Consider the following 43,626-nt stretch of genomic DNA (forward strand, 5'->3'; position numbering starts at 1 on the left):
TACCACTACAATAAATGCTCCTTCTGCATCTCTCGATTTCACCGTCATATATCTTTTTCTGTCTTTCCGTCAAAGAATTAATATAATCCTGTACGATTTGATAGCCATCCTCATCATACTCATCCAGTTTTCTCAAAAGCTGGAGTTTTGCATGATGCTCGATATCAAGTGCCATATGAACGATTTGATATCGAAGCCTCATGTCTATAATTGCCATATCTACCAGATACGCAAATTCAAGATTTATATATTTTCCTTTATTCTTCCCATCTGGATGTTTGTTATAGTTTTTTCTGTACGCTGTGAGCTTAAAATAATTATTATTTTGTTCTAAATATTTCTTAGCATCACTCTCATCCATAATGTTAAACAGAATACCTTTATCCTTCAAGTGTTCAATTTGCTCATCCAAAGATAACTTAGGTTTCTTTATCGTCATTCTTTAGTCTTCATCCCCCATTTTTCATATACTCATTTCTTGCTCTCAGCCAGTTCCCCAAGCTTCCCCAGCAATTCCTTCGCCTTCTCCATCATCGGCTCGCAATCCTTATGCTTCTTTCCTTTATCCTGATAGAACAGCACCGGCTTCTCTCCCTGGGCAAAGCGTAACGCAGTCTTATACTCGGCAATAAGCGCCGGAATCCCGGTGACATCGAGCTTTGCCTTCGGGTAGAGTTCGATGCGGATCTCCTGGGTGTTGATATCCACCTCGGTCACGTAGGCGCGGTGGGCCATAGCTTTTAATTCCGCTACACGCAGCAGGTTATCCACAGATTTCGGAATATCGCCAAAGCGGTCGATCAGCTCATCCTGCATATCCATATACTCGTCGTCCGTCTCGATGGCGGAAATTCTCTTGTATACATCAAGCTTCAGATACTCATTCTTGATATATCCGTCCGGAATAAATGCGTCGATATCGCAGTCCACCACGGTCTCAAAGGTCTCTTCCTCTTCCTGTCCGCCCTTTAAGGCAATGACCGCCTCGTTGAGCATCTTGCAGTAAAGGTCATATCCGACTGCCTCCATGTGTCCATGCTGTTCCGCTCCGAGAATATTTCCCGCGCCGCGGATCTCAAGGTCACGCATCGCGATCTTGATTCCCGAGCCCAGCTCCGTGAATTCCCGGATCGCCTGAAGACGTTTTTCCGCGTCCTCCTTTAACATCTTATCGCGCTTATACATGAGGAAGGCGTAGGATGTCCGGTTCGACCGTCCGATCCGCCCCCGGATCTGGTAGAGCTGGGAAAGCCCCAGACGATCCGCGTCCTGAATGATCATCGTGTTGGCATTCGGAATGTCCAGTCCCGTCTCAATGATCGTTGTAGACACGAGAACATCAATATCGCCGTTGATGAAATCCAGCATGATCTTCTCAAGCTGGTGCTCATTCATCTGTCCATGGGCAAAAGCCACATTCGCGTCGGGCACGAGAGATGCCACATGGTTTGCCACCTCATCGATGTTGTTGACACGGTTGTATACATAGTACACCTGCCCGCCGCGCCCTAACTCTCTGTGGATCGCCTCGCGGATCATCTCGTCGTTGTACTCCATGACATAGGTCTGGATCGGAACACGGTCCACCGGCGGCTCCTCGAGAACGCTCATGTCACGGATCCCGATAAGGCTCATATGCAGAGTCCGCGGGATCGGCGTCGCTGTCAGGGTCAGAACGTCCACGTTCTGCTTCATCTGCTTGATCTTTTCCTTATGAGTCACTCCGAACCGCTGCTCCTCATCGACGATCAGAAGTCCAAGGTTCTTAAACTGTACATCCTTTGACAGGACTCTGTGTGTGCCGATAATAATATCCACATACCCCTTTTTCAGTCCTTCTACTGTCTTCTTCATCTCCCCCGGTGTCCGGAAGCGCGACATCATGTCCACCCGCACCGGAAAATCCTTCATTCTCTGAACAAAGGTATTGTAAATCTGCTGCGCGAGGATCGTTGTCGGGACCAGATAGACCACCTGTTTTTCTTCCTGTACGGCTTTAAAAGCTGCCCGGAGCGCGATCTCCGTCTTTCCGTAGCCCACATCTCCGCAGATCAGGCGGTCCATGATCTTCTTGCTCTCCATGTCCCGCTTCGTATCATCAATGGCGGTAAGCTGGTCGTCCGTCTCATCGTAGGGGAACATCTCCTCAAATTCCTTCTGCCACACCGTATCCGGTCCGTACTGAAATCCCTCCGCGTCCTGACGCGCCGCATAGAGCTCCACAAGCTCCTTTGCGATCTCCCGGACTGCCGTGCGGACCTTTGTCTTCGTCTTCGTCCACTCAGTCCCGCCAAGCTTATTTAACTTCGGGACCTTTGCGTCAGCCCCGGCATACTTCTGGATTCCCTCCAGACGGGTCGCCGGAAGATAGAGGTTTCCGCCGTCACCGTACTCGACCTTGATATAGTCCTTGATGACATGATCCTGCTCGATCTTCTCAATTCCCTTATAGATACCGAGACCATGGCTCTCATGCACCACGTAGTCGCCGACGGAAAGTTCGGAGAAGCTGCTGATCTTCTTTCCCTCGTAATTGTACTTTTTCCGCTTCTTCTTCCGTTTTTCCACGCCAAACATATCGCCCTCGGTGATGACGACGAACTTGATCAACGGATACTCAAAGCCCTTGTGAAGCTTTCCGTAGGTGACCAGGATCTCCCCCGGAGCCACCGGGCGCCCCGCATCCTCCGGGCAGAAGGCACGGAGATCATACTCTCTTAAGTCCCCAGCAAGGCGACTCGCCCTGGTTCTTGACGCGGAAAGGAGAACAACGCGGTAACCGTCCTTTTTCCATTTTGTGAGATCCTTGATCAGGATCTCGAAGCTGTTCTGATAGGAGTTTAAGTTCTTTCCGGTCAGGCTGTATTTCGCCTTTACAGTCATCCCCGGAAGACGCTGGTCGAGACCTGTCATGAAGATCGAGTGAGGCGTATGGCACTCCGCCAGCACTGTCTTTGAAGCGAATAAGAGGTCCGCCTGCCCCGGCAGAATATAGCCCTGCTCCAGACGGTGGGACATGCTCTCGCGGAACTCGGTCTCAACGGTCTCGGCTTTTTCCTTCATGCGCTGGGGCTCGTCTAAGATCAACGCGAGACCAGCTGCCTGTTTTCCTGTTTCTGTCGCAGAAGACACCAAAGTGACCTTAGCGCCCACTTCTTTCATATAGTCAAGAAATGAAACTGTATCCTTACAAAAGTATCTGATATACGCATCCAGCGTCTGAACATCAAAGCCCTCCTTTAAGGATTCTACAAGCTCCCCGACAGCCCGCCGGATCCGCTGGGCCTCCTCCGGCTTTTTCTGGTCCCGGAACGCTTTTTCCTGCTTTTTCTCGTCGGCTTCCAGGCACAAAATTCCCTCTTCGATATGTTCCTTCGTGAGGATCAGCTCCGCCGCCGGATAGATCGTAACTTCGTCCATCTGCTGGATCGACCGCTGGCTCTCGGCATCAAAGGAACGGATGGAATCCACCTCGTCGCCCCAGAGCTCGATCCGGACCGGAACCTCCTCCGTCAGTGGGAACACATCTAAAATTCCGCCACGGACAGAAAACTGTCCCATGCCATCCACCTGTCCCATGCGCTCATAGCCCATGCCGGTGAGAAGATGCTTGATCTCCTCCATATCAAGCGTCTGCCCCACCATGATATTCAGGCAGCTTTCTTTGATCATGGAAAGCGGCAGAAGATGGTCCATCAGACCATCCACCGTTGTCACAACAACTCCGCCTTCATCTTCCAACAAATGCTTAAAAACCTGCATTCTCTGTCTTGTCAGAAGATTTCCGTGGATATCCGAGCTGTAAAACAGAAGATCCCTTGCCGGATACAGCCAGGTATTCGGCTCAAAATAGCTGAAATCATCGAAGATCTCCTTCGCGCGGGTATCGTCATAGGTCACGACGAGCCGCCACGGATTGTCCTTTGAGAGTTCATGCATCACATGGACTTTCTGGGAATCCGTCACGCCGCTGATCTGGACTGGGCCTTTCCCCTGGTCCAGATCCTGCTTCATATCAGTATACTCCGCCAGATCTACGAGCGGATTTGCAAAAACTTCAGCCATGGTTCCTCCTGTTTTTTTACTTCTCTTCCTTCTTGCGGTTATGATCATTCATCGCCTGCGCGATCCCCACGTTCACGATCTCGCACACCGCTTCCGCCGCTTCCTTCACTGCGTCATCCATCGTTGCCTGTTCTTCCTTTGAGAAATGCCCCAGCACATAGTCCGCGAGGTCCATTCGGGACGGCTTCTCGCCGACTCCGACCTTCACCCGCGGAAATTCTTGTGTCCCAAGATGAGCGATGATACTCTTGATTCCGTTATGTCCGCCCGCGCTTCCCTTCGCGCGGATCCGTAACTGTCCCGGTGCCAAGCTGATATCGTCGTACACAATCAGGATATCCTCCGGATCTACCTTATAATAATCTGCCGCTGCGCGGATGCTCTCCCCGCTGGAATTCATATAGGTCTGCGGCTTCATGAGAATGACCTTCTCCCCGCCGATGACGCCCTTCCCACAGAGCGCCTTATGCTTTTTCTCCGAGATATCCGCCCCAATCTTCTCCGCCAGAGCGTCCATCACCATAAAGCCCGCATTATGTCTTGTATTTTCATATTCCTTTCCCGGGTTTCCGAGACCTGCTATAATTAACATTTTTATCTCCTTTTCGAATTTCCGCTGGCCGCCATGTCTTCCCTGCCGCGGTCAATGCAGAATCTTATTTTTCAAAACCGTAACGCATTTAAGGGGCCTTTTTCCAAAGTCCCCTGATTTCTACATTTTATCAGTTTTGAACGTCCAGTGCAAGGGGCAGTTATGACAAGAATCTGCCGCCAGCAGCTCCATCATGACACCCATTCAGTCCATGATCACAGCCGTTAGCGGCAGATTCTTTTATATCCTATACTCGTTTTTCATACTCCGGCAGATACCCCCTGATGTACCGTCCGAATCGTGCGGAATTTGTGCTTTTGCGCTCCTCCCTTGTGCATTCCGCTTCATGGAATACATCTATCCATAGATTACCATATTTTTAGAATTCATGCAATCCTTTTCAGGAAGCACATACACTTGCGTTTACAGTAACTATCCTTCACAGACATTCAACTTGAATTTTCGACATAAAATCAATTGTTTTTTCATTCCTGCATCTGCGTGCTTTTCCTGTATCCGTCATTTAACCGGCACTTTAATTATTTTTCCAATGCTCCGTATGCAGCAGCATATGCGCCTTATGGGACATCGGCTTTCCAAAGAAATCGCTGTAGATCTCCCTGATATCCGGGTTCTCATGAGAGTAGCGGATATCAGCTTTTGCGTCCAGCGCATAGAGCTTTCTGCCTCTCGCAAACGCCAGCTCCTCACCATCGTGGATCGGCTGTCCGCCTCCGCCGACACAGCCGCCCGGGCAGGCCATGACTTCCACGAAATCGTAGTGGACCTCGCCGCGCTCGATCTGCTGTAAAAGTCTTCTCGTGTTTCCGAGTCCGCTGACCGCTGCTGTGCGGAGTTTGATGTCACCGATGGCAAATTCCGCTTCCTGAACTCCGGCATCCTCCTGAAAACCTCCGCTGCGGACCGCTTTAAAAGCGTCTGCTGGAGGATTCTCGCCTTTTAAGGCAAAATACGCGGTGCGGAGAGCCGCCTCCATAACGCCGCCGGTCGCTCCGAAGATCACGCCCGCGCCGGTTCCCGCGTGCATCGGGCTGTCGCCAGGGATCTCCACTAAGGTATCCGGGCGGATATGGGCGGAGCGGATCATCTTCACAAGTTCCCGCGTCGTGAGCACCGCATCCACATCATGTCCGGCATACTCGCCGTAGAAGAGATCCATCTCCCGCTCGCCTTTCTTTGCCACACACGGCATAATGGACAGCGTAAAGATCTGATCCGTAGAAACACCAAGCTTTTCTGCGAAATATGTCTTCATGACAGCGCCGAACATCTGCTGCGGAGATTTTGCGGTGGAGAGATAGTTCACCATATACGGGAACTGTGTCTTTGCGAAGCGCACCCAGCCGGGGCAGCAGGACGTGAACATCGGCCTCTCCTTCAGCTCGCCGCTCGTAAACCGTTTTATAAACTCCGTGCTCTCCTCCATGATCGTGAGATCTGCAGAGAATACCGTATCAAAGACGTAGTTCACGCCCATGCGTTTTAAAGCATCAAAGATCTTGCCCACCGGCGCGTCCTCGTCCGCCAGGCCGAGTTCCTCGCCCCAGGCCGCGCGGACCGCCGGTGCAACCTGAGCTACCACGATCTTATCCTTATTCTCGATTGCATCCCAGACCTTCTCCGTATCATCTCTCTCTGAGAGCGCGCCAACCGGACAGTGGGTGATACACTGACCGCAGAGAGCACAGTCAGCTTCCCGGATCGTCTTATGTCCCGCCACATTCACGGTCGTTCTGGAGCCGGTTCCCTCCACATCCCAGATTCCCAGTCCCTGGATCTTGTCGCAGACCTGCACGCAGCGCATGCACTTGATGCACTTCGCGGAATTGCGGATCAGCGGGAAATCCTTATCCCACGGCTGATATTCCGGTTCCTGCCTGAACGGAATGTCCAGAATGTTCAGGTCGCAGGCAACCTGCTGTAACTGGCAGTTCCCGTTTCTCGGACAGACAACGCACCGGTTATCATGCTGGGATAATAATAACTGTACCGTATTTCTTCTATGATTTCTGACCTTCGGGCTGTTGGTGTAGATCACCATGCCGTCCTTCACAACATTGTTGCAGGATGTGATCAGCTTCTCTTTTCCTTCCAGCTCCACGACGCAGACTCTGCAGGCCGCGATCTCGTTGATCCCCTTTAAGTAACAGAGCTTCGGGATCGGGATCCCGTTTCTCTCAGCAGCTTCCATGATCGTGATATTTTCCTCTGCCGAAACATGTTTTCCGTCGATGATCATATTTACCATAATGTACTCCTGCCTCCTTTAAAGATTCCGTATCCGAAATGGTCGCAGCGCAGGCACCGTCCGGCTTCCTGCTTCGCCTCCTTCTCGGTCATGCAGTTCTCCACTGCGTTGAAATCGCAGACACGCTCGCAGGCATCACGTTCCGTTAAGTTCACGCGTCCGCACGGGGTCTTGTCTTTCAGGCTCGCCTCCGGGATCTCCACACCGCTGGTGATCTCGTGGTGGTAGCCGAGGTATTCATCGATGTTCGCCGCAACGACCTTCGCCGCCGCGATGGCTTTAATGACGGAAGCCGGACCGCTGGAGCAGTCGCCGCCCGCGAATACGCCAGGCATGTTCTCAAAAGCGCCGCTCTTTAAGGTGACGATCTTGCCGCGGGATACCGGAATCCCGGCCTTCTCGAAATGTCCGGACTCGATATCCTGTCCGATGGCCTTGATGAGGATGTCGCATGGGATGTAGACATCCGGCTCGCCTGTCGGCTTCACGCTGGCACGTCCATCCTTGATCGCACTGATCATCTGCGGGGTCGCGTAGATGCCGTGAATCTTGTGATCCTCGCCGACATCCAGGGACGCCGGGGCCTTTAAGGTCACGATCTCGATACCTTCGGCGACAGCGCCCTCGATCTCTCCCGGCAACGCTGTCATATCGTTTCTTCGTCTTCTATATAAAATGCTGACTTTCTTCGCACCCAGTCTCTTCGCCGTTCGGACCGCATCCATGGACACGTTTCCGCCGCCGATGACAACGACTTCTTTTCCGGTCAGATCGATGATCTCGTCTTTTCCAACACTTCTTAAGAACTGTACCGCGGAGAGCACGCCGTCCGCGTCCTCGCCCGGAAGTCCAAGTTTTTTATCCGTGCTGGCACCGATGGTGATGAGCACCGCGTCATACTGTTCCCGAAGTTCCTGAATCGTAATGTCCACGCCGATTTTTAAGCCCTGTTTTACTTCCACTCCTGTCTTTAAGATCGCGTTGATATCCTCATCCAGCCGATCCTTTGGGAGACGGTAGTTCGGGATTCCGTAGCGGAGCATGCCGCCAAGCTTCGGAAGCATCTCATATACGGTAGTCTGATGTCCCATGAGCTGTAAGTAGTAAGCTGCGCTTAAACCACCGGGACCGCCGCCGAGGACAGCGACCTTCTTTCCCGTTGACGGAGCACATTCCGGCGGATCCACAAAGCCTGCGTAGTCCGCCGCAAACCGCTTGAGTCCTCTGATGTTGACCGCATCATCCACCATATTCCGGCGGCATCTCGCCTCGCAGGGATGCTCACAGATAAAGCCGCAGGTGGTTGGGAACGGGTTGTCCTTGCGGATCAGGCGGATCGCATCAGCATATCTTCCTTCTTCCACAAGCGCCACATAGCCCGGAATGTCCACATGGGCAGGACAGATCGCGACACAGGGAACCGGCTGGTTGTAGGTACAGGTACAGCGTCCGTTCCTGATATGCTCCACATAGTCATCGCGGTAGCCGATGAGTCCCTTGTAGACCATGTTCGCCGCCTCATAGCCGATGGCGCAATCGGCGGAGTCCATGATCGACAGCGCCGTTTTTTCCATAAGCTCCAGCGTGTCCATTGTCGCTTTTCCATTTAATACATCCCGGATCAGCTGGTTCAATTGTCCGAGACCGATCCGGCACGGCACACACTTTCCGCAGGTCTGCGCATGGCACAGCTCCAGAAATGCTCTGGCCATATCAACCGGACAGAGCCCCGGCGGGCTTGACTCGATTCTTCGTTCCAGATCTTTATAAAGTCCCTCCATCACGATCCGCGCGCGGGTCGGGGACATGATCTCCAATCTGCTCATATGATCCTCTCCTCTTGCAATCTATTTTTTACCGGTGATGTCTGCCCCTCGCAGACATGTTTATTTACTCCTAAACGTCTTATTGAATTCGTTTCTTAATATATTGCTGATTCTACCACGGGCGTGTTAAATAAATCAAGTATTTTATCATTTTACTTAATAATCTTTTGTTTAACGTTTTTTTTTAGACAATTAAACCAATAATATTTTTTGTTTTCCCCTATGTCCTTATCTTTTTATGCAGATCATGCATATACAGATACGCGTGGGAAACCGACTTTTATGGACTTTCCACACATTCTGGTATATATACCGCTGTCCTGTGTCTTTCCAGAAAATGATCTGCTGATTTTCGCGACTCCATCTTCGTGATTTTCTTCACACTTGCCTTGCGCACCAATGGGAACTATGATACGATAAAGGATGGTGTGCAAGGAGTGCTCCCTGTCTGGGTGCCCGTATTCGCTCACCCGAAAGGAGACTTGTGATATGAAATCCGGAGAACATTTTGACGTGATCATCATCGGCGCAGGCCCGTCCGGAATTTTCTGCGCGTATGAGCTGATCAAAGAAAAGCCAGAATTAAACATTCTGATGATTGAAAAAGGAAGACCGATCGAGAAACGTGTCTGTCCGAAGAGAAAAACAAAGGTGTGCGTGGGCTGCAAACCATGTTCTATCACCACCGGTTTCGCCGGAGCAGGAGCTTTCTCCGACGGAAAGCTCTCCCTTTCCCCGGACGTCGGCGGAAATCTGCCGGAGATCTTAGGATATGACAAGGCAACTGAACTCATCCGGGAATCCGACGATATCTATCTGCAGTTCGGCGCTGACAAGAACGTCTACGGTGTTGACAAACAGCAGGAGATCCGCAAGATCCGCAAGAAAGCCATCAACGCAAACTTAAAACTCATCGAATGCCCGATCCGCCACCTCGGAACCGAGGAAGGTTATAAGATCTACACAAGACTGCAGGAACACCTTCTCGCGAACGGAATCCACATGGAATTCAACACCATGGTCAAGGATATCATCATCGAGGACGGTACCGCAAAGGGTGTTATCACCGATAAAGATGAGACATACTACGCAGATGAGATCGTCTCCGCCATCGGACGTGAAGGCTCCGACTGGTTCTCCCACATCTGCGATGACCACGGAATCGATACCGAAGTAGGAACCGTCGACATCGGCGTCCGTGTTGAGGTCCGCGACGAGGTCATGGAGTTCCTCAACAAGAACCTCTACGAGGCAAAGCTTGTATACTACACACCGACCTTCGACGATAAGGTCCGTACATTCTGTACGAACCCGTCCGGTGAGGTTGCTACCGAATACTATGAGAACGGCCTGGCTGTCGTAAATGGTCACGCTTATAAATCAAAAGAATATAAGACAAACAACACAAACTTTGCGATCCTGGTTTCCAAGAACTTCACAAAGCCCTTCAAGACCCCGATCGAGTACGGCAAACATATCGCCCAGCTGTCCAACATGCTATGCGACGGAAAGATCCTGGTCCAGACCTTCGGTGATTTCCAGAGAGGCCGCCGCACCACGGAGGAACGTCTCTGCAGAAACAACATCATCCCGACCTTAAAGGATGCCGTTCCGGGCGACCTTTCCTTAGTTCTCCCGCACCGCATCATGGTGGACATCAAGGAGATGTTAAAGGCCCTCGACAAGGTAACTCCGGGTATCGCCAGCGATGAGACACTGCTTTACGGAGTGGAGGTTAAATTCTACTCCAACAAGGTCGTTGTCGATAAGGACTTCGAGACAAACATCCACGGCCTCCGCGCCATCGGTGACGGTGCGTCCGTGACCCGCGGACTTCAGCAGGCATCCGCGAATGGCTTATCCGTTGCCAGAAGTATTCTCGCGAAGATCGATCAGAAATAGGGCAGTAAAAAGCTTCCTTTGAATCTGTATGCTGAAAACCACACATGTAAAATAGAAAAAAGAGCATCTTTGCGCTCCAATGTTTTAAGGAATTTTCCAAAACATTGAAGCCGCAGGTGCTCTTTTCATATTTTATAAACAACTACTGATGACCAGTAAGCGTTTTTCCTTCTCCAATCCATTCAAAATCGGCTTCGCCGATGGGATTTTTACCTTCCAGCCTAAGTTTTCACTTTTACTTTCTCGGATGCGCTCCCTGGTACGCCTCTCTGACCGCGTTGTCCATGGCATATGCCGTGTACATCTGGGTGGATGCCAGGTCGGAATGACCCATCATGGTCTGGACGGCACGCATGTCAGCGCCATTGCTTAAGAGGTGCGCCGCGAAAGAATGGCGCAGAGTGTGGGGTGTGATGTCTTCCTCGATTCCTGCCCGCTCCCCGTAGTATTTGATAATCTTCCAGAATCCCTGACGACTCATGGCTCTGCCGCTGTAATTTGTAAACAGCAGTTCCGATCGTGTTCCTTTTAAAAATGTCTCACGGGCAGACTCCAGATATTTCGCAAGAGCGTCCTTCGCCGCATGGCCAAAGGGAATCATCCGCTCCTTGTGCTCATCGCGGCAGGTGATAAAGCCGATGGACATATTTACATCGGAGAGCTTTAGATTCACGAGTTCCGTCACGCGGATCCCTGTCGCGTATAAGAGTTCCAGCATTGCCTTATCGCGGATCTCCTTCGGATTCGCGCCGGACGGCTGCTCCAGGAGTTTCGTCACCTCGTCAACTGTGAGGATCACAGGCACCTTTTTCTCGATCTTCGGCGCATGCATCGAATCTGCCGGATCACGGCGGATCTTCCCTTCCTTAAACAGCCAGCCAAAGAACGATCTCGTGGATGCCAGTGCCCTCGAAACTGTCGACACTGCTTTTCCTTCTCTCTCCAGGAAAAGGATATAGGAATTTAAAGCCGTCTTTGTCACTTTCCCGCAGTCTGTGATTCCGTTTTCCTCCAGATAATCTGCCATTTTTAACAGATCTCTCTGATAAGAAAGCGTTGTATTTTTTGACGCGTGTTTTTCTTCCTCCATATAGTTTATGAAGGTTTGAATTTCCTCTCTCATACCTTTTCCCCGTTCATTTCCAGACACAGTTATCCGCGCTTTTCACGATCCTATACGAAATCATAACTATTCAGCAGCTTCACCCGCTTATGTTTTCTCCTGGTCAGCGCAGTAAGTGCGCAAATCCACAGAACAGTTACACAAAATTTTCCTGTTCGAAATTTTCAGCACCTGTGTCTATACACGTTTATACTCTATCTGTTTTTTAGTTTCACGATGTCTGCCTTTGGGAAACAGGGGACATAGGCCTAAGTTTTCCACCATCCCCCCGATACGCTGTTTTTCCCGGCAAAACCAGTATTTTTCTACATTATAGTCCCATTTTAGGGCAAAATCAAACGGATTTTTCCCACTTGGATCCCATTTTAGACTATTTTACATAACTAATCGCTAGATATGGAACTGTATATATCCACAATGGCAATATCTTGTCAAAATGCGCAAAATTTTTTTATAAAAAAAAGGGCTGAAAGCCGCGTATTTCCTGGGAAAATTCCACTTTTCCGCCCCATTATCCTGACTACCGTACCACGCCATCAACGCCTTTCGTCAGATATTGTCTCTTCCGTTGACGTCCTAATTCAAATCTACGATTTTCAGATATGCCTTTCTAAAACAGTTGGAAGATCAGCGCTGAGAAATTTGGATTTATGAATATCTCAGATATAATTCCAAGCACCATAAAAAATACCATCATCCATAACCTGATTTTCTCTTTTCCATCCGCCTGCTCCACGACCATGATCCATAAAAGGTAAGCCGCCAGTATATAAAAGAATCCCTGCGGAAATACAAGTCCGAAAAAGCGCAGGATCCCATAAATTCCCGCATGCATCGTCAACACACAGACAGCGATTGCGGATGTAAATGCCAGATAGACTGCTCCCGCGTAAAACAGGATTCTGGCAAAAACTGCCTGGCAGATCAGAATTCCCAATAAAATCCACACAAACCGTTTTTTCAATACTCCCACAAACAGACTATACCGGTCCGCCGACACGATCTCCGATGATGTGAGGATCCCGGAGAACCAGCTTTCAAGTGTGCTTTTCATCTCTGCGCTCATCTTATTGAAGAAAACTGTCCCCAGAACGGTCCCCAAGAATAAAAAAAAGGACAGCCAGAACATCTGACTGTCCCAAAATCTCCGATGCCTGTGAATTCCGGCCATAGCGATACCGTCCATGTTCCTTTTTCACAATGTATGCGCATATGGGCCTACTTTATCCACAGGATTTGTAACTATTCAGTACCTTCATAGTTACGTGCAAAAATCCATTCCAGATCAGCTTCGCTGATGGGATTTTTGCCTTCCAGCCTATGTTTTCTTACGGTCAGCGCAGCAAGTGCGCAGACCTACTGAACAGTTACCAGGCTTTTTTCTAATTGCAGCAATCTTTCCACAGGCAGACAGCCAGCCCTATCCTCACTGACACTTTCCGGTTACTGGCTTCTGCCGTTTTTTCTATCGAATTCCCTCTTTCTGAGCGTACGCAAGGATTGCCGCAATCGTCTTCGCGTCTGTCATCTTGCCGGTGTAGATCATATCAAGAAGATCCTTTACTTCCCACTCTTCCACATCAATACTCTCATCCGCATCGAGATGCTGCTTTGACGGGATCAGGTCTTTTGCGATATAGACACCGATCTGCTCATCGCAGAAAGCCACTGTCGTGTTGACTGTCATCAGGAATTCCAGGGTTTCGCTGCGGAATCCTGTCTCCTCCTCAAGTTCTCTCGCCGCGCACTCGATCTTCGGCTCATCCGGCGCATCAAGTTTTCCTGCCGGAATTTCCAGCGTGAACCGGTCTAAGGCGTTCCGGTACTGACGCACCATGAGGATCTTTCCGTCCTTTGTCACCGGAAGAACGGCTGCCGCGCCATCGTGGTGGATATAGTCATACACTTCCTCGATTCCGTTCGCGACAACGGTATCCCGGTAGATCTTTAAGATCGTTCCGGTGTATGCAAGATCACGTTTTAAACGAGTTGTTTTTTCCATACTAAAGTCTTTTCCTTTCATGAATGTATCTGTTAACTGCCTTAACAGACATTCTAAACAATTCCTCTCAGATTTTCTATTCTGCGGAATTACCCTGCAGTATTTTCCTCTGCTCAGAACTTATTTTTTTACATTTTTCACACTGCTACGGAAATTTCCGTGTCTTTCACGTAATTATCAGCCTTTTAACTTTTTATTCTTCTCAAAGTTTGCATCACACGCCTTAATGATCGCACCGCGGAATCCGTTCTCCTCAAGGGCAGCAAGTCCCTCGATAGTGGTTCCTCCCGGTGAGCATACCATATCCTTTAATTCGCCCGGATGTTTTCCTGTCTCAAGGACCATCTTCGCGCTTCCTAAAACGGCCTGGGCAACCATCTTGTAAGCGGCCTGGCGCGGGAGTCCGTTCTTTACGCAGCCGTCAGCCAGCGCCTCGATAAACATGTATACATAGGCCGGGGAGCAGCCGCTGGCGCTTCCAACAACATCCATCAGCTTCTCATCCACTTTCTCCATCTTTCCGAAGGAAGTAAAGAATCCGTCGATGACATCCTTTTCCTCATCGGTAAACAGCGCCTCATCGTAGCTCACCCCGGACATTCCCTCGCCGACCATAGCCGGTGTATTCGGCATGGAGCGGACGATTCTCGCACTGTCTCCGAGACCTGCCTGGAGATCCGCGATCGCATATCCAGCCGCGATGGAGATCACAACCTGATCTTTCCTGATCTTTCCGTTTAATTCCTTAAAAACTGTCGGAAGTACCTGCGGCTTTACTGCCAGCACCAGGTATTTTACCTGCTCTGCGCAGTCAGTTGCTGTTGAGACATGGGCAACACCTGTCTCCTCCGTAATTTTCTGCATCTTCGCCTCATGGGCGCTTGTGAAAAGCAGCTCTTCCGGCTTATATGTCTTTAAAAGTCCCCGCATGATAGCGGTTCCCATGTTTCCCATTCCGATAAAACCAATCTTTGCCATATCAATATTACCTCCTGTTTTATATTCTCTGTTATCTCTCATCTGCAGCAGACCAATCTTTGCTCATATTGCAAAAGCTTCGGCAGCACAGAGACTTCTAAATTTCCTGTTAAAAAAACCGCTGCCATACAGATTCTCTCTGCACAGCAACGGCTTTCATTTTTATTTCGCGTAATCGGTAACTCTGGACTCGCGGATCACGTTGACTTTGATCTGTCCCGGATACTCCAGGCTCTCTTCGATCTTCTTGGATATATCTCTTGCGAGAAGAACCATATCGTCATCGCTGATCTGCTCCGGTACTACCATAATGCGCACTTCGCGTCCCGCCTGGATCGCAAAGGACTTGTCTACTCCCTTGAAGGAGTTTGTGATATCCTCAAGCTGCTTTAAGCGGTTCGTGTATGTCTCCAACGTTTCTCTTCTTGCGCCCGGTCTTGCAGCGGAGATCGTATCTGCTGCCTGAACGATGCAGGAAATAAGGTTCGTCGGCTCAACATCGCCATGGTGGGATTCCACAGCATTGATAACGATCGGGGACTCTTTGTATTTCTTACAGAGTTCCGATCCGAGCTGTACATGGGAACCTTCCATCTCATGGTCAACGGATTTTCCAATGTCATGTAATAAGCCGGCACGCTTTGCCATTCTGACGTCAACACCAATCTCGGCTGCCAGTAAACCGGATAACTGTGCGACCTCGATGGAATGCTTCAATGCATTCTGACCATAGCTGGTTCTGAATTTCATCTTGCCGAGGAGCTTGACGAGCTCCGGATGGATATTGTGAATGCCGACCTCAAGGATTGCGGCTTCACCTTCCTCGCGCATCATGTTTTCAACTTCCTTCTGCGCTTTCTCCACCATCTCTTCGATTCTCGCCGGATGGATACGTCCATCCACGATCAGTCTTTCAAGAGCAATTCTTGCAACTTCACGTCTTACCGGATCAAAACCGGATAATACGACAGCTTCCGGTGTATCATCGATAATGAGTTCCACACCTGTCATTGTCTCGAGAGTACGGATATTACGTCCCTCACGTCCAATGATGCGGCCCTTCATCTCATCGCTCGGGAGCTGAACGACAGAAACTGTAGTCTCAGCCACATGGTCAGCTGCACATCTCTGGATGGCGGTAACCACATATTCTTTGGCTTTCTTGTCAGCTTCTTCCTTTGCTTTGGCTTCTAATTCCTTGATGAGCTTTGCGGTGTCGTGTTTTACATCTTCCTCTACGGATTTCAGAAGATATTCCTTCGCCTGCTCGCTGGTAAGTCCGGAGATCTTCTCCAGTTCTTCCTGCTCCTTAGCAAATAATTCCTCGACCTCGGAAGAACGCTTTCTTAAAGTCTCTTCCTTCGCGGCAAGACTGGATTCTTTTCTCTCCATTGCCTCAGATTTTTTGTCGAGGTTTTCCTCTTTGCTCAGTACGCGGCGCTCATAACGCTGGATCTCGGCTCTCCGTTCTCTGGTTTCCTTTTCAAGCTCGTTTTTCGCTTTTAAATTCTCTTCCTTCGCTTCCAGGAGAGCTTCTTTCTTCTTCGTCTCGGCGACCTTCAATGCTTCATCTATTATTTCTCTGGATTTTTCCTCTGCGCTACCGATCTTGCTTTCATAACTGTTCTTGCGGTAAGCGACAGCCACGACCCAGGTAATAGGAGCCACAATAATTGCTGTTATAATAACGCTGATTATTGGTGACACAGGAGCACCTCCTTTATTTAGTTTTCATTGTACTAATTACAACACTTCAATTTTAAACTGTTTTATGCATTATGTCAAGTATAATGCCCTCATTCCGGGTACTTCTGTGCATCCCCACGAAGCCTGTCATATCCTGTCCTTTGGGGCCGGAAACAGCTCTATTCCCACTGCTTCATCGCACTGTTGATCGCGTCGTAGGAAAAACCTTTTCGCGCCAGAAATGCGTAGATCTTCTGGCGTTTCGCGGGATCCGGTTCTTCCGGGTCGTAATTTTTCTTTCTCAAAAGTCCGAGGATCTGGGCAGACTCGTCCACCTCCATATCCTCAAAGACCATCTCCACCAGATCGTCGCTGACGCCTTTCTGGCGGAGGTCAAATTTCATCTGGCGGATGCTCTTTTTGTGGTCGTTTTTCTCCACATACCGCCTCGCGTAGTCCTCATCGTCCAGATACCGGTAGTGTTTCAGAAAAAGAAGCGCATCTTCAACAGAGGCTGGCGAAAACCCCTGTTCCGCCAGCTTCTTGCGCATTTCATTTTCTGTTTTTCCGGAAAACTGAAGATAGTAGAGACCTTTGTTCCGCGCCTCCCGGAACTCCTCCGGAACCGCGTCTCCATCCGCACCGGCATACATTTTCTGCTCCCGGTGCTCTTCCTGCTGCCATTCTTTCATCTATGCTTTCCTGTCAGAACTGCCTTCCTGTCTCAAGCTTCTTTCTAAAGTGCCGTACCCGCCAGACAGTTCTCTTTTTCATCATTATTTTTATTACTCGTCAGCTTCCTCAGCCTCATTAACCGCCGGTGCCGCAGCTGCCTCACCCGGGGCAACATGCTGCGCTTCCAGTCCGTGAAGCTCCCTCACCTGGTTCTCGATCTCCTCGCAGATCAGCGGATTCTGCGCAAGGTAGGTCTTCGCGTTCTCGCGTCCCTGACCGATCTTCGCTCCCTTATACGCGTACCAGGAACCGCTCTTCTCGACGATATTTGCGTCAGCAGCCAGATCAAGAACATCGCCCTCGCGGGAGATTCCCTTTCCGAACATAATATCAAACTCAGCCTCTTTAAATGGCGGAGCGATCTTATTCTTTACAACTTTTACGCGGACGTGGTTTCCGATCACCTCGCCGCTCTGCTTTAAGGACTCGGTTCTTCTTACGTCAAGACGAACGGAAGAATAGAACTTAAGGGCGCGTCCACCAGTGGTCGTCTCCGGGTTTCCGAACATAACGCCGACCTTCTCACGGAGCTGGTTGATAAAGATCACGATACAGTTTGTTTTGCTGATGATGGCGGTCAGTTTTCTTAAGGCCTGGGACATCAGGCGGGCCTGTAAGCCGACGTGGGAGTCACCCATATCGCCGTCGATCTCCGCCTTCGGAACAAGTGCCGCTACAGAGTCCACGATCACGATATCAACGGCACCGGAACGCACCATCGTCTCTGTGATCTCTAAGGCCTGCTCGCCGTTATCCGGCTGGGAGATATAGAGATTGTCGATATCAACTCCGATATTCTTCGCGTATACCGGATCGAGAGCGTGTTCAGCGTCGATAAATCCGGCGATCCCGCCGCGCTTCTGGACTTCCGCTACCATATGGAGAGCGACCGTTGTTTTACCACTGGACTCCGGTCCGTAGATCTCAACGACACGTCCTTTCGGAAGGCCGCCGAGTCCGAGAGCAATATCAAGGCTTAAGGAACCCGTCGGAACCGTCTCGATATTCATATTCGCACCGGAATCACCGAGCTTCATAACGGAGCCTTTTCCGTAAGCTTTTTCAATCTGTGTGAGAGCCGCGTCAAGGGCTTTTAATTTATCATCTTTATTCATATTCTTCCTCCAAGATCCGGCCCCGCAGCGTTCCCCGCGTCCCCGGACATCCAATAATCACTGATTTTTCAATCCGCATATTTCTTCACATACTTCACGTCCACGAAAGCGGAGTGCCGTATGCGAACAAATGTTCTGTACCTGTTAATCATAATATAATCCATGTAAAAAGTCAACTGTTTCTTATCATTCCGACCGCTTTTGATCAATTCGCAGTTACTGTTCACGCCTTGCGCAAACAGCAACTGATTTTGCTGATGCTTCGCATTCCAAATCGGAAAAATCCACTACCGCCACTGTATTGTACGGATTTTTCAGTTCAGAAAATCCCTACCCGCGCACAGTAACACCATCATACTTCATCCCCTCTCCGGCAGATCCCCACGTTTCAATACCAGACTTTCTGCTCTCCGCTGTCATAAAATACCCTTCTGCCTGTCCTTTACTTCTTTCCATCTTATCTTCTCACTGAGGCCTGCAGCGATCCGCCGCCAGGACGATGCTTTCCCGCATCATGAACTATCTGCTATCCGGGACAGACCTCCCAGAACGATTTCAGATACCCGTACTATATCGAAATTCCTTCGCCCTGTCAATCGGCATTCTCCACAAATTCAGACCCTCATTTTTTACCTGGTCAGCCATGAAAAATTTGTCTGATCTCCAATATCCGCCTCACAGCTTCCTTCCCCATGCTCCGCGTAAACAACAAAAGGCGGCAGCCCATGCCCACAATACATGTTCTGCCGCCATTCTATCCTATTTATTATATATGTATTCCCATCCAGCTCACGCCAGGACTTCCTATCTCTCCTTCGAAGCCCGCGCTACCAGTCCGCTGAGCGCCAGAAGCGCCAGAACATTCGGAATGACCATAAGCCCGTTGAAGAAGTCCGCTAAGGACCATACAAGCTCCAGCTTCAGGCAGGAACCGATCACGATGCAGACAACAACGCTCAGGGAGTAGAGCTTTGATGCCTTCTCGCCGAATAAATACTTCACATTCACAAGTCCGAAGAAATGCCAGCTTAAGATCGTGGAGAACGCGAAGAAGAACAGGCAGACTGCAACGAAGATGATCCCCGCGCTGCCGAATCCCTTCATGAATGCCGCCTGAGTGAGCGCGGTGCCGTCCTTTCCTGTGCTCATAACGCCTGTTGTGAGGACAGAGAATACCGTCAGGTTCAGGACGATAAATGTGTCGATGAACACGCTGACCATTGCACAGAGCCCCTGATGATGTGGAGATTCCGCCTTCGCTCTCGCGTGGGCATGCGGGGTGGATCCCATACCTGCCTCGTTTGAGAAGAGGCCGCGGGCAACACCATAGCGGATCGCCTCACGCACCGTGATTCCAGCGCCTGCGCCGAGAACTGCTTCCGGCGCAAACGCGCCCTCGATAATGGAAAGGAACGCTGCCGGAAGAGCCGTGATGTTCATGCAGATCAGGACCAGACTGCCGACGATATAGACGCCGGCCATGATCGGAACGATTTTCTCAACTACCGTTGCCAGACTCTTTGTTCCTCCAAGGAAGATCACCGCTGCGATCACTGCGACGACAATGCCGACGATCACCGGTGAAAGTTCCACATGGAATACCTGAAATGCTTCCACAAACGCTGCTCCGATAGAATTGGACTGAACCATATTTCCCATAAAGCCCAGCGCAAGAATAATAAATACCGCGAACAGAGTGGAAAGCGCCTTTCCGAATGTTCCCTTGAACGCCGCCTTGATGTAGTAGACAGGACCTCCTGTCACCTCACCGTTTACCTCTGTCTTATATGTCTGTGCCAGAACTGCCTCTCCGTAGATCGTCGCCATTCCGAGGAATGCACTGATCCACATCCAGAAGATCGCGCCCGGGCCTCCGCCGATGAGGGCTGTCGCCGCTCCGGCAAGGTTTCCTGTACCTACCTGGGCTGCGATGGCTGTCGCGATGGACTGGAACGGAGTCATCTCGCCTTTTTCGTGCTTTTCACCGTTCATGCTGAAATGCCCGAATACCTGACGGACGCCCTCCCCGAACTTTCTGACCTGGATAAATCTCAGGCGGATCGTATAGTAAAGTCCGGTTCCGCATAAGAGAACGAGCAGGAGAAAGCTCCACAGAAAATCATTTCCCTTTGTTACAAGCTGCATCAGTGTGTCCATTTTAATTATCCTCCTCTTTCATCATCATAGCCGCCAGCCTTTTCTTTAAATTTCCGGCTGTCCGGCATCATGGAATATCCCCTCTGAATTTCCATGCAATAAAATAAGAGCTGATATTGATCAGCTCTCCAAAGAGTAGAACATTTGCATACAACGGGTTTTGTCCCATTGTGGTTATTTGTATGCCCTGTCCTTTTGCCTGAGAGATCGACCGGTACCATGGACATGAACCGGTCTTACACCTTCGGCGCTCCATACGGAGACTCTCCAGAGTGTCCAGACGGACGTTTGTCCGCCTGGACTGCACTTATGTGTTACATACTATCACAGTTTTCCTTCTGTATCAACGTGTTTTTGAAGTAAAGCAGCAAATTTTGTAATTTTTGTAAATATTGTCACATATGACCTGCAGATCATCTGTCTTTTGCTTCAATCTGACGAACCATTTTCTGACCGCTCCGCATGAACCTCCTGACGCTGTTTTGCAGTTTCAATCTCATGCTGCTTTAACGCCTCCGAGAACTCTACGCGGATCTCCGTTCCCTTGCCCTGCTCACTCTCAAGGGTCAATTTTGCCCCGTGCTGGGCAACGATGTGCTTTACGATCGCAAGTCCCAGACCGGTTCCTCCCGTCGCCTTCGAGCGGCTCTTATCCACACGGTAGAATCGCTCAAATACACGCTCCTGATGTTCCGCAGAGATACCGATTCCGGTGTCTTTCACAGAAAGGAACGTATGCCCGTTCTCAATGCCGGTCGTCACCGTCACAGTTCCGTCCTTTTTATTGTACCGGATCGCGTTGTCGCAAAGATTATAGATCAATTCCTCCATCAGCTGCTTATCCGCGAAAACCGGTGCTTCTCCGCCCTGGACCCGGATCGTCACGTTCTGTTTCTGGGCATTCATCTGGAGCATGTCCACACATTCTCTCGCCAGCGGAAACAGATCCAGATCTCTATACTCCACATCTTTCTTTCCGCCGTCAAGCTGGGAAAGCTGGATGATATCATTGATCAGGGTCAGAAGTCTCGCCGCGTTTTTATGGATCTCCGACGCAAACCGTTCCGTATTCTCCCCGGACATGCCGTGTTCGATCAGTTCCGCATAGCCGGAGATCGCCGTGAGCGGGGTCTTGAGCTCATGGGACACGTTCGCCGTAAATTCCTGCCGGACCTGGGAGCTCTTTAAGATATCCTCATGCTGCTGCCGGATCTTATTCATAAACGGTACCAGCTCCTTATAGGCCGCCTGCGTCCCCGGCTCCGAAAGATTCTCCGCCATCTGCTCGATCGGCGCCACAAGGTTCTTCGTAAAGTAATTAGCCATCATGATACAGAAGAAAAAGAGAAGGACAAATACTCCGACTACCGTCATCATCATGTTCTGGGTCAGGGCAAAAATATTGTCGCCCTCCCTCGCGATCCTTAAGATCCGCCCGTTACCCAGCCGGATCGCATAGTAGAACAGATTTTTATCCAGCGTTGTGGACCGGCGGGTTCCGCTTCCTTCTCCGGACTTCGCCGCCATGAGGATCTCCGGGCGGCCTTCATGGTTATCCATCACAGAAAAATCCGCGTTGCTGTCAAAAATAACGCTCCCGTTAGCATTCACCACCGTGATGCGCAGCGTATCCGGGTTCAGGTCGTAGGCATCCGGGTGCAGATCGGAAATATCGTCGAAGATATGCAGGTTTTTCATGACGAGGGCATCAGCCTTCAGATCCCCGATGACCTGTTTCCGGTAGACCCCGTAAAAAACAAATAAGGCACACAGCAGTGTCAGTAAAATTGCGAACACTGCCGTGGCCAGAAGTTCCATATGGATTTTCCGTTTCATTCGATCATATACCCCACATTTCTCACAGTGCGGATCATGGAACCCGCTTCACCGAGTTTCTGTCTGAGCGTCCGGATATGCATGTCCAGCGTTCTCGACTCACCTTCAAAGTCGATTCCCCATACGCGCTCTAAAATGATCTCTCGCGTCACTACGATCCCCGCATTGTGGAGTAGGAGCTTTAAGAGCTCATATTCCTTAAATGTCAGGCTGCACGGAACATCCTTCACGTATACCATATGTTTCTCATCATCCAGGAAGATATCCCCCAAGGTCAGGAATTTATCTTCCTCCATCGTCCTTCTGAGCACCGCCTTTACTCTGGCGATCAGCTCCATGACACCAAAAGGCTTTGTCAGGTAGTCATCAGCTCCGACATCAAGTCCCTTTACCTTGTCGATCTCGGTACTCTTTGCCGTCACCATGATGATTGGAAGCTTTTTCGTCTCCGGACGACGGCGGAGCTTTGCAACGATCTCCAGTCCGTCCTCATCCGGCAGCATAATGTCCAAAAGGGCAAGGTCCGGCTGCTTCTCTTCCAGCTTTTTATAAAAATCGCGGGCACATTCAAATCCTTCCACCTGATATCCGCTGTTCTTTAGCGCGAACATCTCAATTTCCAGAATATTTTTATCATCTTCTACCGCATAAATCAGAGCCATGGTCCTTTCCTCCTGTCTCACTTTCTGCATAACCGTTCAGTACCTTAAAAACATTCTACGTAACTGTTCAATACACAGTTACGCGCAAAAATCCATTCCAAATCGGCTGTGCCGATAGGATTTTTGCCTTCTAGTCTAAGTTTTCTTACGGTCAGCGCAGTAAATGCGCAGACCTACTGAACAGTTACCATTCTACGTAACTATTCAGTACCTTCATAGTTACGTGCAAAAATCCATTCCAGATCAGCTTCGCTGATGGGATTTTTGCCTTCCAGCCTATGTTTTCTTACGGTCAGCGCAGTAAATGCGCAGACCTACTGAACAGTTACCATTCTACTACATATCTGCCTATACCGGAAGCATATATTTGCCGCGGTACTGCTCTACCATCGCCGCGAAATGCGGATCTCCGTCACGCTTCAGGTTGTCAAGGTAACCGTGGGTATCAAAACCGTCACGGTCGATCTCAATGACGCTGACTGCGATGTTGGAGCAATGGTCGGAAACACGCTCCAGATTCATGGAAATATCAGAAAGCACAAATCCCTGCTCGATCGTACATTTTCCCTTCTGGAGTCTTCGGATATGGTTTGCCTTTACGACGGTATTAATATCGTCGATAACCTCCTCAAGGGGCTCCACTCTGGCTGCCTCATCCGTATTGTTCGTCTCAAAGGCATCGATGGACAGGTTCAGGATCTCCTTTACTGCGTCGAAGAATATGCCAAGTTCCTTCTCTGCCTTGCTGGAGAACTGCATTTCTTTTTCCTTCATCTCTTTTGCGGAATCTTTCAGGTTCATGCCGTGATCGGAAATACGCTCAAAATCTCCGATACAGTGTAAAAGCAGGGATACGGTATGGCTGTCTGATTTGGAAAGATTCTTTCCGCCAAGCTTTACCATGTAAGTTCCAAGCTCATCCTCATACCGGTCCACAAGGTTTTCCAGGGTCTCCACACGGGCTGCCTTTTCGTCATCATAGCCGTGAAGCAGATCCACCGCCGTGAAGAAGCATTCCCGTGCAAGCTTCGCCATCTGGATCGTCGTCTGACGGCACTGCTCAACCGCAAAAGCCGGCGTGTCGAGGAAACGCTGGTCGAGAAGGCGGAACGCGTCTTTTTCCTGGTTCTGGACCGGAGCTTCCTTCTTCTCTTCCGGGATCGTGAGGCATGCAAGCTTTACAAGGCCGTTGCCGAACGGAAGAAGCATGATCGTTGCCGCAATATTAAAGCTGCTGTGGATCACGGCAATTCCCATAGCGCTTGCCGCTGTGTCCAGGAAGGAAAAATGAACGACCGCGTTGATCGTATAAAAGACGATCATAAAAATAACGGTACCGATAATATTAAAGTAAAGATGGACCAGTGCCGCGCGCTTTGCGTTCTTTGAGGCACCGATACCGGAGAGCATCGCTGTCACACAGGTTCCGATATTCTGTCCCATAATGATCGGGAGCGCAGTACTGAAATTTACCGCCCCTGTGGCGCATAACGCCTGAAGAATACCGACGGACGCGGAGGAGCTCTGGATGATCGCTGTGAGGACAGCGCCTGCGATCATTCCGAGGACCGGGTTTGAGAACATTGTCAGGATTCCGGTAAATTCCGGGACATTTGCCAGCGGTTTGACGGCACCGCTCATTGTCTCCATTCCGGTCATTAAAATCGCGAAACCGATCATGATGGTTCCGGCATCTTTTTTCTTCTCCTTCTTGGAGAACATGATAAAACAGACGCCGATGAGTGCCAGAACCGGTGAAAATGATGTCGGCTTTAACAGCTGTACAAAGAAATTTCCACTCTCAATTCCGGTAAGGCTTAAGAGCCAGGACGTCACCGTCGTTCCGATATTCGCGCCCATGATAATGCCGACCGCCTGGGTCAGCTTCATGATACCGGAGTTTACGAAACCTACGACCATGACGGTGGTTGCGGATGACGACTGGATGATCGCCGTAACTCCCGCTCCTAAAAGGACCGCCTTGATCGGATTTGATGTCAGTTTTTCAAGAATTCTTTCCAGTCTTCCACCGGAAAGCTTTTCGAGACCTTTTCCCATAGTCTCCATTCCGTAAAGGAACAGCGCGAGCCCGCCAAGCATCGTCAATACACCAAAAAAATCCATAAATTTCCCCTCTTCAAATTCATTAACATTTTGTTTATCTCTTTCTTACCATGTATCAGAATATCAGGGGAATGTAAAATGCTTTGTAGGCAGTATGTAAAATCTGTGTAAAATATCAAAGCCCAGAACGGCCTTAAATTTCTTTTAGAATTTGTTCTGTTTTATACTGGAGTCGATTGATGGAATATCTTAGATATGTTAGAATTTTGTGGAAAAGATACTGTAAATGCAAAAAAATAACCGCCCCGACCTAAGAAATCGAACGGTTATTTTTTTGATACCTATGGACCAGCCTTCTATCGGTGGCACTCTTTGTTTTTAATATAGCATACTTTATAAGGGATTTTAATATACTCCAGTTTATTATAATTTCGTAACTATTCAGTCCCTTCATAGTTACACGCAAAAATCCATTCCAGATCAGCTTCGCTGATGGGATTTTTGCCCTCCAGCCTATGTTTTCTTACGGTCAGCGCAGCAAGTGCGCAGACCTACTGAACAGTTACATGATTTCTACTTACTCACCAGTTTCTCCACATCCAGCAGCCCCCACCCCTGCTGATTTCTCGGAAGCCCGATATCCCTGCAGCTTTCCCGAAGCTTCAGCTTCACATCCTTATTCGTCATATCCGGGTACCGTTCCAGAAGGAGCGCTGTGGCACCGGAGACGATGGGAGTGCTCATGGAGGTGCCGCTTTTGATGGTGTATTTATCCGCCCGGCCAGAGCAGCTGACGACGCTGCAGCCTGGGGCCACGAGGTCGGGCTTACAGATACAGGCGGCTGTAGGACCGCGGCCGGAGTAGTCCACCATCCGGTTTCCGCCCACCAGGACCTCCCTGTCGTCATCTGAGCACCCCACCGTGATCACCTTTCTGCTGATCCCCGGTGTCGTGATGCTCATGTTCCTGGGACCATTGTTTCCCGCCGCCACCACAACAACAAGCCCGGCATCCCATGCCCGGTTCACGCCTTTCACCAGAGCGGAATTTTCGCTCGTCCCCCGCTTCGAGCAGGCACCCACCGATATATTTAAGATCCGGATCCCCAGCTTCTCCTTTCTCTCCAAAATCCAGGAGATTCCCGCCAGGACATCCGAAGAATATCCATTTCCTTTCCGATCCAGGACCTTCACCATGACGAGGTCACAGCCCGGCGCGATCCCGCTGTACCGCCCGCCGGACATGCGCCCGCTGCCGCCGATGATCCCGCAGATATGGGTCCCATGCCCGCAGTCATCGTAGGCGAAGGTCTTCCCGTTTACCATGTCTGCGAACCCGGTGACCCGGCTGTCAAAATCCCGGTGAAGAAAGATCCCGGTATCCAAAACCGCCACGCCGATGCCTTTTCCAGTGAGTCCCAGGCGGTAAGCCGCGCCGCAGCGGATCTGATCTTTAATATGGTTCACATGTAAGATTCCTCTATTCTATTCCTCTTACTTACAGGATATTCATAATCACTTCGTCTTGCGCTGCTGCCCAAAATATACATCTGTGCATATCCCCACCCACAATTTGCAGTATTTCCGACACTTTTCCACATTCTTCGAAAACAGCTTCCGAATCTTAAAGAAATCTTAATAATTCATTCAAAGAATATACAATCATTTTCCGGGGTGATGTGCTATACTTTAACCATAAGAAATGCACGAGATATTTTAAATCCTTTATCCTAAACCTTTTTGAAATTGAAATCCTAAATGATGAATCCCTGTACAATATGTACAGGGTTTTTTCATGCCATTTTTCCAGAAAGATCTCCCACTTCCCATGCTTAAACCTTGTTCCCGGCCACCATCGGCGCCTCGCGCGGTCACTTGCGGCAATCTGCATCTTCGCACGAGTGTGCATCTTTAGCACATAAAAAAGAGACGGCACTCAACTCGTTCCAGGGCTAAGTACCGTCTCTCTGTTTTTAACTGCTGTCCGCCACGCCGGTCCAGATCAGCCGTCTGTTTCTTACACGTTTCTGACATTCTTAAGAATATCGCAGAAATCAAATGTAGCAAAGTAATCCTTCGGAGTCTCTGCACGGCGGATCATCTGGACACTGCCGTCTTCCTTGAGAAGAAGCTCCGCGCTCTTTAACTTTCCGTTGTAGTTGTAACCCATCGCGAATCCATGTGCACCCGCATCGTGGATGAATAAAAGGTCACCCATATCGATCTTCGGGAGCATGCGGTCGATCGCAAATTTATCGTTGTTCTCGCAGAGGGAACCTGTCACATCGTACTTGTGATCACACGGCTCGTTCTCCTTGCCCATCACAGTGATGTGGTGGTAAGCGCCGTACATTGCCGGACGCATCAGGTTTACCGCGCAGGCATCCACACCGATATACTCTTTGTAAGTGTGCTTCTCATGGATCGCTCTTGTGACAAGCGCACCGTACGGAGCCAGCATGAAACGGCCAAGCTCTGTGAAGATCGCAACATCGCCCATTCCTGCCGGAACGAGAACTTCCTCGTAAACTTTTCTTACGCCCTCACCGATAACCTTGATATCGTTCGGCTCCTGGTCCGGTCTGTACGGGATTCCGATTCCGCCAGAGAGGTTGATGAACTTGATGTCGGCGCCAGTCTCTTTCTTTAACTTCACGGCAAGTTCAAAAAGAACCTTCGCGAGAAGCGGATAATACTCATTTGTCACAGTGTTGCTTGCAAGGAACGCATGGATACCGAAGTTCTTCGCGCCCTTTGCCTTTAAGATCTTGTAAGCCTCTGTGATCTGGGCCTCTGTCATGCCGTACTTCGCATCACCCGGGTTATCCATGATATCAGTTGTTACCTTGAATAATCCGCCCGGATTGAAACGGCAGCAGATCGTCTCCGGGATCGTTCCGATCGTCTTCTCCAGACACTCGATATGTGTGAAATCATCCAGGTTGATGATCGCACCGAGGTCGTAAGCCAGTTTGAACTCTTCCGGCGGGGTATCGTTGGAAGAGAACATGATGTCATGGCCGGAAAAACCGCATGCATCGGACATCAGAAGCTCTGTCTTTGAGGAACAGTCCGTTCCGCATCCAAGCTCCTGCAATGTTTTTAAGATGAACGGGTTCGGGGTTGCCTTTACTGCAAAATACTCTCTGAAGCCTTTATTCCAGGAAAACGCTTCCTTTAATTTCATCGCATTCTCACGGATTCCCTTTTCATCATAAAGATAGAAAGGAGTCGGATAGGTCTTTGCGATCTCTTCCAGCTGTTCCTTCGTTACAAACGGTTTCTTCTCCATGTACGTTCTCTCCTTATCAGTCAATATATTCCGCACCCTAAGGCGCTCGATCCTGTGCTGTATACACTACACAAAGATACAGTGCACTACAGACAGCCGCGCCCGGTGCAAAGCCCGGCAGGCCGGACTCTTTCTTTTAGTCGATATTTACTACACGCATGATATTGGTAGAAGCAGCCGGCTCATGTCTTTTCGCATAATCAACGACTCCTGCGGTTACAACTGCGATATCGCCTGTTTTTACAATACCATTCTCTTTTAAAATGTCAATACTGTTCTCAATTAAAGTGTCAGTGGATTCCGCTCTCTTTGCCTGGAACGGAGTAACTCCCCAGTAGAGCATCATCTTGCGGACTGCGGAGATACTCGGGGACATTCCGACAAGTTTTGTGGACGGATGCCACTTGGAAAGCATTCTCGCTGTGTAGCCGCTGATACTCGGCGCGATGATGACAGCCGCATCAAGAGACTGTGCCGTCGCAACGGATGCGTAGCTCACTGCATTGGAAATATTGTGGCGGTTATCGTCGGATACGGTTCTCTTCTCATAGAAGTCACCGTTCATGTGGGACTCGGTCTCCTCAACGATATGAGCCATCATCTTTAATGCCTCGACCGGATACTTGCCGTTTGCAGTCTCACCGGATAACATAACGACATCTGTTCCGTCATATACAGCGTTCGCAACATCGGAAACCTCCGCGCGGGTCGGTCTCGGGTTGCGGATCATGGAATCCAGCATCTGGGTCGCTGTGATAACGACCTTACATGCAGCGCTGCACTTTTTGATCATCATTTTCTGAAGGTGCGGAAGCTTCTCCGGTGCGATCTCAACGCCCAGATCTCCGCGGGCTACCATGATTCCGTCGCTGGCCTCGATGATCTCGTCAAGGTTCTCAAGTCCCTCAGCGTTCTCGATCTTCGCGATGATTCCCATTGAGGAACCGCCCTCATCCAACATCTGGCGGATCTCACGGATCGCATCTGCGGAACGGATAAAAGAAGCCGCGATATAGTCGAACCCAAGCTCGATACCGAAACGGATATCTTCCTTATCTTTATCTGTTAATGCCGGAAGCTTGATCTTTACATTCGGGACGTTGACGCCCTTTCTCTCTCCGAGCTCGCCGCCATTCATGATCCTGCAGTAGATCTCGGTTCCCTCGACACGTTCAACATGGAGCTCGATCAGACCGTCATCGATCAGGATCACGTTGCCCTCTGTTACATCCTCATTTAAACCGTTATAGTTGATGTGGACTCTCTTTGCGTCACCGATGATGTCCTCTGTTGTAAGGATGATCTCCTCGCCTGCTGTCAGGGTTACTTTCTTTCCGTCCTTTAACACACCGGTACGGATCTCCGGGCCCTTTGTATCAAGAAGAGCTGCTACCGGTTTTCCAACCTCTTCCGCAACCTCGCGGAGCTGTTTGTAACGGGCTCTCTGCTCATCGTGCGTTCCATGGGAGAAGTTAAAACGGGCAACATCCATTCCGTTTAAGAGCAACTGTTTCATGACCTCTCTGTCATCACTGTTCGGTCCCATAGTACAGATAATCTTTGTTTTCTTCATTATTATGCCTCCTGATTACTGTTAGCCTGTCTTGGATCCATCCCGCCCTTTGTCACATGCTTATGGGTATACAGATGGTCCTGACAATATTCATAGTCGCCTTCACACTTGGAACAGTAGCGGAATACCAGATTCGGATCATCCTCCTCCGTCCGTCCGCAGACAGCACAGCGATGGCGTCCGATCTTCGCTGCTGTCTTCTGTGCCTCGCGCATCTGTGAGTGAAAAACCTGTTTTCTCCGGATCTCCTTCGGATTCAGACGGCTCCCCCTGGACATGAAGAGGTATACGATAAAATTAAGTAAAGACATAACGATCGCAATTCTCTGCGACATGCCGCCGAAAAGGAATCCATAGACGAAGTAAAGTCCATCAAAAAGTGCCAGATACTTCGCCTTGATCGGAAGTACAAAAAACAGGTAAAACTGCATTTCCGGGAATGTGGCCGCAAATGCAAAAAACAGGGAAAAGTTCAGATAATCTGTGGTGAGAATATAGACCTGCCCTGTGATGATGTAGATCAGCAGTGCCGCAAGGACATGACCGATCACACCCATAAAAAAGTACACATTAAACCGGAAGGTTCCCCAAACCCGCTCCAGAGTCATTCCCAGATTGTAGTAAAGGTAGATCGCTATCAGGTTGAAGAAAAGACTGCCAGACGGCGGCCAGATCATAAATGTAACGACTCGCCAGATCTGTCCGTGAAGGATCGCCCTCGCATCCAACATCAGGTACTGGATGTAGAATGCCGGTGCCATCATCTGGACCAGCACGCCCACCGCATACAGGATCACGATATAATACATGAGATTCGGAATCGCGTACCGTCCGAATTTCCGCTCCATCTTGTTCATAAAATTCATTGAAGCTTTCCTTTCCTAATAGAAATATCTATTTCTCCTACGCCCCGTATTATAATTCCCAACCGTTTCTTTTGTCAAACGCTTTATGATATCGTTACTGGAATGTCTATCCATCCCCGCAACGCTTTCTTCTAAAATCTTTACACATTCTTTACAGAATTTTAACCGTTTTTAACCTCAAGATGCCAGTTCCGTCAATTGTATTTCCTTTTTTAATGTGTTATACTATGTGCGGAATTTTGACATAACAGTTCAGCTATGTGCCGATTCCGGCAAAAAATTGTATGGCTGAACGGTTCGGCATGTTGATGCCCGCATTCCGGCTGGCTGCCTGCGTTTCGCGGACGGCTCGTTTTTTTCTGTTGAAAAGGAGGTATGGGGAGAACTCCCCGCTCGTATGAATCAATGTTATCGTCTTGGAATCGATATCGGTTCCACTACAGTAAAAGTTGCCGTGATCGACGACAACAACAAAATTTTATTCGCGGATTATGAGCGGCATTACGCCAATATCCAGGAAACCCTGGCCTCGCTTCTGAAAAAGTGTAAGGGAGAACTCGGTGAACTCTCTTTACGGCCCAATATTACAGGTTCCGGCGGACTCACTCTGTCGGGTTACTTACATATTCCATTTGTCCAGGAAGTCGTAGCGGTTGCAACCGCACTTCAGGACTATGCTCCGCGGACGGATGTCGCCATCGAGCTCGGCGGCGAGGACGCGAAGATCATCTACTTTACAGGCGGAATCGACCAGCGTATGAACGGGATCTGCGCCGGCGGTACCGGTTCCTTTATCGACCAGATGGCTTCCTTATTACAGACGGATGCCGCCGGTCTGAATGAATATGCAAAGAATTATAAGGCGATCTACCCGATCGCTGCCCGCTGCGGCGTATTCGCGAAATCCGATATCCAGCCGCTGATCAACGATGGGGCTACCCGTGAGGACCTCGCCGCCTCGATCTTCCAGGCAGTCGTAAACCAGACCATCAGCGGTCTCGCCTGCGGCAAGCCGATCCGCGGAAACGTAGCGTTCCTCGGAGGTCCGCTGCACTTCTTACCGGAACTTCGGAACGCCTTTATCCGCACCTTAAATCTGACCGGAGACGCCATTATCGCTCCGGATCACTCCCACCTCTTTGCAGCCACGGGCGCTGCCATGAACGCAAAAGATGATGCGGAGATCTTCTCCCTTGATAAGCTGATCTCGGATCTCTCCGGCGGCATCAAGATGAAATTTGAAGTAAAGAGAATGCAGCCTTTATTTAAGGATGAGGCAGATTATAAGGAATTCACCGACCGCCATGACCAGTACAAGGTCCGCCGCGGCGACCTCGCCACCTATGAGGGAAATGTATTCTTAGGAATCGATGCTGGTTCCACCACAACGAAGGTGGCACTCGTCGGCGAGGATGGTTCCCTGCTCTACAGCTTTTACAGCAGCAACAACGGAAGCCCGTTGGCGACCGCGATCTCTTCCATAAAGGAGATTAAGTCCCTGCTTCCGGACAGCGCGAAGATCGCCTACTCCTGCTCCACCGGCTACGGCGAGGCCCTCTTAAAGGCGGCCTTCATGCTGGATGAGGGCGAGGTCGAGACGATCTCCCACTACTACGCGGCGGCATTCTTCGATCCGTCCGTAGACTGCATCCTCGATATCGGTGGTCAGGATATGAAATGTATCCGCATCAAGGACGGCACCGTGGACAGTGTCCAGCTCAACGAGGCATGTTCCTCCGGCTGCGGTTCCTTCATCGAGACCTTCGCAAAATCCTTAAACTACAGCGTTCAGGATTTCGCGAAGGCGGCACTTTTTGCCCAGAACCCGGTGGATCTCGGAACGAGATGTACCGTATTCATGAACTCCAACGTAAAACAGGCGCAGAAAGAAGGCGCTTCTGTTGCGGATATCTCCGCCGGCCTCGCCTACTCTGTGATCAAGAACGCCCTGTTTAAGGTCATCAAGATCACTTCCGCCGGCGACCTCGGAAAGAACGTCGTTGTACAGGGCGGAACCTTCTACAATGACGCAGTCCTACGAAGCTTCGAGCGGATCTCCGGCTGCAATGCCGTCCGCCCGGATATCGCAGGTATCATGGGTGCCTTCGGTGCGGCACTGATCGCCCGTGAGCGTTACATGCACCGTCCCCATGAGACGACGATGCTCTCTCTGGACGATATGATCAATTTGACCTACACGACAACCATGAGCCGCTGCCGCGGATGCGTAAACCACTGTGTCCTGACGATCAACCGGTTCGAGGGTGGACGTCAGTATATTTCCGGAAACCGCTGTGAGCGCGGTCTCGGCGTGGAAAAGGCAAAACGTGACATCCCGAACCTCTTTACATGGAAGTATCACAGACTCTTCGACTATGAGCCGTTGACAGCCGACAAGGCGACCCACGGCGTTGTGGGAATCCCGCGGGTCCTCAACATGTACGAGAACTTCCCGTACTGGGCAACCTTCTTTAAGGAGCTCGGCTTCCGCGTGATGCTGTCCCCACAGTCCAGCCACCAGATCTACGAGCTGGGCATCGAGACGATCCCGAGTGAGTCTGAATGTTACCCGGCAAAGCTTGCCCACGGACACATTTCCTGGCTCATCAAACGCGATGTGCCGTTTATCTTCTATCCGTGTATTCCTTACGAGCGGAAAGAGGTTCCGGGAGCCGGAAACCACTACAACTGCCCGATGGTCACCTCCTACTCGGAGAACATCAAGAACAACATGGAGGAATTAAAGGAAAAGAACGTGAAGTTCTTAAATCCGTTCATGGCGTTCACAAGCGAGGCGGTCCTTTCAAAGCAGCTTCAGGAAGTCTTTAAGAAGGAATTTGATATTCCGGAATCCGAGACGAAGAAGGCTGCTAAAAAGGCCTGGGATGAACTCGCCCAGGCGAGAACCGATGTGGAGAAGAAAGGCGAGGAAGTCTTACAGTACTTAAAAGACACCGGAAAACACGGCATCGTCCTTGCGGGACGTCCGTACCACATCGATCCGGAGATCAACCACGGCATCGCCGATATGATCACCTCCTACGGTTTCGCTGTCCTCACGGAGGACTCCGTATCCCATTTAGGAAAGGTGGAGCGCCCGCTCGTCGTTACCGACCAGTGGATGTACCACTCCCGCCTCTATGCGGCGGCGGCCTTTGTAAAGACACAGGATAACCTGGATCTCGTTCAGTTAAACTCCTTCGGCTGCGGTCTCGACGCCGTGACCACCGATCAGGTCAGTGATATTCTCACCCGATCCGGGAAGATCTATACGGTCTTAAAGATCGATGAGGTCAACAACCTCGGAGCCGCAAGGATCCGTATCCGTTCTTTGATCTCCGCTCTCCGCGTCCGCGAGGAGCGCCGCTACACGAGAACCATCGTGTCCAGCGCCTACAACCGTGTGATGTTCACGAAGGACATGAAGAAAAACTACACGCTGCTCTGCCCGCAGATGTCCCCGATCCACTTCGAGCTCATCGAGCCGGCGATCCGCAGCTTCGGCTACAACCTCGTCGTTCTCCAGAACGATGACAAGACAGCCGTCGATACGGGATTAAAATATGTAAACAACGACGCCTGCTATCCGTCCCTGATCGTTATCGGACAGATCATGGATGCCCTGCTGTCCGGAAAGTATGATCTCGACCACACGGCTGTCCTTATGAGCCAGACCGGAGGCGGCTGCCGTGCGTCAAACTATATCGGATTTATCCGCCGTGCCCTTGAAAAGGCCGGAATGGCGCAGATCCCGGTCATCTCCATCAACGCGAACGGCATGGAGACGAATCCGGGATTCACCTACACGCCGGCTATGCTTGTGAAGGCTCTTCAGGCTGTTGTATACGGTGATGTATTTATGCGTGTTCTCTACGCTACAAGACCTTACGAGGCCGTTCCTGGCTCTGCAAATGCGCTCCACGAGAAATGGAAGAAGATCTGTGTCAAAGCACTCTCCACAAAGAGCGCCGGAATGATGACCTTCGTGAAGAATATCCGCGGCATCATCCATGACTTCGATAACTTAGAGCGCACGAATGTCCACAAGCCGAAGGTCGGAATCGTCGGAGAGATCCTCGTGAAATTCTCACCGACCGCCAACAACCATATCGTGGAGCTCTTAGAGTCCGAGGGCGCTGAGGCGGTAATGCCGGATCTCATGGATTTCCTGCTTTACTGCTTCTACAACAGCAACTTCAAGGCAGACAACCTGGGAATGAAGCGCTCCACGGCGCATCTCTGCAACATGGCGATCTCCCTTCTGGAGTACATGAGAAAGGCCGCAAGAATTGCTCTTGAAAAGAGCACCCACTTCACTCCGCCGTCAAGGATCAAGGAGCTGGCAGTGATGGCAAACGGCTTTGTCTCCCTCGGAAACCAGACCGGTGAGGGCTGGTTCCTGACCGGTGAGATGCTGGAGCTCATCAAGAGCGGTGTCAACAACATCGTCTGCGTTCAGCCTTTCGGCTGCCTGCCGAACCACATCGTCGGAAAAGGTGTTATCAAGGAACTTCGCTACGCGAACCCCAAGGCCAACATCATTGCCGTCGACTATGACCCGGGGGCCAGTGAGGTAAACCAGTTAAACCGTATCAAGCTGATGCTTTCCACAGCTCAGAAAAACCTCGAAAAAGAGGAATATGTGGATCCGAATCTGGCGAAGACGTTAAAAAAGGTGGAAGAGCTTTCTTCCAAGCGTGTCAATAAGTGTCGGTTGTAATCTACATACCATAAGCTTCTAAATACAAATTCGTCTCAGTCGAAAACTGACTTCCACTGAGACGAATTTGCTGTTACTACCACCTGAAAAAGGTGGGATTCTTATCGAACCTGGATAAAGCACATAAAAACAGCGGCAGATATCATTTTCGATACCTGCCGCTGTCTGTTATCTTCCGATCAGCGCCCCGGATACTCCGACATGATAGCCATCCGGCGTCACAGCACTTACGTACATTGCGCCCTCCGGTATCGGATTTCCACCCGGATCAAGGACTCCTGCCATCGGATTCAGGTAATACCAGACTCCGTTCACAAGGATCCAGCCGATCGCCATATCTCCGTCCACGTTCAGATAGTACCATCTTCCGTTCACCCAGGCATGAGCACTTGCTGCAGGTCACATTTTTCCGCTGTTAAGCCGACACCCCCCCCCGGATCCATGGCATCAAAACAGCATATACCTTCCAGAAATTCTCCAGAAAATACATGCTGTTCTTTTGTTCACAGATGTCCGCCAGCCTCAGCCGGACACCCTGCCATATTCATATGTTATGTAAGCCTACATTAAGCCTCCGGCTTCTCGTAGCTGCGATGCATGGAGAAAGAATCCATATCGTAATTCTTTAAGTTCTCCCATACTCCGCGGCCGTCTGCCTTCGCGATCACAGCGTCACGGTCTTTCTTGAATGCCATCTCCTGTTTCAGATTGCTCGGTCCGCCTACGCAGCCGCCCTGGCACATCATACCCTCAATGAAGTCTTCCGGAAGTCTGCCTACCTTGAGAAGAAGAAGGGCTTTCTTGACCTCAGCCGCACCGCTGCAGCGAGCAACCTTAACGTCTGTGCTCTCTCCCTTTTCCTTTAAGCACTCGATCACCGCGTTTGTCACGCCGCCGCCATTGCCGAAGCGTTTTCCGAAGACACTGCCTTCCTGCTTTGTCTCCTCAGCCGGCTCAAGCTCAACTTCTTTTCCGCGCAGCATTTCGATCGCCTCACCGAAGGTCAGAACATAATCTGCATTGTTCTCGATGGACTTGTCAGCAGCCTCGGATTTCTTCGCCATACACGGTCCGATAAATACTGTGATCGTCTCCGGATCGATCGCTTTTAACATTCTGGATACCGCGCACATCGGGGATACCGTTGTGGACATATTATCGATCAGAGTCGGGTAGTGTTTCTTGATCATATTTACAAATGCCGGACAGCAGGAGGTCGTCATCTTCTTGCCTTCCTTAAATGCCTCTGCCCATTCCATTGCCTCGTAAGCTGCTGTCATATCAGCACCGGCAGCAACCTCTACCATATCGGCAAAGCCAACCTTCTTTAATGCAGTACGCCAGCTCTCCATTGTGATATCCTGGCCGAACTCACCTTCAGCAGCCGGAGCAACCATGGCAACGACCTTCTTGCCGGTCCTGATCGCTTCGATCACCTGTACAACATATACCTTGGAGGAAATTGCACCGAACGGGCAGCTTCTTACGCAGGCACCGCACTGGATACATTTCTTTTCATCGATCTGACAGATTCCGGTCTCCGGATCCATTGTGATCGCATCTACCGGACATGCACGGCGGCACGGACGGATCAGCTCAGCGATCGCATTGTACGGACATGCCTGAGCACAGCGTCCGCACTCTTTACAGACACTCGGATCAATATGGGCACGGTCACGGCCAATCGAGATCGCACCAAAGTTACATGCGTTCTGACAGGCTTTACCCATACATTTCTGACAGTTATCGGTTACAACGAATCTTGTGATCGGACACTCCTCACATGCAGAAGAGATAACCTGAATGATATTGTTGCTCTGTTTGTCACTCGGACATTTTCCTTCCGCGAGACGGACTCTCTGACGGATGATCTCTCTCTCCTTATATACGCAGCAACGGAACTGTGCCTTCGGGCCCGGGATCAGTTTGAACGGGATATTGTCTCTCTCTTCCTCGAGTCTGCCCTCGAAAGCCAGCCTGGAAACTGTGCGCAGCACGTTATACTTGATCTTAAGCAGTGCCTCATCGTTGGTTTTCATACCATTTCCTCCTAAATTTTGAATCCTCTATCTTACCTTAATTTTTAATGTTTTCGCATCATATTATCGCATATCCCCCTTTGCAAAGCAAGTCGGAAATTGTATATAATCCAACGCATTCCGGGGAAAAACCTTATTTTCTTAAATTGTATACAATAAAGTACAGGCAGCGAAATTCCTTGTATTTTCCTATGTTTTTCTGTCTATCTGTGTCGGATATTTGTTCGCAGTATGCGGCTGTCCAGCACCGCTTTCTTTGTCTCTTTTTTTCACAAAGTCAGGTTCCGGTTCCGCCTCTTTCCCGCCACTCCGTTTCCGATTATTTTCGGTTTGGCATATGCAGCCTTCGCCTTTAAAACATGTTTTCCCCAGTCTCATGTTGGATTGACATTCTCAAATCCCCATGATATATTCTATTTAGTTCGGTCGTGCTAACCCCAAAGGTCAACTGTCCTGAGGGAAAAGACGAAAAGAATCTGATACGGGAATATCTGTCATATTCAGGATCCCCGGTATGCTCTTTTCGTGTGCATACCGGGGATTTATCATTCACGCAGACAGTGGGACAAGACCCGTGTCTGTCAGATTTTTTTCAGGAGGAACTAAGTTATGAGAAAAATGTTATCCGTCATGATGGCTGCCGCGATCGCGGGATCTCTCCTTGCAGGCTGCTCATCATCCAAAACCGAAACAACAGCTGCCGCTTCTTCCGCGGAGGAGACAACGACTGCCGCTGAGGAAACCACAACGGAAGCCGCTTCCGAGTCCGCCGCTGAAAACACCGGCGAGGAGACCGTTGTCCGTGTCGGCGGTTTAAAGGGACCGACCACCATGGGACTTGTAAAGCTCATGGATGAGGCCGCAAACGGGGAGTCCGAGAACAGCTACGAATTCACTATGGTCACCGCAGCTGACGAGATGACCGCCATGGTCGCAGGCGGAAAAGTCGATATCGCCCTGCTTCCGGCGAACGTCGCAAGCGTTCTCTACAATAAGACAAACAAAAATATCTCCGTGATCGATATCAATACTCTCGGCGTTCTCTACTTCGTATCTGCCGACAGCTCCGTGACAACGATTGATCAGTTAAAGGGAAAGACCGTATATCTTCCGGGAAAGGGAACTACTCCGGAATACGCACTCCGCTATGTGCTCTCCGCCGCAGGACTCGGAGAGGATGATGTAACTCTTGAATTCAAGTCCGAGGCATCTGAGGTTGCTTCCGTCCTCGCTGAGGATCCGAACGCCATCGGTCTTCTTCCGCAGCCGTTCGTAACTGCCGCTCTCGCCCAGAACGAAAAGCTCTCCATCATCATGGACCTCACAAAAGAGTGGGATAATGTCCAGGGCGAAGGTTCCGGAAGCCGTCTTGTAACAGGTGTTACCATTGTAAACAATGATTTCTTAAAGGAGCACGAGGATCTCGTCGATACATTCTTACAGGAACATGAGGCATCCATCGCCTTCACCGCGGAGGATCCGGATGCCGCAGCCGAGCTCATCGCAAAGGCTGAGATCGTCGCAAAGGCTCCGATCGCGAAAAAAGCGCTTCCGTACTGCAACATCACCTTTATCTCCGGTGATGAGATGAAAACAGCACTTTCCGGTTACCTTCAGGCTCTGTACGACCAGAACCCGGCCTCCGTCGGCGGTGAGCTGCCGAATGATAGCTTCTACTATGTAAAGTAATTGTGACTGTGAAAGTTCTCAACAGTTACAAGCATTCATGCCGACTGTGAAAAACGAGGTATGGCTGGCAAAACAGTCATACCTCATTTCTATATCTTCGTTTATTCTCACGGAATTTAGTTTACATAAGTCAGATTAATAGCTTGAGCCATGAGAAATATCTGTTATAATTTGTAACTGTTCAGTAGGTCTGCGTACTTGCTGCGCTGACCGTAAGAAAACATGGGCTGGAAGGCAAAAATCCCATCAGCGAGGCTGATCTGGAATGGATTTTTGCACGTAACTATGAAGGCACTGAATAGTTACTATAATTTTATTATTACGATTACATGAAGAAATTCAACCGCTGGAAAACAGCATTGATTTTTATTACACTTTATGGAAGGAGACAGCCGCCATGGATCATCGTTTTTCCGGATTTCTCCGCAGGCTCTCGATCATCCTTTTCTGGATCGTTCTCTGGCAGACCGCTGCCTCCCTGATCCGGAATCATATTTTCCTTGTGGGGCCTGCCGATACGCTGCGGGCGCTCTGTGAGCAGATCCTACTCCCGGATTTCTGGTCCGCCATCGCGTTTTCTTTCTGGCGGATCAGCATCGGATTCTTTCTGGCGTTTTTTCTTGGACTTTTCACCGGATCTCTGGCGTACCGTTTTCCCATCGTGGACGAATTCTTAGAGCCACCGGTGCAGCTCATGAAGACGGTTCCCGTCGCTTCCTTCGTGATCCTGGCGCTGATCTGGACCGGCTCTAAAAACCTCTCCGTCTTTATCTCGTTCCTCGTGGTCTATCCCATGATCCATGTGAACACGAAAGCCGGGCTGATATCTGCGGATCGGGAGCTTTTAGAGATGGCGGAAGTCTTCCACATCCCGTTTATCCGTCGGGCGCTCTATATCTACCGCACAGCACTCTACCCGTACTTAAAAAGCGCCTGCCGCACCGCTCTCGGCATGGGATTTAAGTCCGGGATCGCCGCCGAAGTCATCGGTGTGCCGGACGGTTCCATCGGCGAGGGGCTGTATCTCGCGAAGATCTATCTGAGCACCGCGGAGCTCTTCGCGTGGACGGTCGTCATCATTCTTGTGAGCAGTCTGTTTGAGAAAGGTTTTCTGTGGATTCTGAAGAAATGTGCCGGAAAGGGGGCCTATGTGAATGAGTCCGATAAATAAAAAAAATGACACTGCCCTCACACTCCGCTCTGTCACCAAATCCTACGACGGGCAGCCGGTTCTCTCCAATCTCTCCCTGGAATTTTCCTCCGGAACTTTTTACTGTCTGATGGCACCATCCGGAAACGGAAAGACTACAATGTTCCGTCTGATCCTCGGACTTGAAAAGCCGGATTCCGGTGTGATCATGTTCGGTACATCAGCAGGGGATACCGGCAATAACGATATAAAAGCATCTTCCGGCATGGTATCAAAATCTGATCCTTGCAGGATCCGGGGAATGCGTCCCCTGATCTCCGCAGTTTTTCAGGAAAACCGTCTTCTGGAAGGCTATACCGCCATTGAAAACCTCCGCTTCGCTCTTGGAAAGCGATATTCCAGCGAAGCTCTGACCGCATACCTGCTCCGTCTTCTCCCGGAAGACGCCCTGAGTAAGCCTGTCTGTGAATTTTCCGGCGGCATGAAGAGGCGTGTCGCGATCCTGCGCGCGATCCTCGCACCGACCGATATCATTCTCATGGATGAGCCATTTACCGGACTGGACGCGGATACAAGGCAGCTCACGATCGATCTGGTCAAAGAGCTCTGTGCCGGAAAGCTCCTGATCATCGCTACCCATGCGGAGGACGACGCAGAACTTCTGGGGGCGAAGATCATTCACTTATAAGTCAGGAAACCGTTCCAACTGACTTATAACTTATCAACCAGATCATCTGATCTCCAGGTCTTTAACTTTAAAAAGCGTTCTCCTGTCCGGACATCTCATCAACTGATATACCGCAGGAAAACGCTTTTTTATTATTTACGAACGATGCAGACAGTAACAGTTTTTTCTCTCTATCTTGCCGCAAACAGCTTATCCATCTTCCTCATATGGAAGAAGTAGACCACGAACATTGAACATCCCGTAAACAGCCAGGACGCCACATACACATTCATCAACATATCATAAGTCGTGAACATGCGGAATATCGTTGTGAGCCAGATCAGACGGAATACGACCGTACCGAGGATTGTGATGACAGATGGCTCCAGAGACTTTCCGGTTCCTCGCAGGCAGGAACTGGCAACCTCATATGTCGCAGTTAAACCTTCCAATGCACACACCCGATCCATTCGTATGATCCCGTATGCCGCCACCGCAGCGCTCGTCGTATAGATGCTGACGAAAAAATCTTCCCACACGATAAAAATCACACTGAGGATCTCCGTAAATCCGAATCCAAAGAGCAGACAAAGCCAGAAGATCTTTTTGCATCTCTTCATGTTGCCTGCGCCGAAGTTCTGACTCGTAAATGTAACCGCCGCCTGGGCAAAAGCACCTGCAATATCATATGTAAAATACTCAAAATTCAGCGCCAGGGATGAACCCGCGATGGCCGACACACCGAACATGTTGATTCCGCTTTGAATAAACACGTTGGAAACAGAAAAGATCGCACCCTGAATTCCTGCCGGGATACCGATTGCCAGCACCTTTTTCAGCTCATTTGTATCGATCCGCATCCTGTCAAACCGGAAGCTGAACTCATCATTCCTGCGGTACAGATGGGAGATAATGAGAAATGTGCTGACCACGTTGGAGATCACCGTGGCGATGGCAACACCCGCAACTCCCAGATGGAATCCGATCACAAGGAGCAGGTTTAAAATTACATTCAGCACGCCGGACACGATAAGGTAGCACATTGGTCTCCTCGTATCACCGTAGCTTCTGACAATGGCAGCACCAAAGTTGTACGCGACCATAAACGGGATTCCCACAAAATAGATCCTGATATATAAGAGTGCCTGATCCAGCACTGTCTCCGGCGTTCCGGATGCCACAAGGATCCGTCTTGCCACCAGCATTCCGATCACGAGAAGCGCAATTCCGAGAACCGCGCCGAAGGTCAGGATCGTGTGGACCATGCTGTTGATCTTTCCGCGGTTTTTCTGTCCGATCAGGTTCGCAAGCGCCGCGTTCGGTCCCACCGCGAGTCCCACGATCAGGTTTACAAAAATTCCAACGAGCGCCACACAGCTCCCGACCGCCGCCAGCGCCTGGTCCCCGGCGAACCGCCCGACGACCGCCACATCCGCGGAATTAAATAACTGCTGTAAAATACTGCTGAATGCCAGCGGAATTGAAAACAGGATCAGTTTTCCCGCGAGTCCGCCGTTTAACATATCCATTTCTTTTGACTTTTTTCCTGTCTGCTCCACGTTCTGTTGTCCTTTCCGATCTTTTCACTTCTGTATCATTTTGAATATTTTCATATTGTCCGGGTGTATTATATACCATATTTTCTATTTTGTGTAAAAATAATGGAGCTTTACCAGAAGAGATCACTCTCCCGTGCTCTTTATGACCAGAAATTTTCCAAAATAAAACTCCCGCATGATCCAGTTACAGTTGAGAATTTCCCTTCCGCGCAAAAAACGGACGGAATCATCTCTGACCCATCCGTTTTCCTTTTTATTATTTTTCGTAAAGATTCGACTTTTCCGAAACTACATACTGATCATACAATTCTGCCCATGTCTTCTTCACGATCTCAGAACTGCAATGCGCATCAAAATCTGCCTTTGTCTCCCAGAGATCGGAAACGATCACAACATCCGGATCGTCTACCGATTCACTGATAAAATAATGGACATTTCCATGCTGTTCCCGGAACTGTTCTACCAGCTTCGCATGTTTCAGCGCTCCGATATATTCTTCCCGTTTCCTGTCTTTTATCGTCAGGGCTGCAATATAGTGGGTCACAGATCACTCTTCCTTTCGGTTATCATTTCGCTACTGGTGAAATTCCCGCATTTCAGGGGCACATCCAGTACTGTTTTTATTTCTGGATCGTATTGGAGTTCTGGTTATATGCCTTTGCAACGCACTTCCACTCTCCACCCATCTTTAAGAGGAGAAGAACATCTGTGAAGTCAATTCTGTTGCCCCATCCCTCTTCGAGGACACGAACAACTGCAAGAGATTCCTCCACAAGTACAACGTCGACTCTTGCCTTGAAATTATCGCCGCCCGGAACGGTATCAACATTCTTGTAGAACTGTTCGATGGAACCATGTTCCAGCTTACCATCAAGATATCCAAAAAGGACTGCCTCATCGGTAAAAAGCTCTTTCGCGTATTTGCTGTTTCCCTCAGCTACGCTCTTAACAAAGTTCATTGCTGCTTTCTCAACTGCCTCATACTCTTTGATCGGTGCTCTCATGATAAAAAACCTCCATATAATTTAACCTGTTGTGCTAGATAAAATAATATAAAGA

Annotated in this window: 31 protein-coding genes and 1 riboswitch (1 of these 32 cut by a window edge); of the genes, 5 read left to right on the plus strand and 26 right to left on the minus strand. The window is 49.9% G+C overall.

What is annotated here, in order from left to right; genetic code table 11:
* The 5 genes from DW677_RS10460 to DW677_RS10480 form a co-directional block, all read right to left on the minus strand.
* Nucleotides 1-439, minus strand: partial view of an Abi family protein gene (locus tag DW677_RS10460; RefSeq protein WP_117567155.1) — the 5' portion only. It extends 386 nt beyond the left edge of the window; the window shows 439 of its 825 coding nt (coding positions 1-439); it begins with the start codon at nucleotides 437-439; the stop codon falls past the left edge of the window.
* A gap of 32 nt (nucleotides 440-471) precedes the next feature.
* Nucleotides 472-4,065, minus strand: coding sequence for a transcription-repair coupling factor (mfd, locus tag DW677_RS10465; RefSeq protein WP_117567156.1), 3,594 nt, complete (start codon nucleotides 4,063-4,065; stop codon nucleotides 472-474).
* Nucleotides 4,066-4,081: 16 nt separating this feature from the next.
* A complete protein-coding gene (gene pth / locus DW677_RS10470) occupies nucleotides 4,082-4,657 on the minus strand; it encodes an aminoacyl-tRNA hydrolase (RefSeq protein ID WP_117567158.1) in 576 nt (191 codons plus the stop codon).
* 535 nt (nucleotides 4,658-5,192) lie between these two features.
* Nucleotides 5,193-6,926: a [FeFe] hydrogenase, group A gene (locus DW677_RS10475; protein WP_117567160.1), complete on the minus strand. Its 1,734-nt coding sequence runs from the start codon at nucleotides 6,924-6,926 to the stop codon at nucleotides 5,193-5,195.
* A complete protein-coding gene (locus DW677_RS10480; protein ID WP_117472492.1) occupies nucleotides 6,920-8,752 on the minus strand; it encodes an NAD(P)-binding protein in 1,833 nt (610 codons plus the stop codon). The genes DW677_RS10475 and DW677_RS10480 overlap by 7 nt, the downstream gene beginning before the upstream one ends.
* A gap of 423 nt (nucleotides 8,753-9,175) precedes the next feature.
* On the opposite strand from DW677_RS10480, the gene DW677_RS10485 reads away from it, so the two are divergent.
* Nucleotides 9,176-10,654, plus strand: a complete 1,479-nt coding sequence (locus tag DW677_RS10485; protein WP_278286994.1) for an NAD(P)/FAD-dependent oxidoreductase — start codon at nucleotides 9,176-9,178, stop codon at nucleotides 10,652-10,654.
* A gap of 235 nt (nucleotides 10,655-10,889) precedes the next feature.
* Here the strand turns inward: DW677_RS10485 and xerD are convergent, their stop codons facing one another.
* From xerD to DW677_RS10560, 16 genes are all read right to left on the minus strand, one after another.
* Nucleotides 10,890-11,777 carry a site-specific tyrosine recombinase XerD gene (xerD, locus tag DW677_RS10490; RefSeq protein WP_117567163.1) on the minus strand — a complete coding sequence of 296 codons (888 nt, stop codon included), beginning with the start codon at nucleotides 11,775-11,777 and terminating at the stop codon, nucleotides 10,890-10,892.
* 610 nt (nucleotides 11,778-12,387) lie between these two features.
* Nucleotides 12,388-12,831 (minus strand): hypothetical protein, encoded by a 444-nt coding sequence (locus DW677_RS10495; RefSeq protein WP_133304043.1) that lies wholly within the window; start codon nucleotides 12,829-12,831, stop codon nucleotides 12,388-12,390.
* Nucleotides 12,832-13,242: 411 nt separating this feature from the next.
* Nucleotides 13,243-13,779: an NUDIX hydrolase gene (locus DW677_RS10500; RefSeq protein ID WP_117567167.1), complete on the minus strand. Its 537-nt coding sequence runs from the start codon at nucleotides 13,777-13,779 to the stop codon at nucleotides 13,243-13,245.
* 177 nt (nucleotides 13,780-13,956) lie between these two features.
* A complete protein-coding gene (gene proC / locus DW677_RS10505; protein ID WP_117470874.1) occupies nucleotides 13,957-14,757 on the minus strand; it encodes a pyrroline-5-carboxylate reductase in 801 nt (266 codons plus the stop codon).
* A gap of 162 nt (nucleotides 14,758-14,919) precedes the next feature.
* Nucleotides 14,920-16,464: a ribonuclease Y gene (gene rny / locus DW677_RS10510; RefSeq protein WP_021905672.1), complete on the minus strand. Its 1,545-nt coding sequence runs from the start codon at nucleotides 16,462-16,464 to the stop codon at nucleotides 14,920-14,922.
* A gap of 158 nt (nucleotides 16,465-16,622) precedes the next feature.
* Nucleotides 16,623-17,135, minus strand: a complete 513-nt coding sequence (locus tag DW677_RS10515) for a regulatory protein RecX (RefSeq protein WP_117504253.1) — start codon at nucleotides 17,133-17,135, stop codon at nucleotides 16,623-16,625.
* Nucleotides 17,136-17,228: 93 nt separating this feature from the next.
* On the minus strand, nucleotides 17,229-18,293 hold the full coding sequence (recA, locus tag DW677_RS10520) for a recombinase RecA (RefSeq protein WP_015552372.1): 1,065 nt from the start codon (nucleotides 18,291-18,293) through the stop codon (nucleotides 17,229-17,231).
* Nucleotides 18,294-18,623: 330 nt separating this feature from the next.
* Nucleotides 18,624-18,749, minus strand: a complete 126-nt coding sequence (locus DW677_RS19075; RefSeq protein WP_278286567.1) for a hypothetical protein — start codon at nucleotides 18,747-18,749, stop codon at nucleotides 18,624-18,626.
* Between the two features lie 348 nt (nucleotides 18,750-19,097).
* Nucleotides 19,098-20,450 (minus strand): sodium:alanine symporter family protein, encoded by a 1,353-nt coding sequence (locus tag DW677_RS10525; RefSeq protein ID WP_117567169.1) that lies wholly within the window; start codon nucleotides 20,448-20,450, stop codon nucleotides 19,098-19,100.
* Nucleotides 20,451-20,627: 177 nt separating this feature from the next.
* Nucleotides 20,628-20,731: riboswitch (glycine riboswitch) on the minus strand.
* 148 nt (nucleotides 20,732-20,879) lie between these two features.
* Nucleotides 20,880-22,286: an ATP-binding protein gene (locus DW677_RS10530; RefSeq protein WP_117483443.1), complete on the minus strand. Its 1,407-nt coding sequence runs from the start codon at nucleotides 22,284-22,286 to the stop codon at nucleotides 20,880-20,882.
* The gene (locus tag DW677_RS10535) at nucleotides 22,283-22,948 is read right to left on the minus strand and encodes a response regulator transcription factor (RefSeq protein ID WP_015552367.1); all 666 of its coding nucleotides are present in this window, start codon (nucleotides 22,946-22,948) and stop codon (nucleotides 22,283-22,285) included. The genes DW677_RS10530 and DW677_RS10535 overlap by 4 nt, the downstream gene beginning before the upstream one ends.
* Before the next feature lie 348 nt (nucleotides 22,949-23,296).
* Nucleotides 23,297-25,072 (minus strand): Na/Pi cotransporter family protein, encoded by a 1,776-nt coding sequence (locus DW677_RS10540; protein WP_117567171.1) that lies wholly within the window; start codon nucleotides 25,070-25,072, stop codon nucleotides 23,297-23,299.
* A 513-nt stretch (nucleotides 25,073-25,585) separates the two neighbouring features.
* Entirely contained in the window at nucleotides 25,586-26,479 is an 894-nt protein-coding gene (locus DW677_RS10545; protein ID WP_242992149.1) for a S8 family peptidase, read from the minus strand.
* A 550-nt stretch (nucleotides 26,480-27,029) separates the two neighbouring features.
* Entirely contained in the window at nucleotides 27,030-28,304 is a 1,275-nt protein-coding gene (locus tag DW677_RS10550) for a diaminopimelate decarboxylase (RefSeq protein WP_117567173.1), read from the minus strand.
* A gap of 136 nt (nucleotides 28,305-28,440) precedes the next feature.
* Entirely contained in the window at nucleotides 28,441-29,877 is a 1,437-nt protein-coding gene (pyk, locus tag DW677_RS10555) for a pyruvate kinase (RefSeq protein WP_117567175.1), read from the minus strand.
* Between the two features lie 2 nt (nucleotides 29,878-29,879).
* Nucleotides 29,880-30,743 carry a hypothetical protein gene (locus DW677_RS10560; RefSeq protein ID WP_117567177.1) on the minus strand — a complete coding sequence of 288 codons (864 nt, stop codon included), beginning with the start codon at nucleotides 30,741-30,743 and terminating at the stop codon, nucleotides 29,880-29,882.
* Between the two features lie 397 nt (nucleotides 30,744-31,140).
* Here DW677_RS10560 and DW677_RS10565 point away from each other — a divergent pair, with 397 nt between their 5' ends.
* A complete protein-coding gene (locus DW677_RS10565) occupies nucleotides 31,141-35,463 on the plus strand; it encodes a 2-hydroxyacyl-CoA dehydratase (RefSeq protein WP_117567178.1) in 4,323 nt (1,440 codons plus the stop codon).
* 168 nt (nucleotides 35,464-35,631) lie between these two features.
* Here DW677_RS10565 and DW677_RS19080 read toward each other — a convergent pair whose 3' ends face one another.
* Nucleotides 35,632-35,838, minus strand: a complete 207-nt coding sequence (locus tag DW677_RS19080) for a hypothetical protein (RefSeq protein WP_117567180.1) — start codon at nucleotides 35,836-35,838, stop codon at nucleotides 35,632-35,634.
* A 191-nt stretch (nucleotides 35,839-36,029) separates the two neighbouring features.
* Nucleotides 36,030-37,502 carry a 4Fe-4S dicluster domain-containing protein gene (locus DW677_RS10575; RefSeq protein WP_117567181.1) on the minus strand — a complete coding sequence of 491 codons (1,473 nt, stop codon included), beginning with the start codon at nucleotides 37,500-37,502 and terminating at the stop codon, nucleotides 36,030-36,032.
* 609 nt (nucleotides 37,503-38,111) lie between these two features.
* Between DW677_RS10575 and DW677_RS10585 the strand changes: the two genes are divergently transcribed.
* The 3 genes from DW677_RS10585 to DW677_RS10595 all read left to right on the plus strand — a co-directional run bounded on the left by DW677_RS10585 (nucleotide 38,112) and on the right by DW677_RS10595 (nucleotide 41,029).
* Nucleotides 38,112-39,191, plus strand: coding sequence for an ABC transporter substrate-binding protein (locus DW677_RS10585; RefSeq protein WP_117483451.1), 1,080 nt, complete (start codon nucleotides 38,112-38,114; stop codon nucleotides 39,189-39,191).
* A gap of 397 nt (nucleotides 39,192-39,588) precedes the next feature.
* The gene (locus DW677_RS10590) at nucleotides 39,589-40,362 is read left to right on the plus strand and encodes an ABC transporter permease subunit (protein WP_117483452.1); all 774 of its coding nucleotides are present in this window, start codon (nucleotides 39,589-39,591) and stop codon (nucleotides 40,360-40,362) included.
* The gene (locus tag DW677_RS10595) at nucleotides 40,346-41,029 is read left to right on the plus strand and encodes an ATP-binding cassette domain-containing protein (RefSeq protein ID WP_117567183.1); all 684 of its coding nucleotides are present in this window, start codon (nucleotides 40,346-40,348) and stop codon (nucleotides 41,027-41,029) included. Before DW677_RS10590 ends, DW677_RS10595 begins: the two co-directional genes overlap by 17 nt.
* Before the next feature lie 170 nt (nucleotides 41,030-41,199).
* Here DW677_RS10595 and DW677_RS10600 read toward each other — a convergent pair whose 3' ends face one another.
* From DW677_RS10600 to DW677_RS10610, 3 genes are all read right to left on the minus strand, one after another.
* Nucleotides 41,200-42,567 (minus strand): MATE family efflux transporter, encoded by a 1,368-nt coding sequence (locus tag DW677_RS10600; protein WP_242992150.1) that lies wholly within the window; start codon nucleotides 42,565-42,567, stop codon nucleotides 41,200-41,202.
* A gap of 256 nt (nucleotides 42,568-42,823) precedes the next feature.
* On the minus strand, nucleotides 42,824-43,111 hold the full coding sequence (locus DW677_RS10605) for an antibiotic biosynthesis monooxygenase family protein (protein WP_117567185.1): 288 nt from the start codon (nucleotides 43,109-43,111) through the stop codon (nucleotides 42,824-42,826).
* Nucleotides 43,112-43,187: 76 nt separating this feature from the next.
* Nucleotides 43,188-43,571, minus strand: a complete 384-nt coding sequence (locus tag DW677_RS10610; protein WP_117567186.1) for a nuclear transport factor 2 family protein — start codon at nucleotides 43,569-43,571, stop codon at nucleotides 43,188-43,190.
* Nucleotides 43,572-43,626 lie beyond the last annotated feature (55 nt).

It is taken from the genome of Clostridium sp. AM25-23AC, from assembly GCF_003435125.1.
Lineage (GTDB): Bacteria > Bacillota > Clostridia > Lachnospirales > Lachnospiraceae > Pilosibacter > Pilosibacter fragilis.

What these genes read in the sequence shown, in the direction of transcription:
- mfd (WP_117567156.1), bottom strand. Translation starts at nt 4,065, where the DNA reads ATGGCTGAAGTTTTTGCAAATCCGCTCGTAGATCTGGCGGAGTATACT.
- pth (WP_117567158.1), bottom strand. Translation starts at nt 4,657, where the DNA reads ATGTTAATTATAGCAGGTCTCGGAAACCCGGGAAAGGAATATGAAAAT.
- DW677_RS10475 (WP_117567160.1), bottom strand. Translation starts at nt 6,926, where the DNA reads ATGGTAAATATGATCATCGACGGAAAACATGTTTCGGCAGAGGAAAAT.
- DW677_RS10480 (WP_117472492.1), bottom strand. Translation starts at nt 8,752, where the DNA reads ATGAGCAGATTGGAGATCATGTCCCCGACCCGCGCGCGGATCGTGATG.
- DW677_RS10485 (WP_278286994.1), top strand. Translation starts at nt 9,176, where the DNA reads ATGGTGTGCAAGGAGTGCTCCCTGTCTGGGTGCCCGTATTCGCTCACC.
- xerD (WP_117567163.1), bottom strand. Translation starts at nt 11,777, where the DNA reads ATGAGAGAGGAAATTCAAACCTTCATAAACTATATGGAGGAAGAAAAA.
- DW677_RS10495 (WP_133304043.1), bottom strand. Translation starts at nt 12,831, where the DNA reads ATGAAAAGCACACTTGAAAGCTGGTTCTCCGGGATCCTCACATCATCG.
- DW677_RS10500 (WP_117567167.1), bottom strand. Translation starts at nt 13,779, where the DNA reads ATGGAAAAAACAACTCGTTTAAAACGTGATCTTGCATACACCGGAACG.
- proC (WP_117470874.1), bottom strand. Translation starts at nt 14,757, where the DNA reads ATGGCAAAGATTGGTTTTATCGGAATGGGAAACATGGGAACCGCTATC.
- DW677_RS10515 (WP_117504253.1), bottom strand. Translation starts at nt 17,135, where the DNA reads ATGAAAGAATGGCAGCAGGAAGAGCACCGGGAGCAGAAAATGTATGCC.
- recA (WP_015552372.1), bottom strand. Translation starts at nt 18,293, where the DNA reads ATGAATAAAGATGATAAATTAAAAGCCCTTGACGCGGCTCTCACACAG.
- DW677_RS19075 (WP_278286567.1), bottom strand. Translation starts at nt 18,749, where the DNA reads ATGGAAAGAAGTAAAGGACAGGCAGAAGGGTATTTTATGACAGCGGAG.
- DW677_RS10525 (WP_117567169.1), bottom strand. Translation starts at nt 20,450, where the DNA reads ATGGACACACTGATGCAGCTTGTAACAAAGGGAAATGATTTTCTGTGG.
- DW677_RS10530 (WP_117483443.1), bottom strand. Translation starts at nt 22,286, where the DNA reads ATGAAACGGAAAATCCATATGGAACTTCTGGCCACGGCAGTGTTCGCA.
- DW677_RS10535 (WP_015552367.1), bottom strand. Translation starts at nt 22,948, where the DNA reads ATGGCTCTGATTTATGCGGTAGAAGATGATAAAAATATTCTGGAAATT.
- DW677_RS10540 (WP_117567171.1), bottom strand. Translation starts at nt 25,072, where the DNA reads ATGGATTTTTTTGGTGTATTGACGATGCTTGGCGGGCTCGCGCTGTTC.
- DW677_RS10550 (WP_117567173.1), bottom strand. Translation starts at nt 28,304, where the DNA reads ATGGAGAAGAAACCGTTTGTAACGAAGGAACAGCTGGAAGAGATCGCA.
- pyk (WP_117567175.1), bottom strand. Translation starts at nt 29,877, where the DNA reads ATGAAGAAAACAAAGATTATCTGTACTATGGGACCGAACAGTGATGAC.
- DW677_RS10560 (WP_117567177.1), bottom strand. Translation starts at nt 30,743, where the DNA reads ATGAATTTTATGAACAAGATGGAGCGGAAATTCGGACGGTACGCGATT.
- DW677_RS10565 (WP_117567178.1), top strand. Translation starts at nt 31,141, where the DNA reads ATGAATCAATGTTATCGTCTTGGAATCGATATCGGTTCCACTACAGTA.
- DW677_RS10575 (WP_117567181.1), bottom strand. Translation starts at nt 37,502, where the DNA reads ATGAAAACCAACGATGAGGCACTGCTTAAGATCAAGTATAACGTGCTG.
- DW677_RS10585 (WP_117483451.1), top strand. Translation starts at nt 38,112, where the DNA reads ATGAGAAAAATGTTATCCGTCATGATGGCTGCCGCGATCGCGGGATCT.
- DW677_RS10590 (WP_117483452.1), top strand. Translation starts at nt 39,589, where the DNA reads ATGGATCATCGTTTTTCCGGATTTCTCCGCAGGCTCTCGATCATCCTT.
- DW677_RS10595 (WP_117567183.1), top strand. Translation starts at nt 40,346, where the DNA reads ATGAGTCCGATAAATAAAAAAAATGACACTGCCCTCACACTCCGCTCT.
- DW677_RS10610 (WP_117567186.1), bottom strand. Translation starts at nt 43,571, where the DNA reads ATGAGAGCACCGATCAAAGAGTATGAGGCAGTTGAGAAAGCAGCAATG.